This is a genomic window from Sphingobium sp. B11D3A, assembly GCF_025961695.1.
In the GTDB taxonomy this organism is placed as follows: domain Bacteria; phylum Pseudomonadota; class Alphaproteobacteria; order Sphingomonadales; family Sphingomonadaceae; genus Sphingobium.
Genome location: NZ_JAOQOE010000001.1, coordinates 2930055 through 2987408 on the forward strand (window position 1 = coordinate 2930055; position 57354 = coordinate 2987408).

The window sequence follows — 57354 nt, forward strand, 5'->3', positions numbered from 1 at the left end:
CCTTGACCAGGATCGTGGCGATGAAGTCCTTGTCCGCCAGGTTGGCATTGCCCGCGATGGCCGGGATCGCCGCGCCGGCCCCGGCGCCGCCCTTGCCATCCGCCATGTGGCAGGCCTGGCAGATCATCTCATAGACCTCCTTGCCTTCATTGGAGATGTCCACGCTGGTCGGCCCGCCGCCTGGCGCATCCTGCGCGTGGACAGCCACTGTGGCGGCGAGGAGAGCGCCCGCCAGAGCGAGCGCAGCGGCGGTTTTGAGGGTCATGGCGTCAGGCTCCGGTGGCGCGCTGGTGGATACGGGTGATGGCGTCGAGCGCGGAGAGGAGCGAACCCTCCATCCAGCCGCCGTAATAAGAGGCATGTTCGCCCGCGAGGACGATGCGGCCATCCATCGCGACAAGGTTCTGGTAATGCGCGGCGCGGGCGTCGTCCGACCAGCGCGAGGTGCAGCCCAGAATCCAGGGCAGTCGGCTCCAGGCGACGGAGGTGCCGTTCATGAACTCCTTGCGATAGGCGGCCGGGTGGAACACCGAGCCCTGCGCCAGTGCCATTTCGATGCGCTGGGCGGGCGTCATGCCGGCAAGCTGGAACCCGCCGGCATCACGGGCGAAGGCGCCGAGCAGCACGGCCGGGCCGTTGCCGAACATCCTGTCATTGGGATAGGAGATCAGCCCGATCGTCTGATCGGTGAAGCTGTGGCCGCCATAGATGGCGTCGTCTTCTTCCCAGAAGCGGCGGCGCATCTCCAGGCCGATCTTCACCTGCCCGCTATAGGGTACGGCGCGCATCGCGGCCTTGAGTGGCGCACCCACCTGCATGTCGAGCTGGCTGAGCACGGGGAGGGGGATGGTGTTCACGCACCAGTCGGCGCTGCTCTGGCCGGTCTTGCCGCTGGGAATATCCTGCCAGTAAGCGGTGACGCCCTTGTCGTCCTGCGTGATGCGGGTGACCTTGGTGTTGAGCTGGACCACCGGGCCGACAGCGCGGGCGAAGGCCTTGCCGATCATGTCCATGCCGCCCTTGGGCTGGAACATGGTCGTCTGCATCACATTGTTGAAGAAAAAGCTCATATGCGCCCAGATGTCGGACGAGAGCACGTCGGACAGGCTGTTGATCTTCGAGGGTGTGGGCGCGCCGTTCACGCCGCCGCCCGGCGCGCGATCATAGCCGCGCTGGCCGGAGACGCGCAGGCTGCTGGTGAAATTGAGGTCGCCATCGAGCAGGCCAAAGTCGCGCAGGGATTCAAGCAGCTTTTCCTGATCTTCCTTGGTCACTGCGTCATTCAGCGCGCCTGCGTTGAGCGCCTTGCCGAGCAGGTCCGAGACATGGCCTTTGAAATCGACCGCAAGCTCCTTGTAGCGCTGCGGCTTCCCGCGGAACGCCTTGCTGTTGTGGACGAACGCATTGTGATCGAGCTGGATGAACGGCTCCATCGCCACGCCCAGCGTCTTGCAATAATGCAGGAGCGAGCGGTGATGGTGCGGAATGCGCCACGGGCCGGGATTGAGGTAATTGCCGGGCTGGAAGGCGCAGGTCTGCGAGACGCCGCCGACTTCCACGACCTTGTCGCCACCGCGCACCGAGTAGTTCCGCCCGCCGGGGCGATCCTGATATTCGAGTATTTCGACGGCATAGCCCGCGCGCTGCAACTCATAGGCAGCGACGAGACCCGCAAGGCCGGCGCCGAGGATCAGCACCTTCTTGCCCTTGGGCGCGCCGGTGAGCTGGGGCGGGCCGGTGAATTGCGATTCCGCCGCATGGCCTAGCGCTGTCATCGCCTGATAGAGCGCGACCGTGCCGCCGACCTTGCCGATCATCGCCAGCATATCCCGCCGGGTCGGCCGCAGTGATGTCGTCATCCTTGCTTGTCCTTTGATGCCGGTGCCCGGTGGAAAAGGGAGGCGCGATCCCCCGATGCGCCTCCCTCGACCCTCACGGCATTTTCGCCGCGATGGCCTCGATCTCCACGTACATGGTCGGGCGGCCCAGCGCGGCGACCTGGATTGTCGAGCGGGTGGGTTTGTTGGGTTGTTCCGCCGTGCCGAAGAAGGTGCGGAACACCTCATTCATCCCGGCTGAATCCATGCGGCCGCCCGTCTCCGGGGTGCCGACCAGGAAGACGGTCATCTTGACGATGTCGCCCATGGAAAAGCCCTTGGCTTCCAGCGACGCCTTCATCTTGGTGAGGATGCTGAGCGTCTGCGCTTTGGTATCGCCCAGTTCTTCCGGTTTGGCCGGATCGACCGGCGACGGCGTGGTGCCGGAAACGAACATGATGTTCGCGCCCGCCGGCACGAAGGCCAGCGAGGCGATGGGGGAGTTCGGCGCGCCATAGGTGCGCTCGACGGTCTGCGCGCCGGCGGCCGAGGGGAGCGCTGCAAGCAGCGCTCCTGACAACATGGCGGCGGTGATGCCGGTCTTCTTCAATGTCATTCTCCTCGTCCAGATACTGTTGGTGTAAAGTTGCTCGTCTTGTGCGATCAGAACTTGAGCGTCAGGCGGGCGTAGTAATATCCGCCGTTCGACCCGTAGGGACCGAAGGTGTAGGGCGCGTTGAACGTGCCGCCGTTGTTGATGTAGGGCGAGACACCGGTCGTCGGCCACGTCGCGGGATCGTAGTTTCCAACGAGCGCCGGTACTTCCGGCATCTTGTCGAACAGGTTGTTCGCGCCGATCGCGAGGTTGGCGAACTTGGTGATCTCGTAGCTGAACTCCAGATCGACGATCGCGGCCGGCGCCACCTCGGCATTGTAGTAACGCTGGTTGTTCGACAGCAGGATCGGCGCGGGCAGGGCAGCGATGCCACGGCTCGCATTGCCGTTGGCCGATGTGCTGTTGGGCTGCACGAACTGATTGGTCTTGCTGTAGTAATTCACGCGGGCATTGGCGGTGAACTTGCCGCTCGTGAACAGGGCGCTGAAGTTGCCCTTGAAGGCCGGGCTGGCCTTCTCGATGATCTGCTCGGAGGTCGGGCCGAACAGCGTGCCCAGCTTGTTCTTCGTGACCTTGGTGAGGTTGTAGTTGCCGCCGATCGAGAAATCGATGTTACCGAAGGGCAGATCGACCGGATAACGCGCGGCGAGTTCCAGGCCCATCGTCCGGGTATCGATGCCGTTGGTGAAGGTCTGGATCGCGAGCGAACCGTTCGTCCGCACGGTCGGATCCAGCTGCTTGCCGCTGGCATTGATGGCGTTGATCACAAGGTCATAGGGCGTCAGGCCATTGATCAGCGCGGCCGGCGTGTCGATACCGACACGTTGCGGCGGCGACGTCAGGTTGACGAACTGCTGGCCGGTGATGCTGCCCGAGGACACGATGCGGTCCTTGATCTTGATGAGATAGCCATCCAGCGTAATCGTCAGGCGCGAGATCGGGCGGAGCACGATACCGGCAGAGAAGTTGACCGACTTTTCCGGACTGAGCGCGCCGAACCCGGCGCTGGCCGATCCCGGCGAACTGGGCGCAAGTTGCAGCGTGGCAGAGGTCGGCCCGACGTTCGTGGCCGAGTAGCCGGATTCCTGCAGCGAAGGTGCGCGGAAGCCCGTGCTGGCCGTCCCGCGGATCGCGAAGGCCGGCGAGAAGTCGTAGCGCGTCGTGATCTTGCCGATCGTCGTGTCGCCGAAGTCGCTGTAATGCTCGTAGCGGCCGGCGACATCCACGGTCCAGTCGGGCACCGGGTTGACGGCGACGTCGATATAGGCCGCCTTGGCGTTGCGCGAGAGTGTGCCGGCATCGCTGAGAGCATAGCCGGGGAAGGACTGGCCGCCCTCGACATAGCGCGACAGCGCGTCGCCGGCGCCAATGGCGTAGGTTTCCTTGCGATATTCCGCACCGATGGCGAAATTCAGAGGATCCTCGAAGCCGACGTCGAACTCCTTGCGAAGATCGAGCGTGCCGACGAACTGGGTGAACTTGAAGCTGCCGTCATAGAAGTCGGACGGCGACTGGCCGGTCGCGACAAACAGCGACGCGTTGGCCGAATTGGTGGTGTAGACTTTCGCGACGTCTTCCGAATAGCTGCCGGCCAGATCCCAGTCCCAGCCGCTGATCTCGCCGCGCAGGCCGGTGGTGAACTGGAATTCGTCCTGCTTCACCTCGATATGCGGCACGAGGCCGGTCTGGGCGCTGGTGCCGAAGCAGTTGGTCGGGTCCGTGGTCGTCGCGGTGCCGGCGGTGGTGCGGCACAGGCGGGTCGGATGGCGATAGCCCTGCAGGGCGTCACCATGACGATAGGAGATGTTGCCGAAGGAGTAGAGCTCGACGCCACCGAAATCATAGCCGAAATTGTAGAAGCCGAGCGTCAGCTGGGATGCCGGCTGGCCGCCGTTGATCCCGGCGGTGCAATTTTCGGCATTGCAGGCGTCGAGCAGCGGCTTGAAGGCTGCTGATACGTTGGTGACGGTGGTGCCGTCATAGTTCCGCACCGAGAACTGACCGTCGCCGACCGTTGTCCAGTCATTGCGACGATGGAAGAGCGACAGGTCAAGGAAGCCGCTCTCGCCGATCGGCATGCCGAAATTGCCGCTCGCGCTGTAGGTCGTGCCTTCGCCGTCATAATATTGGCCGGCGTTGAACTTCACCGCGCCGCCATAGGTGTCCGACTTGAGGATGATGTTGATGACGCCGGCAATGGCGTCCGAACCATATTGCGCGGCGGCGCCGTCCTGCAGCACCTCGATGCGCTGAACGATGTCCGGCGGAATCAGGTCGATGCTCGGCGCGGCGGAACCGCCGAATGCGCCGTTGATGACCTGCAGGATGGAGTTGCCGTGGCGGCGCTTGCCGTTGACCAGCACCAACGTGTGGTTGGGGCTGAGGCCGCGCAGACGGGCCGAGAGCGAGAAGCTCGCCATATCGGTGCCCTGCGTCTGCGCCTGGAAGCTGGGCACGAGCTGGGTGAGGGCCTGGTTGAGGTTGGGCTGACCCACCTTTTCCAGTGCGGAGGAGCTCAGCAACTGGATCGGCGCGGCGCTCTCTGCGGCCATCATGCCGGTGGAACGGGTGCCGGTGACGATGATCTCGCCGCCATCGGCCGGCGGCTCCTGCGGCGTTTCGGCCGTTTGCGCCACGGCTGCGGCGGGAATGGCTGCGCTCGTAAGGAGCAATAGGGCAGCAATATTTCTGCGCGTGATCATGAAGACGTCCCCCTTGTTCTCGTGGTGCGCTCTCCTTTTTGTCTGTCTTTTCGGCGGGTTATGGTTGTTGCGCCGAGCGTCCCGCGTCGCCCTGTGATATGCTGTTTTGCGCCTGGCTAGCTGATCGGACTGGTCGGGATTCGGACATACGCATTTTGTCGTATGGTGGCGGAGGGGGGGTATTCGTAGCTAACATCACTATGATTAGACGCGCTTATTCGGCTCGCCGCGACCTGGGTCGCATGTCTCTCAAGGCCATGTTGGCCAAGACCGTTCTGGCAGGTGCCGCCGCGCTGCTGATGACCGCCGCGCCCGCTCAGGCAGAGGTCACGCGGATCAAGGGCAATCCCAACGCAATCATTCTGGATGGCGTACGCGTCGGCGAGGGGATGGAGACCTTCTACCTCTCCGGCCAACTGCCGTCCCCGGTCGATCCCGCCAAGCCGATGAGCGAGGTCAAGACGCTGGAGGAGATGGGCGACACCAAGGCCCAGACGATCAGCACCCTCAACAAGATCAAGAGCCTGCTCGAGGCGCAGGGCTATAAGATGTCCGATCTGGTGAAGCTGTCGCTGTTCGTCGCGGCGGACCCGCGCACCGGCAAGATGGACTTCGCCGGCGTTAACGAGGGGTTCCGTCAGTTCTTCGGCACGCAGGCTAATCCCAACACCGTTGCGCGCTCCACTTTCCAGGTCGCCGCGCTTGTCGGCCCGCTCTACCTGATCGAGATCGAGGCCATCGCGGTGCGCAAGTCCAGCGGCGCGTCGCCGGAGGCCTCGTACATGCGGCCGCCGCGCCTTCCCCCCGCCCTGCGCAAGAAGTCGCTACTGGCCCAGCATGCGGATCGCGACAGCCGCCGCGGCTGAGCGGGTCTCCACCCCCAGCTTGTCGAAGATCCGCTCCAGATGCTTGGTGACGGTACGCGGGCTGATCTCCAGCACATCGCTGATCACGCGATTGGGTTTGCCATAGCTCACCCATAGCAGCACCTCGGCCTCGCGCCGGGTGAGCGGCAGGCGCTCCTGCAGGCGGTCGAGATCCTGCTCGGGATTGAGCTCATTAAGGCGGATCAGCACTTCATCCTCCCGATAATGGGCAATGACCTGCATCTCCAGCTCGCCCTGGCCCTTGGTCTGTCGCACGCGCACGGCATTGCCGGCGACGCCCTCGTCCTTGGTCAGCAGCTTCTCGATTTGGTTGCGGATTTCTTCCGGCAGCGCGGATTCACTGCGCAGCCAGCCGGGCGAGACGCGCGAGATGGCCTGTTCCGCACGCGGGGTGCACCACAAAAGGCTGCCGCGCGCATCGGTGGCCAGGATCAGCCGGTCGGTCGCATCGAGACTGGCGACGCTGGCATGGACGGCACGCCCCTGGGCCATATGCACGCGCACGCGGGCCAGCAGCTCCTGCAGGTCCACCGGCTTGCGGACATAATCCACCCCGCCCACCTCGAAGGCTTCGACCACATGCTCGCTCTCCGTCAGGCCGGTCATGAAGATGATCGGGATGCTGGCGAGCTGGGGATTGGCCTTGATCTTCTGCGTGGTCTCGAACCCGTCCATACCGGGCATCACCGCATCCATCAGGATGAGGTCGGGCATGATGTTGCCCAGCTGTGCCAGTGCCACATGGCCGGAGGTCGCGACCAGCACGGAAATCTCGGCTGTCTCCAGCGCGGCGGTGAGCATCCGCAGCGTGTCCGGCTCGTCATCGACGATCAGGACGGTGTCCGAATGTCCGGGAATGCCAATCATGTCAGTAATCCTGTAAGAGGCGCGCCATGGCGGTCAGGTCGTATCGGTCGAGGTGCTGGTAAAGCTGGCGAACGAGCGGCTCGGCGGCGGGTGAGGCGCGCTCCAGCTGCTTGATCTCGGTTTCGATCCCGCGAATGTGCCCGATCCGCAGGCATTCCTGCATCCGGGCGATGTGCTTGCGGGCGGTGTCGTCGAGCGCAACCGGCGCTGGTTGCAGGGCGGACGGGGTATCCGGCCCGGCGCTGCCGACATCTGGCGTATCGTCCTGCCAGCGCCACGTCAGTTGCAGCAAATCGCCAATCGCGCCGACGAGCGATTCAAATTCCACCGGCTTGACGAGAAAACGATCGTGCTGCGGACTGTCATGCTCCGGCCGGTGCAGTTCCTCGCTATTGGCCGAAAGCATGAGGATTTGCAGCCGGTCGCCGAACATCGCGCGCAACTCACAGCCGATCTCCCAGCCGGATAGACCGGGCAGGCTGATGTCCAGAATGGCGAGGTCCGGCGGCGTCTCGCGCGCGGCAAGCAGCGCTTGTTCCCCATCGGGCCGCGCCTCAACCTGAAAGCCGAGCCCGCGCAGCAACTGCTCGAGGAAGTGGCGTTGGTCGGCGTCGTCCTCCACCAGCAGGACATGGCGCGGCTTGCCCTCATAGCCGGTGAGCTTGCGCATGGGCGCCGAGGAGAGGGCCTTGCCCGCCACCTCGCTCAGCATCATCACGATGCGGAAGCAACTGCCGCCTTCCGGCGTGCTGACCAGATCGAGCTGGCCGCCGAGAATCTCGACCAGCGTGCGCGAGATGGCGAGGCCGAGCCCGGCGCCGGACTCCCGCCCCTCGCCGCGCTCGAATGGCTCGAAGATGCGCTGCCGGTCTTCCGGCGCGATGCCGGGGCCGGTGTCCTTCACCTCAAAGGTGGCGATCTGCCCGGCATAACCCACTTTGAGCGTCACGCTGCCTTGCTGGGTGAACTTGATCGCATTGGAGAGCAGGTTGATCAGCACCTGGCGCAGCCGGTTCTGGTCGAAGCGGGCGATCTCCGGCAGGCGGCCGGTCTTTTCCAGCGTGAAGGTGAGGCCCTTGGCGTGGGCGGCGGGGCGCATCATCGAGACGATATGGTCGAGAAAGCTGTTGAGGCGCACCTCTTCGGTGCGCACGCGCAGCATCCCGAATTCGAGCTGCGAGATATCCAGCAGCCCCTCGACCAGATTGGTCAGATGCTCCGAGCAGCGCAGGATGACCCGCGCTGCCTCCTGCGCGTTGACGCCATCGCCCCGCTCGAACAGCTGCGCATAGCCATAGATGGCATTGAGCGGCGAGCGGATCTCGTGGCTGACGCTCGCAAGGTAGCGGCTTTTGGCGAGGTTCGCGCTGATCGCACTCTGCCGTGCCGTCTCCAGTTCGCTGACCAGATGCTGGGCGCGGATCGTGTAGGCCGCCGCTTCCCGCCAGCGGCGAATGCCGAGCAGCAGCAGGAAGCTCAGCGCCAAAAGATCGAGGATGGTGAGCGTTTCCAGCAGCAACCGATCTTCATTGTCGGACACCATGTGCAGGCCGACGAAAATCCCCCCAAAGGCCAGCCCGAGAAGCCCGAGCTTGACGAGGTGGGCGAGCCGGGGCGGCGGCGTCTCCAGAACGCCGGCGGCATCGATCTTCTCGATGGGAGCGGTGTCCCTGCGATGAAGATCCTGCCGCGTCATGGTCAGCCGATCTGCCGGTGATGCGGGCGGTGGCGACGCAGCGTCCTGAAGCCGGGACAATCCGACTCCAACGGCGATCGACCTTGGTTCACGCGCGCACGGTTCATTTGATGAATGGTGCATTGCAAAAAGGACAAACTCAAAGCCTCGCACGCGCGCGAGGCATTTTCCCGGAATCTGTGGCAAATTTGCTGCAGTGCGTCATAAGGAGAAAGGGCTGTGCCTATTGTGTTCTGGGCACAGCCCTGGCGGTGAGCTTGAGATCTGCGGGCTGCACGGTGATCCGCGCGAGAGCGCCGGCCTCGCTGGGCAACGCAGCGCTTCCGGCCGGCAGGCCATTGGCCTGCAGCAGAAAGGCGATGATGTTGGTCGTGTCGTCCGGCGTCAGTGAGCCGGGCGCGAATTGCGGCATGGCCCGGCCGACATATTCATGCAGATTGGAGAGCGGGGCATTGCTCCAATGGGCCATGAAGCGATCGCCAAGGCCGGGAATCTCGAACGTGCCTTCCAGCGCTCGGCCGTGGCACATGGCGCAGCGCGTGGCATAGAGGCGAGCGCCAGCCTCGGCCTGTGCGGCCGTATAGACGCCGTCTCGCGTGCTGGCTGTAGGTGGCGTGGCAGCTATCGCGGCGAGGGCGGTCAGGGCAGCGGCCAGGAGCGGAGCGGTGCGCAGCAGCATCGGTCAGCCCTGTGCCTGGAAGCCGGGCGCGAAGGCGGGCGCCATGATTTCCAGACCTTTCTCGATATCGGCGACATTGGGCAGTTCCATGCTGTCGCCCACGCCCAGCATCTCGCCCACATCGGGGTTATTGTTCATTACGACGATCCCGTCGCGCTTGGAGGTGAGCGAAACATTGCGATAGCGCACGCTGTAGAAGGCGTCGGGCTGCGGCACGAGCCAGCCGGTTTGGCCGCGCACCGGGATGATGGTCTTATCCTGCCACAGGTCCCGGGCCGCATAACCCGTGCAGTTGATCACGACCTTCTGCGGGAGCGCGGCATAGTCCGCCGGGCGAGCGAAGTCGCGCATCACGAACTGCCCGCCGCGCTCGAAAAACTCGCCGAGCATGACATGGGCATAGCTGGCGAAGTTGAAGATCATCTGCGAGCTGCGCCGCACATGGGGTTGCGGGAAGGGGTTCTCCTCGGCGCTCAGCGGCTGGGCCTGCGGCACGATGTCCCGAATGCGCTCGCTATAATGGCCGAACTCGGAATTCTGCTGTGGCCGCCCACTCGTCGCGAAGCTCTGCGTGATTGCAGGGTCGGCTGGCCACTCCCGCCGGGTGATCGGCGTATCCGAAAGCTGGTAGGAATCGCCAAACTCCACCGGATGGCCCGGCAGACCGAGATAGGTGCGAAAGGCCTTCCACGAGAAGCGGGCCATGCGTTCCCACAGCTCGCCAAAGGCGGGGCCGGCGGGCTCGGCCAAGGCGATGCGGCTATCCGGGGTGAACGATCCGCTGGCGCGGAACGAGCGGGTTTGCTGGATGGATTCGCGCGCATAGAGCGTGACCTTGAGGCCGGCGCGCTGCGCCATTACGGCCGTGGTCAGGCCGATAATCCCGCATCCCACCACGGCAATCTCGCGCGGCAGCACGGAGAGCGCCTTGCCGACCGCGATGTCGGCCGATCCCCAGGAGAGCGACCAGCCGCTGCCGCCATGGCCATAATTATGGATGACGAGGGCATCGCCCACCGTCTCCACGTCCAGATTCGGCCCGGCGGCGCGCAGCGGGCGGATGCAGCATTTCACGTCGATCAATTGGTCACGGCTGATGCGGATGGGAACGAGCGCCGTCCGGCGGCTCGGCGCTCGCAGGGTCGCGGGACGGGAACCGGAGGCTGGCGCGCAGGCCTGCAGCCCCAGCATGGCTGCGGCGCCGATCGTTCCTGTGAGCATAGCCCGGCGTTCGACGCCCAGCTGCCCCTCTTGCCGAAATTCTGCCATGCGACCCCCATTTGAGACGCAGACTGTAGGCCGCGAGGGGAGGGCAGCAATTGCCCAGAATACGTATTGAGTGCTGGAAAGGCTTAGTCCGCGCCGAGGCCGAGCGCGGCCCAGTCGAGCACGGCAGTTTCTTCCCCAGCGCGCGCGGCCGGCGCGCCTTCGGGCCGGACGATCAGGGCATTGGCCTGCGCAGCGGCGTGCATCGCGCCGCTATCCTGGAAAGCCAGCGGCGTGGCGATCCCCGCACCGTCGACCACCGCGCGCATGAACAGCCTGCGCTTGCCGACTGGGGGAAGGTCTGCGCCGAGCCGCACCGTGCGGCTCTTGGGCAGCACATCGGTTCCGCCGGCAAGACGCCGAATGAGCGGCAGCAGGAACAGCGCGCCGGTGACCATCGCCGAGACCGGGTTGCCGGGCAGGCCGAGCATGATCTGCTGCCCGATGCGCGCCACGATTAGCGGCTTGCCGGGCTGCATGGCGATCCGCCAGAAATCGATGCTGCCGCCTGCCGCCTCCAGCGCCGGGCGCACCAGATCGTGATCGCCCACGGACGCTCCGCCGGAGGTGACGATGACATCGGCGGTAGCCGCATCGCGCAGCGCGGCGGTAAGTGCATCCAGATCGTCCCGCACGATCCGCTCGATGGTCACCACGCCGCCCGCGCCGCCAATCATGGCGCGCAACATCGCGCCGTTGGAGGCCGGGAGCTTGCCGGGCGGGCAGGGCGCGCCGGGCGGGACGAGCTCGTCGCCGGTGGAGAGGATCGCGACCCTCGGCTGGCGATGCACCGTCAGCGTTTCGTGGCCCGCGAGCGCCGCCAGGCCGATTTGCGCCGGGCCGATCCGCAGGCTGGCCGGCAGCAACGTATCGCCCTGCGCAAAATCGCTGGCACGCGGGCGGACATGCCGCCCCGCACCGCCCGGTCCGTCGCCGGTCAGGCGAATGGACAGGCCATCGGCAGCGATATCTTCCTGCACCACCACGGTATCCGCGCCGGGGGGCAGCGGTGCGCCGGTGAAGATCCGTATCGCTTCGCCCGGGCCGATGGGTGCAGCCGCAGGGACGCTGCCTGCCGCACTCTCGCCCACCAGGCGCCAGGGCCCGGGCAGATCGGCGTGACGGATCGCATAGCCGTCCATGGCGGAGAGGGCCGTCCAGGGCTGGTCGCGGACTGCTGTCAGCGGCGCGGCCAGCCATCTGCCGTTCGCCTCAGCCAACGGAACCGCCCCGGGCGCCAGCGGGGTGGCGAGGGCGAGCAGCCGCTGCTGTGCGTCATCGACAGAGATCATGGCCGCGCCGCCGCCATGATCTCAGGCGGTCCAGTCGCCGGACTTGCCGCCAGCCTTGGCCGTCACGTGGATGTCGCGCATGACCATGTGCTTATCCACGGCCTTGAGCATGTCGTAGAGGGTCAGCAGGGCGGCGGAGACGGCGGTCAGCGCTTCCATCTCCACGCCGGTCTTGCCGGATGTGCGCACAGTCGCGGTTGCGGTGGCGCCGCCCGCATCCAGCGCAAGGTCCAGGGTCAGGCCGGTGAGCGGCAGGGGATGACAGAGCGGAATGATGTCGCTGGTGCGCTTGGCGGCCATGATGCCGGCGATGCGCGCGGCGGCGAATACATCGCCCTTGGATGCAGTGCCGTCCGCAATCGCGGCGCGAGCTTCCGCGTTCATGTCGATGCGGCCCGTGGCGCTCGCCGTGCGGCTGGTGTCGGCCTTGGCCGTTACATCCACCATGCGCGCGGCGCCGGCCTCGTCGGTATGGCTGAGGCCGCTCATGCGCCGATCAGCGCGCGCGTTGCGGCCTCGACATCATCCTGCCGCATGAGCGATTCGCCGACCAGGAAGCAGCGCACGCCATGCTCCGCCATGGCATCAAGGTCCGCCTTCGAGCCAAGACCGGACTCCGCGACGAAGGTGCAGCCCTCCGGCGCGCTGCCGACCAGCTCATAGGTGCGGGCGAAATCGACCGAGAAATCCTTGAGGTTGCGGTTGTTCACGCCAATCAGCCGCGAGCGCAGCGTCAGCGCCCGCTCCAGCTCGGCGGCATCATGCACCTCCACCAGCGCATCCATGCCGAGGCCGAGCGCGGCATCCTCGATCTCCTGCATCTGCGCATCGGAGAGGGCTGCGACGATGATCAGCACGGCATCGGCGCCGATCGCCCGGCTCTCCAGCACCTGCCAGGGGTCGACCATGAAGTCCTTGCGGATCACCGGCAGCGAGACGGCGGCGCGCGCCGCGATGAGATAATCCTCATGGCCCTGAAAATAGGGCGCGTCGGTCAGCACCGAGAGGCAGGCCGCGCCGCCCGCCTGATAGGCGCGGGCATGGGCCGGCGGATCGAAGTCGGCGCGGATCAGCCCCTTGGAGGGCGAGGCCTTCTTCACCTCGGCGATGAGGCCATAGCCCCCCGCCACTACCTTGGCATCGAGCGCGCGACGGAAGCCGCGCGGCGGGGTTTGGGAGGCGGCCATCGCCTGCAGGTCAGCGAGTGACGTCGCCTGCTTGCGGGCAGCGACCTCGTCCCGCTTGGTGGCGCAGATTTCATCGAGCTTGTTCATGCGTAGGCGATCCAGCAGTCGAGCAGGGTATTGGCAAGGCCGCGGTCGAGGGCTTCGGTGGCTTCCTCGACCCCTTCGGCCAGCGTTTCGGCCTTGCCGGCGACGATCAACGCCGCAGCGGCATTGAAGAGCACGGCATCGCGATAGGGGCCGGCCTCACCCAGCAGCAGCGCCCGCAGTTTCGCGGCATTGTAGGCCGGGTCGCCGCCCTTGATCGCGTCGATAGGGTGCGTCGGCAGCCCGGCATCGGCGGCGCTGATCCGTCGCATCGCAACGATGCCGTCGCTCGTCACATCGGCCACGTCATTTCCGCCGGCGAGGGAGAGTTCGTCCAGCCCCTCATCGCCGGAAATCACCATTGCGCGCTCGGTGCCCAGCTCGGCCAGCGCCTGTGCATAGATCGGCACATAGGCCGGGCGCGCAATGCCGATGAGTTGGCGGGTGACGCCGGCCGGATTCGCAAGCGGCCCCATCAGGTTGAAGATGGTCCGCCTGCCCAGCGCCTTGCGGATCGGCGCGATCCGCGTGAGCGAGGGATGATGCTTCTGCGCGAAAAGGAAGCAGATGCCGAGGTCTGCCAAGGTGCGCTCGGCTGTCTCAGCGGCTCGGTTGAGGTTCAGCCCCAGCGCCTCGAGCGTGTCGGCGGCGCCCGCCTTGGAGGACGCAGCGCGATTGCCATGCTTGGCAACCGGCGCCCCGCAGGCGGCAACGACAAGGCTGACGGCGGTTGAGATGTTGAGCGTGTGATGGCCATCGCCACCGGTGCCGCACACGTCGATAGCCCCCGCCGGCGCCTGCACGGGAATGAGGCGCGCACGCATCTCCCGGGCGGCGGCGGCAATCTCGGTGGCCGTCTCGCCGCGCTCGGCCAGTGTGACCAGAAAGGCGGCGATTGCTTCGTCCTCCACTGTGCCATCGAGGATGGCGGCAAAGGCGCGGACGGCGTCCTCCCGCGAGAGAGGGCTGGCAGGATCGGGCAAGCTGTTCATTGCCGATCCTTTGCAATCTGCGGCGCGCAAAGTCGAGGGTCGATCAATGCTCTGTCGCCGAAGGATCGCGATGCGAAGCTGTTGACGCTGCCGTGCCTGTCGTGGCAATGGCTCCAGCGCATCGCCACTGAGCGGTCGTCCCGGCCGAGTGCTGGTGAGGGTCGGCGGACGGTCGATGAGCGGGTATAGCTCAATGGTAGAGCACTAGCCTTCCAAGCTTGTGATGCGGGTTCGATCCCCGCTACCCGCTCCAGCCCTTTTTCATTCGTATCGCGATGTTGCAAGCCGGCTGCGCACGTGCGGTGATCTGGGCGATCATTCATAATCGGGCGGCATTCTTCGCTCTTGATTCCCTTTGTGAGCGGACAGGTGCAGAAGATACCGCGCGCTAAGGTCACGCTGCTGGCACGGACTGCTGGCGTTAGAATGAGCTATATGCAACCGACGGCGCTTCGCCTCGTTCCCTTTCCTGAACAGAGTTCCGGCTGCATGGGGGGAAGAGGTGAGCGAGCCATCGTTTGATGATGCGCCGGAAGGCACGACAAAGCGCCGGATTGAGATCAATCCTACCGTGTTCTTCGTCTCGGCCGGCCTCATTCTCGCCTTTGTGTTGTTTGGAGCAATCGCTCCTGATGTTGCCGGCCGGCTATTCGCCGCTGCGCAGGCGCTCATCGTGGCGGACTTCGGCTGGTTCTACATCGCATCGGTGGCCGGCTTTCTCGTGTTTGCCCTGTTTTTGATGTTCAGCCGCTATGGCGACGTAAAACTTGGGGCCGACGACAGCGAGCCGGACTACAGCTATCCTTCATGGTTCGCGATGCTGTTCAGCGCGGGGATGGGGATCGGGCTGATCTTCTTCGGCGTCGCCGAGCCCATCCAGCATTACGCCTTGCCGCCGGTCGGCGAAGGTCGCACGATCGAATCCGCCCGTCAGGCGATGGTCCTTACCTTCTTCCACTGGGGGCTGCACGCCTGGGCAATCTATATCGTCGTCGGCCTGGCGCTTGCCTATTTCGCCTTTCGTCGCGGTCTGCCGCTTACCATCCGCTCGGCGCTCTACCCGCTGATCGGGGAGCGGATCTATGGTCCTATCGGCCACGCGGTCGACATCTTCGCCGTGCTGGGCACCATGTTCGGTGTGGCGACTTCGCTCGGTCTGGGCGTGCTGCAGGTGAATGCCGGCTTTAGCTATCTGTTCGGTCTGCCGAGCAATACGGTCATCCAGTTGGTCCTGATTGCCGCCATCACGGGGTTGGCGACGCTGTCGGTTGTCATGGGGCTGGACCGAGGCGTGAAGCGCCTTTCCGAACTGAACATCATTCTAGCCGCCCTATTGCTGGTCTTCGTGCTCGTCACTGGGTCGACGGTGTTTCTGCTGCAGGCCTTCGTCCAGAATGTGGGGACTTATCTCAGCGAGGTCGTGCAGCGCACCTTCCGTCTGTACGCCTATGAGCCCAATCCGTGGTTGGGTAGCTGGACGCTGTTCTACTGGGGCTGGTGGATCGCATGGTCGCCATTTGTCGGCATGTTCATCGCGCGCATCTCGCGCGGGCGCACAATCCGTCAGTTTGTTGGCGGCGTTCTGCTCGTCCCGGCATTGTTCACCTTCCTCTGGATGACCGTATTCGGGAACACAGCGATCGCGCTCGATCTGAGCGGCGCAGCCCACATCGCCGATACGGTCGCTAACAACCTCCCGGTCGCCTTGTTCGAGACGCTTGAGCAGCTCCCGCTTTCCACCATTGTTTCAGGCATCGCGACGCTTCTCATCATCACGTTCTTCGTAACGTCAGCGGATTCCGGTGCGTTGGTCATGGATATGATCACGTCCGGCGCAGCGAAAGATCCTCCGGTCTGGCAGCGCGTCTTCTGGGCGGTCTGCGCCGGCGGTGTCGCGGCGGTTCTGCTGGTCGCCGGTGGGCTTCAGGCGCTTCAAACCGCGGCGATCGCCAGCGCGTTGCCCTTCGCTGTGGTCATGGTGTTCATTTGCTACGGCCTGTTGCGAGCGCTTCAAACCGAGAGCCAGGAAGCGATGGACCTGTCTGCTGCGGGCGCCGCCACGGGCGCAGAAACCGCCTTCACATGGCAGCAGCGCCTTGCAACCATCACCCGGTTTCACGATCGAGATGAAGTGCTCGCATTTCTCGCCGACACTGCCCAGCCGGCCCTCGCGGCCGTGGCGGCGCAGATGCGAGACAGCGGTATTTCCGCGCGCCTCATGCAGGATGCCGATCATGTGGGACTCACCATCCCGCATGGCGAGCGCGGCGACTTCGATTATACCGTCCGTGCGCGCGGGTTTCGTGTGGCGAGTTTTGTCTGGGCCGAACCGCGAAAGACCCAGGAGCGAGAGCGCCTTCATTACCGCGCCGTGGCGCACTCTTCCGACGGAGGGCAGCCTCATGACGTGACCGGCTATACCGACGAGCAACTGATCAACGATCTGCTCAATCGCTATTCCCGCTTCCGTCACAGCCGGCGGATGTCGTGATGCGATGAGCGGCAGTCAGTACGAAGGCAACGGGTAGACCTCGTCTGAAATGTAGTCGTCATAAGACGCAAAAGGCATTTCGCCTCGATCTTCTCGTCAGAGGCTTCCGCGCAGAGAAGCCCGTCTTGCGCGACATTCCGCTAGCCACATTAACCCGTGGGACCGCGTTTGATCGGAGGTTCCCCATCGGGTGTGCGAAAGACGCGGTTGTGTCAGCGGCTCCCTGGCACCGAGAACAATTCCATCCGATTTGCAAGCTCGCATGAGGGAGACTTTAAGGGAGCGAGGTCGTCCGTTCGCCAACTTTCTCCGACGGAAATTTGTCAGCGAGGTCCTGCTGAGACACGGGCCGTTTTACGCGACAAAGCCGTCAGCTATCCCTCCATCCGAAATGCGGTGAATGGAGAATCTTTATTAACGTCTTGGTACGACCTGCGGCCCAAAGGTGCTGAAAACAGTCATATCAGCAAAGGCCTATGTCACTCATTCAACGCGTGCCTGCTCGCTATCTCTGGCCTGTGCTATTGCTTCTCGGGTTGTGCTTTGGAAGCATTCTAGGGCTCATTTTAGTCACGACCTCCGCGCAGGATCGGCTTGAGGCAGTACGCGAGACGCGGACGCTGGAAGCTGCCCTCGCGACAAGCGTCTCCATGGTGGAGCATGATCTTCAGGACTACGCGAAATGGGACGACGCAGTGCGCCACATTTCGTACGACTTCAGCGCGGCGTGGATCGACGACAACATCACGGCTTACCTCGGTAAAACCCAGAATTATGACCATGTCTTTGTCATCGGTCCTGACGGGGGGACCCGCTACGCCTTCAGCAACGGGAACCGATCCTCATCTAAACTTGCCGAGATACTGGGTCCGTCAATTCAGACGGCGATGGCAAAAGTGCGTGCTATGGATGATCGTGGCACGCCAATCGTCAGCGGCTTTGCCCGCGAGAAACGTCAGGTTTTCGTCTACTCGGTTGCTGCCGTTGTTCCCTTGACCAACAAAGTGTCGGCGCCTGCGGGTGAGAGGCACCTGCTCGTCATAGCCGAGCGTTTTGATGCGAGCCATCTCGCCAGTATCCGTGCCAAGCACCATCTCCCCGCCCTAGCGCTAAACCTGGCACGGCCAGCCCCGTCGAGCGCCGCGCTAGTCCTGCGAGATATGGATGGTCACGAGATTGCATCCGTTGAGGTCGCGTTCGAGACCCCTGGCACACAATTTCGTCGCGAGGTCATCCCCGGGTTTGCCGGCATCATGGTCGTCGCGGTTATCGCTGCGCTTTTTATCCTGCGGCAGGGGGGGCAGTCCATTGCAGCATTGACAGCCAGCCAAGCCAGAACTCAGCATTTGGCGAACCACGATCCTTTAACGGAGCTTCCTAATCGCCGCGTCCTCCTCGGTCGGCTCAACGAGGCGATTGCGACCGGTAATCATTTCGTTCTGCTTTACATGGACCTAGATGGCTTCAAAGGCGTGAACGATCTTTATGGCCATGGCGCAGGGGACGCCCTGCTGCGGGAGGTGGCATCCCGGCTCGCAGCGGCCGCGCCGGCGCATTCGCTGATTGCTCGCACGGGCGGCGACGAGTTTGCAATATTGTGCCAGCTTGATGTCGATGGCCCGGGATGTTCGCTCGCCGAACGCATCATCGCCTCCTTTCAGACGACGGTTCCGGTCGCCGGCGCCAATATTCTCATCGGAATATCCGTTGGCGTCGTGACGTCTTCTTCAGATGCTCTCGTCGATATCGACGAGCTGATGCGCCGTGCAGACGTTGCAATGTACAATGCCAAAGCCAGGGGGAAGAACCGCTGGAGCGACTTCACCCTCGAACTGGACGAAGAACATCTCGTGCGGAAGCGTCTTGAACAGGACCTGCGCATTGCAATCGCGGAAAATCGAATTGAACTGGCCTATCAGCCCATTGTTCTAGCGGAATCCGGCGCCATTGTTGGGCTTGAAGCCCTGGCGCGATGGACCCATCCCACCGAAGGTCCAATTCCCCCAGATGTCTTCATTCCGCTTGCCGAAATGACTGGCCTAATCGGCTCCTTGGGAGGGCAGGTGCTCCGCAGGGCCTGCATCGACATCAAGCCTCTCGGCATCGACCTCTCGGTCAACCTCTCGCCCGCGCAGTTTTGGGATGCACATCTTGCTGACCAGATCAGCGCAATCCTTGCCGACACAGGCTTTCCAGCTGACCGGCTCGAACTCGAGATCACTGAAAGCTATTTGCTGGGTCGGCCACAGGCCGCTGCGGCAATCATGGCCGATCTGCGGACCTTGGGCATCCGGCTCGCTTTGGACGACTTTGGAACTGGCTTCGCAAGTATTGGTTACCTCCAATCCTTCAAATTCGACCGGCTGAAAATAGATAAGCTCTTCGTGAAAGAAGCCATGGGTTGTGCGTCAGGTCGCGATTTGTTGGTAGCCATCGTAGCGCTGGCCCAAGCTCTGGGTCTTAGGATCACGGCAGAAGGCGTAGAGACAGAAGATCAAGCGGCCCTCGCCCGGGCCGCAGGATGCCACTGGCTGCAAGGCTGGCTGTTCGGCCGCCCGATGCCACTCTCCCAGCTACTCCAAGAAAGCAGTCTAAGGCGCGGGACTCAGAAAAGATGATTCTCGATTGCAGCCGCTGAACGAGAATGAAGCGGGTGGCGTGGCCCCTCCTGCCGACCGAGCGATAGTGTAAACCCCAATCTTCTGGCCTTCGGAGCCGTCATTGGTTCGGCTTCAACAACCGACCGGTGTGTTGAGTGCAGCACCCAGCTTAGACAGCAAGGGGGCGCAAGCGAACAACTGGAGCGCTTTGAATCGCGGGTGCCGCCGGGGTGCTCGCTGTCCGCGCCTCACGCTCATGGGGATCGAATTAAGCGTCAGGAACGTTCCGCGATCACCAGCGGAGGCAGTATGCATTGGCCAGAACAGTTGATTATCGTGCGCCACGGGCAGAGCGCGGGGAATGTCGCCCGCGACGCTGCGCACGAGGCAGCGCATGACCGGATCGCGCTGACCTCGCGGGATGCCGACGTGCCGCTGAGCGACCTCGGTACGGCGCAGGCGCGCGCGTTGGGCCTGTGGTTCTGCGAGCAGCCGGCCGAGCATCGGCCACAGATTCTCTTATCTTCTCCCTATCTCCGTGCCTTTCAGACCGCAGAGCTTTTCCGCGAGGCGGGCGGGACCGACCGGCAGGAGCCAATCTGCTTTGACGAGCGCCTGCGTGAGAAGGAGTTCGGCATTCTTGACGGGCTCACCACGCCCGGCGTGGCGAACATCTTCCCTGATCAGGCCGAATTTCGGCGCCTGCTGGGGAAATTCTATCACCGCCCGCCCGGGGGCGAGAGCTGGTGCGATGTCATCCTGCGGTTGCGGTCGGTCCTCGATACCATCTCGCTTCATTACGCTGGGAAGCGGGTGATGATCTTCACGCATCAGGTGGTGGTCCTCTGCATGCGCTACATCATCGAGAGCCTCGATGAACAACGCATCTTGGCGATCGACCGGGAAGGGGACGTGGCCAATTGCGCCATTACCGACTATCTGTTCGATCCGTCGGCGGGCCGGGATGGCGGGCTCAAGCTCCAGCGCTACAATGTGACAGCGCCGATGCAGAACCACGCGACCCCGGTCACCAGCGAACCTGACGCGATCACGGGGCGGCGCGGATGATGCCGACCCTCGACCGCGCCTGGCTCGAAGCCCATCCACTGCCGCCGATCGCGGCGCTGGGCGATAAGGACGCGCGGGGCCGGGTTCTCCTGGTCGGCGGCGCGGAGTTCGTGCCGGGCGCGCTCAGGCTCACGGGCGAGGCGGCGTTGCGCGCGGGAGCCGGCAAGCTCCAGATGGCGACCGTGCGATCCGCCGCGATGGCGCTCGCCGTCCTGGTGCCCGAGGCGGCGATGATCGCCCTGCCTGCGGATGAGGATGGCGAGATCGCGCTCGAGGCGGTCGCGTTGCTGCAGGAACGCCTCGCGCGCTGTGACACGCTCATCCTCGGGCCGGGGATGTCCGCGGGGGATCGCACCGAGCAGTTTGTCGCCGCGCTGCTCGGCACGCCAAAACCGGGCCAGACGATCATCCTCGATGCCGCTGCCCTCACCTGCGCCCGGAAGCTCGAGAAACTGGTGGCGGCGCATGAGGGGCGGGTCATCCTGACGCCACACCATCGGGAAATGAGCTTTTTGACGGGGCAGGACATCGACGTGATCCGCAAAGACCCGCGCGCCGCAGCCCTGCATGTCGCGCGCGCCTTCAATGCCGTGGTCGTCCTCAAAAGCGCCGAAACCCTGATCGCGTCGCCGCGGGAGGATGAGCCCTTGCTGTTCGAGGGCGGCAGCATCGGTCTTGCCACGGGCGGGTCGGGCGATGTGTTGGCTGGTCTGATCGGCGGCCTTGCCGCGCGCGGCGCCGATCCTTTGCGAGCGGCGGCCTGGGGTGTCTTCGTCCATGGCGCGGCGGGCGCCGGCGTTGCCAACCAGATTGCCGAAGTCGGATTTCTCGCGCGCGATCTTCTGCCGGTCATTCCCGGGCTGATCGCTAGCCTGGAACCGGAGCGATGAGCGACGGTAATCGTATTGCCAAAGGTTAATATGGGCGGCGCGGCGGGGTCCGCGGCGTCGTTCGGTGGTTGTTCTGCGAAGGGGCGCGCGCCTGCGCCCCCAGGATGGAGAAACGACATGGCCACGACCAAGACTGCCGCAAAGCCCAAAGCGAAACCCGCATCGAAGAAGCCCGCCTCGAAGACGGCGCGCAAGACCCAGCGGGCGGCGGCAAAGCCCGCCGACGCGATCAAATTGCTCAAGGACGACCACAAGGAGGTGAAGGGCTTTTTCGACCAATATGCTGATCTCGAAGACGATGCCGAGAAGCAGGCGCTGGCTGACAAGATCTGCCTCGCTCTGACGGTTCATGCGCAGATCGAAGAAGAAATCTTCTATCCCGCCGCGCGCGAGGCCATCGACGATGGTGACCTGCTCGACGAGGCCGAAGTGGAACATGCCAGCGCCAAGCAACTCATCGCTGAGATCCAGGCCATGAAGGCGGGTGACCGCCTGTTCGACGCCAAAGTGACGGTGCTCGGCGAATATGTTGAGCATCATGTCGAGGAAGAGGAGCAGGAGATGTTTGCTGAAAGCCGCGAGAGCGAACTCGACCTCAAGGCCCTGGGCGCAGAGCTGGCGGCCCGCAAGGCCGAGTTGATGGCGCAGGCCAGCAAATAAGCATGGCCGTCCAGGAGCCGGCCGACCCCTCGGCCGAACGGCTGGACTGTCTGATCGTCGGCGGCGGCCCTGCGGGGCTGACCGCCGCGATCTATCTCGCACGCTTTCATCTGACGGTCTGCGTCATAGACGGCGGACAGAGCCGGGCTGCGCTGATCCCGCTCACCCGCAATCATGCCGGCTTTCCGGAGGGCATCTCCGGCGTCGATTTGCTTGCGCGAATGCGTGGACAGGCGACCCTCTACGGCGCGTGCCTGCAGGGCGGGACCGTCGAGAGCCTGGCGCATGATGGCAGCCAGTTCATCACGCACGCGGGCGGCCGAAGTCTCGCTGCGCGGACCGTCCTGCTCGCCACCGGCGTGGTCAATCGCCGCCCCACCATGATGGACGATCTATGCCACGATCGCGCGCTTGCGACCGGTCGGCTCCGCTATTGTCCGATCTGCGATGGCTATGAAGTCACGGACAAGGCGATCGCGGTGCTCGGAACGGGCGAGCGCGGCTATAATGAAGCCATGTTCCTTCGCGGCTATTCCGCCGATATCACGCTGGTCGCGCCTGATGGGGGCCATAGTCTGGAACCGGCGCAATACGCTGCGTTGAAGGCAGCGGGCATTGGGATCGCCGGACAATGTACGTCCATCAGCTTGGTGGAAGACCAGATCGCGCTCGGCATCGAGAGCGAGACGCGCCGCTTCGACACGCTGTATCCGGCGCTGGGTTCTGACATCCGCTCGGAGCTTGCCGGGATGCTCGGCGCAAGTCGCACATCCGAGGGGTGTCTGATGGTCGACGCCCATCAGCGCACAGACATCCCCGGGCTTTATGCCGCTGGCGATGTCGTCCTCGGCCTCGACCAGATCAGCCACGCGATGGGGGAGGGCGGCGTCGCCGCGACCACGATCCGGAACGATCTGGCCAAGGTGGCGCCCATCCGTCGCTAGGTTGGCGCCGCAACGACCGCCCGCTCACATCATCCGCATCCGCAGATTGAACAGGATCACCAGCGTGCCGCCGACCATGAGCGCGATGATCAGGCTGGAGAAGAGGATGAGCTGGAGGTCGTCACGCGTCGAGCGCTTGAGGCCGATGTGGAGGAAGCAGCGAAACTGCACGACAATCTGGATGAGCGCCAAGGCCAGCACGAGCGCATAGGTGGCGGTGCTGCCGAGCACCGGCCAGCGCACGAGCGCAAAGGCGACGCTGGTCAGCAAGAGCGCGGCGGCATAGCCCAGCACATAGCCGCGCGCCTCCCGGCGAGGATCGTCTCGGCGTTCACTCATGGGATCAGCCCCGGTAGATAGACGGTCGAGAAGATCGCGATCCATATGATGTCGAGGAAGTGCCAGAACAGGCCGAGCCGCAGGAGGTTGATCTTCACGCGCGCATCAAGGCCGATGATCCGCAACTGCGCCATCATCACGACAATCCACAGGCTGCCGGCGAGCACATGCAGGCCGTGCAGGGGCACCAGCGCGAAAAAGGCCGAGAGGAAGCCGCTGCGCATCGGCGTGGCGCCATGGGCAATCATGGTTGCAAAATCGTGCAATTCCAGCCCCAGGAAGAGCAGCCCCAAGGCAAGTGTCAGCCCCAGCCAAGTCTGGATGCGCGCCTGCGCCGCCCCATGCTTCATCGCGATCGAGGCCAGGCCGTAGGTGAGACTGCTGGTCAGCAGCACCAGCGTTTCAAGGAAGGTCGGGCCGATCTTATATTCGCTTGCCGGAGTTGGGCCGCCGGCGGTTGCGGGGAGCATGACGCCATAGGTGGCGAAGAGCAGCGCGAAGATCACGGCGTCGCTCATCAGGAACACCCAGAAGCCGAACAGGGCAGAGCCCGCCGCCTCATGGGCTTGCGCGTCGGTGCTGCCCAGATTGAGGCCGGGATGTTTCGTCTCACCGGCGGTCATGGGTGCACCTCGGCCAGGCCCGCATTCCCCGGGGTCGTCTCCATCTCGCGGGGGATGGGCCGCGCCCGCGCCACCGCGTCGAGCCAGGCCCGCTCCGTCCGTTCGACCGCGCTGGCCGGGATCAGCCGGTGCGTGTCGCGGGCGAAGCTGCGCGCGATCACCGTCGCAACGACCGCAAGCAGGCCAAGGATCGCCAGCCACCACATATGCCAGACAAGGGCAAAGCCGGCTGCCGCGCTTGCCATCCCGATGATTGGCGCGACGGCGCTGTTTTTCGGCATCTCGATGTCTTCGTAATGGGCTGGCCTGACATAAGGCGTACCGTTGCGCTTGGCGTCGAAGAACCAGTGGCGCTGGTCGACCTGCGGCAGCCGGGCGAAATTATACGCGGGGGGCGGCGCCGCGATCGACCATTCGAGCGCCCGCCCATCCCAGGGATCGCCTGCGAAGACGCGGGTGGCGGCGCGGTTGCGCAGGCTCACCCAGAGCTGGACAAGCAGCGCCACGAAGCCGCAGAACAGCACCAGCGCGCCGACTTCCGCCGCATAGAGCCAGGGCCGGTAGGCGGTCTCCATCACCGCGGGGGTGCGGCGCGCCATGCCTGCAGCGCCCAGCACGTAAAGCGGCATGAAGGCGAGATAGAAGCCGATCACCCAGCAGGCGCAGGATATCTTGCCCCACCGCTCATCGAGCCGAAAGCCGAACGCCTTGGGGAACCAGAAGGTATAGGCGGCGAGCAGGCCGTAGAGCGTGCCCGGAATCAGCATATTGTGGAAATGCGCCACGAGGAACAGCGTGTTGTGCACGATGTAATCGAGAGGCGGGAAGGCGAGGATGATGCCGGTGAGCCCTCCGAGCACGAAGGTCATCATGAAGGCGAGCGCATAGCACATGGGCGTGGTGAAGCGCACTTCGCCGCGGAACATCGTCCAGATCCAGTTGTAGATCTTGACCCCCGTCGGCACGCCGATCGCCATCGTCGCGATGCCGAACACGGCGTTCAGGCTCGGGCTCTGCCCCATGGTGAAGAAATGATGCAGCCAGACGGTGAAGGAAAGCACCGCAATCGCCATCGTGGCGATCACCAGCGAGTTGTAGCCGTACAGCTCCTTCGAGGAGAAGGTGGAGACCACTTCGGAATAGATGCCGAAGGCCGGCAGGATGACGATGTAGACCTCTGGATGGCCGAACATCCAGAACAGGTTGGCATAATGCATCATGTTGCCGCCAAGGGCGTTGGTGAAGAAGTGGAAGTCGAGATAGCGGTCGAGCGCCAGCAGCACCGTCGCCACCGTCAGCGGCGGCATCGCGAAGATCATCAATATGGCGGTGCACAGGCTGGTCCAGGCGAACAGCGGCATCCGCATCAATGTCATGCCCGGGCAGCGCATCTTGTAGATGGTGACCGCGATGTTGATGCCGGCCAGGGTAGAGGCAATCGAGCCCAAAGTGATGGCCCAGATCCAATAATCCGGCCCGACGCCGGGATTGAAGCCGATCTCCGTGAACGGCGGATAGCCGCTCCAGCCGCCGGTGGAGAAGCGGCCGATCACCAGCGACGCCATCATCAGCCCCGCGCCGGCCGCAGTGAGCCAGAGGCCGATGGCGTTGAGCAGCGGATAAGCGACATCGCGCGCGCCGATCTGCAGCGGCACCAGATAGTTGATCAGCCCGGTGAGGAAGGGCATCGCCATGAAGAAGATCATGATCGAGCCATGGGTGCTGAACAGCTCGGCAAAATGCTCGGGCGCAACCAGGCCGGGATTGCCGATTGCCACCGCCTGCTGCAACCGCATCAGATTGGCCTCGATCAGCGCGCGCGCCAGCATGATCAGGGCGATCACGATGTACATGATCCCGATCTTCTTGTGATCGAGGCTGGTGAGCCATTCCGTCCAGAGCCAGCGCCACCGGCCGAGGCGGGTGATCAACACGACCATGAAGAGCGCGCCGGCCACCACCATGGCTCCGGCTCCGGCAGCGATCAGTTCATTCGCATTGGGATTTTCCCAAGCACGCACGAAGGGCAGCGCATCCCAAGTGAACCGCCCCAGCAGCGCCGGCAGCAGCGGCGCGCTCAATGGGCCTGCCCCTGTGTGCTCGACATCATCATATGCTCGAACAGGCCTGGCGGGACGGATGAGAACAAGGCGGGTTGCGGGGCGATGGAGCGGGCGGTGATCGCCGCCAGCGCCTTGTCGTCGAGCGGCCTGCGGACGGCGCGCACCTGGCCCAGCCAGCGGCGATAGTCGGCCGGCGGCAGCGCCACGACGTCGAACTTCTGGTTCTGAAAGCCTTTCCCGTTGAACTGCGTGTTCTGGCCGCGGAAGACGCCGGCCCGACTGGCGGCCAGATGCAACTGCGTGCGCATGCCGGCCATGGCATAGATTTGCCCGGCAAGCTGCGGGATCAGTAGCGATTGCATCACCGTCCCGCTGGTCAGGCTGAGATGGACGGGCCGGCCCACAGGGATGGCCAGCCGATTGACAGTCGCGATGCCCTCCTCGGGGTAGATGAAGAGCCATTTCCAATCGAGCGCCACCACCTGCACCTCCAGGGGCGGCTGGCTGGACGCGAGCGAGCGGTATGGGTCGAGCCGGTGCGTCGCATTCCACAGGAGGACGCCGAGCCCGATGACGATGGCGGTCGGCGGGATCCAGATGAGCAGCTCGAGCGGCCAGGAAAATCCCCAATTGGGCCGATAGGCGTCATCCCGGTTGGAGAGGCGATAGTGCCAGGCGAAGAGGGGGACGAGGATGAAAACGGGCCCCGCTACGAAGATGAGCACGATGGCAAGCTGAAGAAAAAGGTGCCACTGGTCCGCCGCCACAGGGCCGGCATGGTTGACCACGCCGAGCTTCAGTGCCTCGCATCCGCCGAGCAGCAGCGGCAGGCCGAGCAGCGCGGCGCCCGGGCGAACCGCCCGAGCGCCTTCGCCACTGCGCTTCATCCCGCCTGTCCCCCTCCGGTGGCCGACTGCGCCACGATCCGCACCGGCACACCCTTGGCGGCCGGCGTCTTGGAGGCTTTGTCATGATACCAGAGCGGGATGAGCGGGTTCATCTCCGGATAATAAGCGCCGACGCAGCCCTCCGGCAGATCGAAGGGGGTCACGGTGAGCCCACCCACCTGCCGGTCAATGCCATCGTCCGCATCGCTGGCGAGGCCCACGACCTGCCCGGGCTCAAGCCCGGCTGCCTCAATGTCGCGCGGGCTCATCAGCAGCACGTCGCGCGTGCCCTCGATCCCGCGCAGGCGATCGGAGAAGCCATAGATCGTTGTGTTGAACTGATCGTTCGAACGCATGGTGATGAGCCGGTAGCGGCCCGCCTTATCGGGCACGCCCATGGCGGTGAGGCTCGTCGGCGTCGTGAACTCGGCCTTGCCGCTCTCCGTCTGCCAGATCCGCTCGCGGGCCTTGTTGCCCTTGAAGAAGCCGCCCGGCGTGAACAGGCGCTGGTTGAAGTCCGCGAACTTGTCCGGATAGGTCGCCTCGATGAGGTTGCGCACCTGGCCGTAATGGCCGACCCAGTCATCCCATTTGACGGCTGGCCGCGCAGGCAGCGTCGCCTTGGCCATGCCGGCCACAATGGCGAGTTCGGAGAGAAGATGCTCGCTCGCCGGCTTGCGCTTGCCGACCGAGCCGTGGATCATCGAGAGGGAATCCTCCATCGTCACGGTCTGCGGTCCGCCGGCCTGCATGTCCTCCTCCGAGCGGCCGAGGCAGGGCAGGAGATAGGCGACCTCGCCGTTGATCAGATGGCTGCGGTTGAGCTTGGTGGCGATCTGGACGGTGAGCCGCATGTTGGTCCACGCGGCCTCCATCTTCTCCCGCTCCGGGATGGCGCGGACGAAATTGCCGCCCAGGCCGATGAAGGCGCGAATGCTGCCATCGATGATGCCCTCGCAGGCCTCGACGGTGTTGACGCCCTTCTCGGTCGGCGGATCGAAGCCGAACAGCTCTTTCAGCCGATCAAGCGGCACGAGTTCGGGCTTCTCCGAAATGCCGACGGTCCGCTGGCCCTGCACGTTCGAATGACCGCGCACTGGAGAGATGCCCGCCCCCTCGACGCCGATATGCCCGCGCAGCAGCAGCAGGTTGACCAGCATGCCGATGGTCTGCGAGCCATGGACATGCTGGGTGACGCCCATGCCATAGATGCCGATGACTTTCTTGGCGTCGCAATAGATCTGCCCGGCCGTTTCGAGATGAAACCGGCTGAGGCCGGACTCCTGTTCGATCTCAGCCCAGGAGGTCGCGCGGACCTTCTCGACCATGGCTTCGAAGCCATGCGTGTGCTGTGCGATGAAGTCCGTATCCAGCAAATGCTGCTTTTGCTCGGCCCATTGGCGGTCTTCGTCCGCGAGGACATGCTTGATCATCCCCATGATCGCGGCGATGTCTCCGCCCGGCCTCACCTGATAATAGAGGCAGGAAATCTCGGTCCGCTTCTGCGTCACCATCTGAACGGGGTTCTGCGGATCGACGAACTCGATCAACCCCTTCTCGCGGACGGGATTGAAGGTCACGATCTTGCAGCCGCGCTCCACCGCAGACTTGAGCGTATGGAGAAAACGCGGGCTGTTGGTGCCGGTATTTTGGCCAAAGAAGAAGATCGCGTCGCAATGGTCGAAATCTTTCAGCTGACAGGTGCCGACCGGCGACCCCGTCACTTTCTTCAGGCCGACCGAGGTCGTTTCGTGGCACATGTTGGAGCTGTCGGGCAGATTGTTGTGGCCATAGAGCCGCGCGAACAGGGCATAGAGATAAGAGGTTTCCAGGCTGGCGCGGCCTGAGGCGTAGAAGACGGTGGACTTGGGATCGAGCGCCTTGAGTTCAGCGCCGATGCCCGCGAAGGCCTCGTCCCAGCTGACCGGCATATAGCGATCGCTGGCCCGATCATAGCGCATAGGGTGCGTGAGCCGGCCGGTCTGCTCAAGGTCATAGTCCTGCCAAGCCTGTAATTCGGTCACCGTGTGCTTGGCGAAGAAGTCCGGTGTGCAGCTGCGCGTGGTCAGCTCCCACAGCGTCGCCTTGGCGCCATTTTCGCAGAATTCGGCAGGGTGGGGATGCTCCGGCTTGGTCCAGGCGCAGGAGACGCACATGAAGCCGCCGGGCTTGTTCTGGCGCCGCAATGTCTCCAGCGCCATGGGCGTTGCCCACTCCTTGCCGAAGATGCGCGCGACGCCGCTCAGCGAACCAAAGCCGCCGGAGGGGCCGCCGTAATGGACGGTGTCCTCGTCCTGCGTCGTGGGGTCATCTTCATGCGCCATCGTGCCCGCTCCCGTGCCATTTGCAGCATAACGCTTCGGACCGGCGAGCGATCCGATCTGTTTGGGGAAAGTCGAGAAGGGTGGCGTACTCAGCGATGGGTGGGGCACGGCTGATGCGCTGAAGGCGCACAAGCAGGTTTGCTTGCCATTATTTATAGAGTATTATAATATAGACGTTGAGAGAATGGCGTCTGTGCTGGAGCATGAAGCTTACCTTCCAGGTGTCAACTCTTTGGAGAGGTTGATGACTCGCAATCACATGTTTCCCGGTCAGGTCGCGCGGTGCCTCCTCGTCGCGGTACTCGTCATTACGGGACCATCCGCGTCGCTCGCGAGGGACGCGGGGCCGCCGCCGCTGATGATCGAGCGACAAGGCTCCTTCGCAGCCGGAGGAACACGGGCCGGGGACCCAGCCGTCAAGTCCACTGTCTGTGATCACGGCTATGTGGAGTACCAAATCCCGGCGAATGCGGGCCCTACTGGCCTCTTCTTTTGGCATAGCTCCAGCGTCGCCGCCTGGAAAAACCGGTGGGACGGCGGTGAAGGTTTTGACAGCATCTTTCTGCGACGGCATTTCCCGGTCTATCTCTGGGATGGCCCCCGCGTCGGCCGCGCGAATCTGCCCTGTGAAACGGCGGAGTCAGCCCCGCGCTTGGGATCTGACCAGGAGACCTTCACGGCCTGGCGGTTTGGCCCCAGCTATATGAAGTGGCACCCCGGGGTGCAGTTTCCGACCGCGGACGCCCGCGCGTGGGAGCAGGCTAGCCGGGCCCGTTATGCCGAATATGACACGATGGAGAACGTCGCCTTGCAGGCGCATGCCGCAGCCGCCGCACTCGAGCGGACCGGTCCGGTGGTCATGGTCACGAATTCGGCGGGCGGCCTCCGGGCTCTCCTCACGGCGATTGAGAGCGACCGCGTGAAGGCGATCGTCGCCTACGAAAATGTCGGCTTCGTTCTACCGGAGAGCGAGAATGACGGTTCGCCCCCAGGCCCCTACGGCCCGGTCTACGTGCCGCTCGAGACATTCAAGAAACTGGCAAAGATCCCCATGCAATTTGTCTGGGGAGACAATCTGTCGCAACCGCGCGGTCCGCAACTCGCGCTGCCGCTGAACCGGCGGTTCGTAAAGCTCATCAATCAATATGGGGGCAAGGCGGAAATTCTCGAGCTTGCCAATGCGGGCCTCAAGGGCAACACGCACCTCCCCTTTGCCGATCTCAATAATGTCGCCGTGGCAGATTTGCTTCAAAATTTCCTGGCGAAGCACAAGCTCGCGACGCCAGCGGGCGAAGTGTCGCGCAAACGACCAAATAATTAAATTTATATAGAATATATTGCCCGTGTCGATTTGTGATGTTAGCTGATTGGCGAGCGCTCTGCGATATGTGGAGGGCCGGAGGGGATCTGCATGGCTGTTCAGTCGATTGATAGCATTCTCGAGCGCCCAACGATGGGTCGCTACCGCTGGACCATCTATCTCCTGTGCGGCATCCTCATGGCCCTGGAAGGATATGACGCCTATATCGTTGCGAACCTCGCGGCCGTCATCGCCCGCGACCTCGATATACCCATTCCGTCCATGGCCTATGTGTTCTCGGCGCAGGCAGCCGGTATGGCCTTGGGCTTCTACACCATCCCCGTTCTCGCCGATCGCATTGGCCGTCGAAATATCATTCTGGTCGGTGCCACCTTCTTCGGGCTGCTGACGCTCCTGTCGACCGCTGTCCAGACGCTTGAAATGTTCACCCTTGTGCGCTTTCTGGCCTTCGCAGCCATGGGCGGAACGATGCCGAACATTGTCGCGCTGGCGACCGAGTTCATGCCGGAGAACCGCCGCGGCAAGTTGCTCACCTGGCTTTACATCGGCCACGGCCTGGGCGCGTCTGTGGCCGGGCTTGTTGGCCCGAGTTTCGTTCATTTTCACTCGTGGCAGTCGGCCTTATGGGGCGGAGGCATCGCACTTCTCTTGCTGGTGCCCTACCTTTATGTTCGTTTGCCGGAGAGCTGCCGGTATCTGATGACGCGCAATCCCCGGGATCCGCGCGTCGCCCAGATCCTCGGAAAAATCGCTCCCGACCTGCAACTCGCGCCTGACACGATATTCGTGTCCAACGAGGAGCGTAATGAGGGCTCGCCGGTGATCGGCCTGTTCAGAAGCGGTCGCGCACCCATGACGTTGCTCCTCTGGGTCGCCATGGGGAGCACGCTGTGCGTGGTGGCAACACTGACCTCCTGGCTCCCGAGCTTCCTTCATCTTCTCGGTGGCGTAGAGACCGGGGCCGCCGCGCGGATGTCGTCAGTGTCTGCGTTCGGCGCTATCGCCGGGCCGATTCTGCTGACCCTGCTCATGCAGCGCCTTGGTCTTGCTCCGTCACTGGCGCTCATGTCGCTGCTGGGATTTGTCGCAATGACCTGCTTCCACTTCGTGAGCAGCTTTCATGCGCTGGGCTGGTTCCTGGGTTTCGCTTATGGCTTCTTCGTCATCGCCGTCCAGGCGGGCCTGAATTCCCTTGTTGCCTCAAGCTATCCCACCTCCATGCGGTCAACGGGTATCGGGTGGGCCGGGGGGATCGGGCGGGTAACCTCCATGATCGGTCCCGCCGTTGGCGGCGTGATGCTCGCGGCACAGGTCCCAGGCTTGTGGATCTATATGATCGTTGCTTCGCCGCTTCTGCTCACGGCCATTGCCATGATCCTTTTCCACGTCATCGTGTCGGGGCCGGCGTTGTCGGCTCGTACGGCAAAGGGCGTGCGATGAGCGCCCCCGGCCGCTCCGCCGTCCTCTCGCGCAGGGCGCTGCTGGGAGCTGTTCCGCCGCTCCTCGTCGCAGGGCCGGCGCTGGCACGAACGCGGCTGCAGCCATCGCAGCCCGATGCAACGGCGGGCATGATCGATGCCCATATCCATTTCTTCTCTGCTGATTTTGCGCACTATCCGGTGGACATGCGCAACGCCCGTGAGCCGGAAGCGGTGATGCGCGCACGCGTCCTCAATGCGCCTGTTACGCCCGAGAAGATGCTTCCCCTCTGGGAAAAGATGGGCATCAGGGCCGGGATCGGGGTGCAGTACAGCGGCGCCTACAAAACCGATAACACCTATCTGCTCGACGTCGCGCAGGCCCATTGGGACCGCATCCGCACGGAGATCATCCTGAATCCTGCGCAGGCGCAAAGTCGCAGCGTGCTTCAGGCGCTCCTGCCGACGAAGCACGTTTCGGCTATTCGCCTGACCGGCTTTGTCGATGGGGACGGGGATCTGCCTTGGCTGAAGTCACCGGGCGCGCAGGCATTGTGGCAGATGGCACAGGCTGAAAAGCTCCCGCTCTGCATCACCTACCTGCGGATGGACCCACGGTCGGCGGCCCTCCGGACGGTGCGCGAGCTGGCCGACCGCTACCCGGACTGCCAGGTCGTCCTCGAACATTTGGGTTGGACTGGAGGCACAGGCAGCCAGGACGGGCTGCTTCCTGCCCACATGGCCCTGAAGGATCACGAGACGATCGCCTTCAAGTGGACCAGCCTGAATGTCGACGCGCTTGCGGGCGCAGGCATCGACACGGCGAATTTCCTTCGTACCGCCGTAGACGTGTTCGGGGCGTCGCGCCTCATGTGGGGGTCCGATTACGGAAACACCACGAGGCCTTATGCCGGCATTGTTGCCGATGGGATCGATGCGACGCGCCTTCTCAGCGCGGCGGAGCGAGCAGCAGTGCTTGGCGAAACCGCGCGGCGCGTCTTCGGGATTTAGGCCTCACTGCCATTCTTATGCGCGATGCGACCCGGCGCGTGCCAGGTCAACGGGGCAGCACTTCGCCTCTTCGCGGGGAGGGGAAGCGCGCCATTACCATGGCACTGGACCACCCTCACCAAAAAGCCCGCCGGTTGGCCCGTCTGCGTCCAGGAGAGCAAGGGAGATGGCGACTTTCGCCCCCGCCACCGGCGATTGGCCTTTGCCGCCAGAAAGCTCTGTGGCGCATAGGCCCGGATTGGCCGCGTTGATCTTGATCGGCGTCCCGGCAAGTTCGTTCGCGAATTGCACGGTCACGGCATTGAGGGCCGTCTTTGAACTGTTGTAGGCGAGGAGGCGACTGAACGCCATCGGCCCATCCGGCCCGCGGGTCAGCGCAAGGGAGCCAAGGCCCGTCGACATGTTGACGATGCGGCCACGGTCCGATTGGCGGAGGAGCGGCAGCATCGCCTGGATGACCGCCACCACGCCGAAGACATTGGTTTCGTACACCCTGCGCATTTCGTCGAGATCGGCGGTGCTTGGCAGGCTGTGCTTGTCCAGGGAAATGCCGGCATTGTTGACCAGGACGTCGAGCCGCTTGAAGCGGTCTGCTAGCACCGCAGCCGCAGCCTGAACCGATGCACGATCGGTCACGTCGATGATCACATAATGGGCATCCAGGCCCTGATCGCACAGGGCCTCGGCAGCCTTTTGCCCGCTCGCAGGATCGCGGGCGCCGATCACCACCCGCATGCCGTGCTCTGCCAGGCCTCTGGCAATCTCGAACCCGATGCCCTGGGTTGCCCCGGTCACAAGTGCAACCCGTCCAGCCTCAGTCATTCCTCATCCCTTTTTTACAGATCGGTCCTCAGACGTCGAAGGGCGCGGAGCGGGGATATTTCTCAAGATACTGGAGAAACTGGCCGAAATATTTGTCGGCCCTCAGGAGCGCGCTTTTGCCATAGCCCCGGAAACGGAGCTTGAAGAGGATCGGCTCATCCTCCGCATATAGCTTGTGCATATAGGCGATGCGGTTATCCAACTCTTCCTGCGCGGCCTGGTCGCCCATCTTCTCCGCATCGGACCGACGCATGGCGACGACGAAGAAGGCGTCGGACCAGCCGGGCGCAACCTGCGAACTCCCTGCCATGAACAAGCGCTCGCTGCCATTGGGAAACTGCATATGCGCGGTAAGCCAGGTTGCGCCCCATAGCTGCGTGTCGGCGATGCGCGTCACGGATTCCTGCCGGACGGTAATGAGATAGTCCTCGAACACCACGCTCACTGGGTTTGGGTCGGGGATGCCGTGCACGGTGGACAGATGCTGGAAGTCCACCAGATTCGAGGAGCCAATCCACCCTTCGATCTCTCGCTGCCCTCTATGAAACGCGCGGTAGACCAGTTCGTCTTCCCTAAGGTTCGGCATCTCGGGAAGGGGATAGAGCGGCTCTTCTCCGTTGAATGCCCAGATCATGCCCCAGCGCTCGGCAGCGGGATAATTGTAGATCCTCGCGGCGCCGGGAATAATCGTCTCGCCTGGAATTTCAGCGCATCGGCCATCGGCAGCGAACTTCCAGTGATGATAGGGGCAGCGCACCTTGCCATCGACTATTTCCCCGCCGGACAGGTCGGCGCCGACATGGGGGCAGTAGGCGCTCTGCACGACAGGCTCACCCTGCTCGTTGCGGTAGACGATGATGCGCGTCCCGAGAAAATCCTTCCCGACGATCTTTCCCTGCACCAGCTCCGAGGCCAGCATGATCGGATTCCAGTTCTTGAGATAGGTGCCGTCAGGGACCCGGCCATATTCCTGGCCGGCAAAAGGGCGCTGGCGTGAGGCGTTCACTTGCTCATCGACCGTCGTAACAGACATCACAATTCTCCTGGTTTTGGGCTCCCTATCACGCGCAAAATGAGAAGAAAAGTTTTTTATAGGATACTATAAATATGTACCGCCTCGGCCGTCGTGCGGATGTTCATGCTCAGGACGAGCGGCATCGCTCGCTCCCACTGGTGGAACGTCGTCGAACACCGATGAGTAATGCTGCCGTGAGGCTCAGCCCGTGCGGGCGGGCTCGAGCGCAATTCCACTCAGCATGAGCTGATAGACGAAGGCCTTATATTCTGCCGCCACGTCGGAATGAGGGGCGCCGCCTGCTGCCAAATTGCCTTGCTCGACGAAGCGGGATGCGTGCTGATATTGCTCGCACAGCCCCATGATCGCGAAAAATGTGAAGTAGGGATCGACGTTCCGCAACGACCCTTCCGCCACGCCCTTGTCGATAATGTCGCGATAGATATCGAGCGTCTTCCCCACCCACAAAGCGATCAGCTCAGCCGCGAGCGGATCGGTCTCGTCGGCGATAATCTCGGTCATGAGCCGGTGATAGAAAGGATTGACGAAAAAGAAGTCGACCATCGTGTCGATTCTGATCTTTATCCGCTCCACGGCCGGCAGGGATCCCGCTTCGGTCTGGGCGAGGCCGTCGCCCAAAGAGACGGCCAGGGTTCGCGCGACGTCGACCAGCAACCGGGTTCGGTCGGTGAAATAATATTTGAAAAGGGTGAGGTGTACCCCGGCATTGCGCGCCGCCATGGACAGGGACAGCTTTTCGGGCGGCACATGGCGCAGGAGTTCGACAGTCTTGTCGATCAACAGCTTCTTGCCGATACCACGCTGCCCGGATGGACGGCCGATCGAGCGCTTTTTGGCCGGTCGCGCGCCCTTCGTTTCGGCACCCTCGCTGCTGTTTTGGCTCTCCGCCTTCTTCCGGCCCATCTTAACCACCCTGGAAAGGGCATCGGATTTATCCGACACCTTGAAAACTCTGCCTGCGCATAATCCGCTTGCACGCCAACCAGTTAGTCCGGCCGACATCCCGCGATACGGGGCGTTCATAGCCATAGCCGGTCCCCTTGTCATTTTCTACGGACGCGCGGTTTACGCGAAAGGCCGGCAGGATGGGAGCGGCGGCCTACATCACGCTCAGAATAAATTCTAATCGTATTGAAATTAATCCCAGCCCCGGTTATGAGGCGCATGCCAATTGGTCAGTGGAGAGCGAGAGGATGGGCGATTATCGGGAAAGACTGAGGCGGCCGCCCAATACGCCGCAATTTCGTGGAGGGCGCCCCCGCCAGCACGAGCTTTCCTTCCGCGATCGCATCCGCATCGAGCGGGACATTGCGGTGCCGACCCGGGAAGGCAAGCCGCTCTGGATCGACCTCTTTCTGCCAGCGGACCTGACGGGGCCGATCCCTGTTCTGGTCGCCTGGACCCCCTATGGCAAGCACGACCCGGCGCCGCTTGCGACGCTCTATCCGACATCCGGCGTGAAGGCGGAGTGGCAGTCGGACCTCACCATTTTCGAGGCCCCCGATCCCGTCTACTGGACCGGCCAGGGCTATGCGGTGATTACGGCCGATATCCCAGGAACTTGGTATGCGGAAACCACAGCAAGCTATTTCTCGCGCAAGGAAGGCGAGGCTCATTATGATCTCATCGAATGGGCTGGCACGCAGCCATGGAGCAACGGGCGCGTAGGCCTGTCAGGCGTATCTTACCTCTCCTCGTCGCAGTGGAACGTGGCCGCACTTAACCCGCCCCATCTGGCGGCGATCAATCCTTGGGAGGGCTGGTCGGACACCTTCAACGAGATCGTGCGCCACGGAGGCATCCCAGAGACGCATTTCTGGCCGCACATCCAGGTGCGTTGGGGCGCCTCGGATGCCATGGTGGAGGATCTCTGGGCGTTGACCGCCGAGCATCCGTTCTTCGACGAGTACTGGCAATCGAAGGTGCCCGATTTTAGCCGGATCGACGTCCCGGCCTATGTGGTCGCGAGCTGGAGCGACCACGGCGTGCATACGCGTGGCACCCTCGAAGGCTTCAAGAAAATCGCATCTTCGCGCAAGTGGCTCGAGGTTCATGGTAGCAAGAAATGGGGCTATTATTACGAACCCACGTCCATCGCGCGCCAGACAGCATTCTTCGACCATATCCTGAAGGGCGTATCGAACGACATGGGCACTTGGCCGCCGGTCAGGCTACACGTGCGCGACAGGGCTGGCTCGGCAATCATGAAGCAGTCAGAGCAATGGCCCGTGGAGAACACCCAATACCGTCGGTTGTATCTCGACGCAGCGACCGGACACATGAGCGACAAGCCAGCCCCGGCCGAAGCAATTGCGAGCTATGATCCGCTCGATGACGCGGCAGAGGTGACGTTCGACTGTCGGTTCGAGGAAGACTGCACGCTCGTCGGGCATATGAAGCTCAAGCTCATTGTCTCGACGGAAGACGCCGATGACATGGACGTATTTGTCGCGGTCGAAAAGGTCGAAGATGGCGAGAAGGTGGGCTTCATCCATTGGGCTGTATTCGAGGACGGCGCTGCCGCCTATGGCTGGTTGCGCCTCTCGCGGCGTGAACTGGACGCCGAAGGCTCGACCGAATTTCAACCCGTGCTCACCAGCACCTCCGAGTGGAAGGTCACGCCGGGAGAGATTGTCGAAGCGCAGATCGAGATCCTGCCCTCCGGCACGCTCTTCAGGGCCGGCGACGTGCTGCGGATCAGGATCAAGGGGCGGGACATTTACCAGTATCCCAAGCCGATGCTCTACATGCGGCACGAAGACACGGTCAATCGAGGCATGCACCACATCCACACCGGGGGCGAGCATGACTCCCACCTGCTGATCCCGGTCGTGGCCCTGCGCGATGCTTGAGACAGAATATCAACGTCCGGTCGTGGACGGACCGCTGTCCCTGCTCTCGCCCATCCGTGAGCTGGTTGGCGCGCTTCGTGCGGGCAGGCCTATCATCCTCGTGGATTCGGAAGACCGAGAGAATGAAGGTGATCTCGTTATTGCGGCCGAATTCGCAACGGCCGCGGAAATCAACTTCATGGCCCGTTATGGCCGCGGTTTGATTTGCCTCGCCCTCACTGCGGCTCGCGCGGAGGATCTGGATCTGCAGCCAATGGTCGCAACAAACAACGCGCCGCACGGCACGGCTTTCACGGTGTCGATCGAAGCTGCCGAGGGCGTGACGACCGGCATCTCAGCCCATGACCACGCGCGGACCATCGCCGTGGCGATCGACGACAAGTGCGGGCCGCCCGACCTCGTCTCGCCAGGCCATATCTTTCCGCTCGTAGCGCAGCCCGGTGGCGTCCTCACGCGACCTGGTCACACAGAGGCAGCGGTCGACATGGCAAGGCTGGCCGGGCTGAAGCCCGCAGGCGTGATCTGCGAGATCCTCAACGATGATGGCACAATGGCGCGTCTGCCCGACCTCATCCGCTTCGCCGATCGGCACGGGCTCTGCATTGGCTCAATCGAAGACCTTATCATCCACCGCCGCCAGACAGAGCGTCAGGCAGCGTGACGGAGCAAATGACATGACCGAACTCTCCCCCGTGGCCATCAGCTTGCGCGAGGGGCTGCGGCGTCTGGCCAAAGCCGTCGTCGTGATCACCTGTCGCCATAACGGCACCCGCTACGCGATGGCCGCGACCGCGGTGAGCGAGCTCAGCATGGATCCACCATCGCTGCTCATCTGCGTCAATCGCTCGGCGAGCTTGTACCTGCCGCTCTCTGAAGGCGCCGACTTCTGCGTGAATATTCTGCACAGCGACCATGCCGACATATCGGCAGCTTGCGCCGGCAAAGCGCGGGGGGAAGAGAGGTTCGCCACGGGCAAGTGGGGCACGGCTGCAGATGGCTGTCCCCGGTTGGAAGATGCGCAGGCGAGCTTTTTCTGTCGCTACGAGCAGGCTCTGGACTATGGGACGCATCACATTGTGATCGGCCGTGTCGAGGAAGTGTTCCTCACTGATGAGGTCAGCCCGCTGGTGTACGCGAACGGTTCCTACGTCAGCCTGGGCGCCCCTATCACTGCCGGATGATCGTTTTTACCGCGTCAGAGCAGGAGGTCTGGAAAGGCGGGTCGATGCACCGCTGAACCGGCCGGAACGGGTCGCCATGGCGGTGGCGAGCAGTTCGCCTCGTCAGGGCATTTGAAGCAGCAGAGACTTCCGTGGAACGGGCCAGCGCGCTCGCCGCACTGGCCCGCCCAATCATCAGAAGCGAACCTTCACGCCCACCTCGAACACGCGTCCGATTTTGTCGTAGAGCTGGCCATTCACCGGCTGGCTCTGCGTTGCATAGGGGCTGGATGGAGGATCCTTGTCGAGGAGATTGGAGACGCTGGCGGACAGCTCGAAATTGCCGGCCACGCGGATCGTCGAGAACAGATTGACGTAAGCGGCGGCCGGGATGTCGTTCTCATTGATGGTCAACGCAGGGATCGTGTCGAACTGGTTATCGTTCTTGCCCTTGCTGATGTACAAGAGCTGCGCTGACAGCGAGACCGCATCGGTGCTGAATGTCTGCGTGAGATTTCCCCGGAAGCGGGGCTGTGAGCCGAGGCTGCCCATCCCGTTTTCGCCCGACCGGTCGATGCCATTGATGTAGGACCGCAAGGCGTAGGTTCCGGTGAACCGCGTGCTCATGGACACGCCGCCGCCAAGACTGGCTTGGTAAGAGAGTGCCATGTCCAGTCCGCTCGTCTTGAACTGCGAAATATTCTGGACAGGCGCGACAAGGCGCGTCGGCGTTGCGCCGCTGAAGGTGATGTAGCTGCACGCCTGGGCATCGCCCGCCGAGCAGGCATTGCCGATATTGGCGGCCGTGATCGAGTCGATCGCATCCTTCAGGTCGATGAGATAATAGTCGAGCGACATGCGCAGCCCGGGCAGGCTCGAGGGCTGTACGACAACGCCCAGCGTGAGCGTGTCGGCCTTCTCAGGCCTCAGATCGGGATTCCCCACCGTGCGGTTCTGCGGAATGACGGCCGTGACCCCGTTCACCGTCAAAGGCACGTTCACGAAAGAACCGGGCGAGAACAGTTCGTAGATCGCCGCTGCACGGATGTCCTTCGAGCGTGTCACGCGAAAACGCAGCCCCTGGATGGGCTCGTATACGCCACCCACCTTCCAGGTCGTCTGGCCCCCGGCCGTGCTGTAATCGGCATAGCGAATGGCGCCATTGAGATCGAGATTGCGCGCGAAAGAAAGGTCCCTGGCGAGCGGCACGATTGCCTCGACATAGCCTTCCTTGACATTGAACTTGCCGGAGAAGGGCGCGACATTGCCGATCGCAAACCGACCGGCTGTCGCGAGCGGACCGGCCGTCAAAACCTGCGACTCTTGGCGATACTCACCACCAAAGGCGACGGCGACAGGCGCAGCCCAGGTGGAGAACGGCTCGCCGCGCATGTTGATGCTCGCGGCGTGCTGCTTGTAGATCACCTCGTGATAATCGGAGCGGTTCACATAAGCGAGCGCGGCCGGCGTTTGGGTGCTGACGGCATTCGGCCCGAAGATGTTGACTGGAACACAGCCAGCGGCGAGGGGATTGGCAGGCTGCCCGGCGAGGGTCGACCGGCAGACGATCCCGCCGCCCGGAGCCGCGACAGCATCCACTGCCAGATTCCAGAAGGCGGGTGAGAAATTATTGCTGAAGTCGCTGCGGAACTGGTTTTCGCCATAGGAATAATGGGCATCATAGTGCCACGAATTGCCGAGGTCGCCCTCGACGCCAATCGTGCCGTGCGGCGTCTTGTTCTTTACCCGGAAATTGATGTTCCCGACATCATAGACACCCTTGGCGACGGTGATGCTGGTCAGTCCCTGCGCAGCCATGGCATTCTTGACCGCTTGCGGCAGGAAGGCATTGTCGTTGCGGATCGTAAAGGACGCAAAGTTCGGCAGGCCGCCGGTGAACAGGCCTAGCGTCTCTGAATAGCCCCCGGACAGGGTGATATTAAGAGCAGGCGAGACTTCGAAACTGCTGAGGGCGTGAACGACAAAGCGCTCGATGCCGGGGATCAGGCTCGACCCCTTGGACCGGCTAAGACCCTCGCCGCCAATCTGATTGGTGCCATCGTCGACACTGCCGACCTGATAGGGCCGGATGGTGCCATCATCATTGAAGGTATAGTTGCGCAGGCTGAAGTTGGCAGGGCCGATGATGCGGCCGCCGATGCTGTTGGAATTGCGCACGCCGTCGGCCACGATATTGGCGGGCAGGCCATTGGTCAGATAGGCTCTGTTGGTGACGATCATCTCTTCGCGGCGTCCCCAATCGCGGCGATAAATGTCCTGAATCTCGTCACTGCGGGCTTTCTCGACCGCCACGACGATGTTCCCCCGGCCGTCCCCGAACGACAAGCCTCCCACGGCGCCGAGCTTGTAGCGGAAATTGTCGCCTTGCTGCGAAATGCCGGTCTGGGCAGACAGTTCGATGCCGGTCATCTTCTTCTTGAGAAGAATGTTGACCACGCCTGCAACGGCATCCGATCCATATTGTGCGGACGCGCCGCCCGTGACGACTTCGACCCTTTCAATCATGTTCGTTGGAATGACGTTGAGGTCCGTCGCGACGGGTGATCCTGTCGTGACCGAAGATGCCTGAGGCACAACCCGTGACCCATCGACGAGCACGAGGGTCCGCTGCCCGCCAAGCCCCCGAAGATCTGCCGTCGCCTGCCCCGGGCTCGCGAAGTTGTTCGCGTTTCCGCCGACCGAGCGCGTGGCCTTGAAAGCCGGCTCTTGCTGCAGCACTTCAGCAATGCTGATCGGCGACTGCTGATCGACGATATCGGCGCCGATGACTGACACGGCCGATGGTGCAGAAAAACCGGCCGCGGCGGCGCGAGATCCGGTTACGATGATGTCGGTGCTACTGGCGCTTTCCGGCGCGCTGGCTTGTGTGCTGGCCTGAGGAAGAGCCGCCATGCCATCGGGCTGGCCACCTTCCGACGCATTTGCAGCGCTCGGTAGGCTCAGGACAATGCTGGTCACGAGTGCGGTGGTTGCCTTCCATGTTACGCGCGGTGGCGTGAAAGCGGCAACTTTCCTGAGTGTCTTCATAATCCTCCCTCCAGTCAGCTTCGGCAGCATATGGCGCGCCGAGTTTTTTTGGTCTCTTGACGTCGTCCAGCCCTGGTTGGGCCTGGCGAGAAACGCCATCCTCCTACCCGATCATTCCCGCCGAAACAACTTATTTATAGATATATATAAAAAACGAAGTAAAGCTGTGAGCGCTTGTGAAGGTTGCCGTTTTTGCGTCATCTGCCAACTTCCCTTCACTCGGGATATGACACGGAAAAGACGGTATATTACGGCCCGTATCCCACGTGCGATGAGCCGTTTTTCACGCGCTCGGTTCGCTCGCTGTCCGAGCGGTCAGGCTTCGCGAATCTCACGAAATAATAATTTCTATTGTGTTTTAATTATTGCGTTGATAGTCGGGCCGTGACGATAAGATTTGCGGGAGAAAACCCATGTATGAGAGGCGCAACGTTCGTGCAGGCGTATTCCTGCCCCCACATCACGGCAACGATGAGGACGTGGCGCTCTGCATGCGTCGGGATTTCGAGCTTGTGGACTGGCTGGAGCATCTCGGTTTCGCCGAATTGTGGATGGGCGAGCATCATTCCGGTGGCATGCAAATATATGGCTCGCCAGAGTTGTTCATCGCGGCTGCGGCGGAACGGACCTCGAGGATCAAGCTCGGCGCCGGGGTGATCTCGGTGCCCTATCATCACCCCTATATGATTGCGGATCGCATCCTGCAGCTCGATCATCAGACACGCGGTCGGGCCATGTTCGGCTTTGGTCCCGGCATGCTGGTGTCCGATGCGCACATGTTGAACATCAAGCCGGAACAGCAGCGTGAGAGGCTGGTCGAAGGCTTGGATGTGATCGTCCGGTTGCTGGATGGCGAAATCGTCGATCACGATAGCGACTGGTTCTCGCTGCGGGAGGCGAGCCTCCAAATGGCGCCTTATAGCTTCCGTCGTCCCGAAATGGCGGTCGTGACCTCCAAGACGCCGATCGGATCGCGCCTGGCAGGCAAATACGGTCTAGGCATCCTCACTCATGGCGGCGGCGATGTTGCCGCGGCATGGAAGCTGGCGGAAGAAGCCGGCAGCGCCCACGGCAATCAACTCAATCGCGATAATCTTCGTGTCGTGGTCTCCTTCCACTTGGCCGAGAGCCGCGCGGATGCCGCTGCGGCCATGCGTTTCGGGCTCGAGCCGTGGCTGGCCTATCTGGAAGCACTCAACCCGAAAAGCTATGCGGATACGCGCGCCAAAGCCGGATCCGATCCGGAGCGCATCATCGCGGCGCGTGGCGGGTTGATCGGCACGCCAGACGATGCCGTCGAATATCTCGAGGCCTTGTGGGAAAAGACGGGTGGCTTCGGTTATATTACGATGACCGGGACCAACTGGATGGATTTCGAAGCGACCAAGCGGTCCTATGAGCTCATGATGCGCTACGTCATGCCGCGGTTTAACCGGGCCAATGCCCAACGGGAACGGTCCTTCAACTGGGTCCACGAGCGACGCGATGAATTCAGCGGTGCCAATCAGGCCGCTATTGCCAAGGCTGTTTCGGAGGGCGGGAAAAGCTGAGCCGGCAATATGGAGCAACTCGCGGGGTGGGCCGGTCGGTGTGAGGTGTGCGTCCCAGGTAAACTGGACGGCGCCGCCCCAGAGTCGGGCTATCAAGGGTGGCACTTCGGGTCGATTGGCGCAGCAAGACCACCTTTTTACCTACGGGCCTGCGCTGCAGCACTATTTCTTCCACCCCTTCGCCATGGCCTGCTTTTCCGCCGCCGCATCCAGCGGATCGCCGCTGATCTGGGCGTCCACATAGGCCATGATGGCGGCATCGCCGCTGGTCGCCATGCGATAGCTTCCTTCGGTCTGGCGGGGATGGCTGACCAGCGCGCGGACGGCCCAGCCGTCCTGGTCCCGACAGGCGACCCCGGCGGTGCTGGCGGTATCGAAGCTGCGGCAAATGTCGCCTTTGCCGTCCTTGAAGGTGAGGCGAACCCTGACCGGCGCAGCGGCGCCATCGGCATCCCCGGCGCTGGCAAGCTGGGTGTCCAGTGCCTGCGTCAGCTCTGCGCTTGCGACCAGCCCGTCCTGAGCGGTGGCGCCGTCCTTTGGCAGCATCTGCGCCCCGACGAACCCCGCCACCAGCGCCGCCGCGACGGCCGCCCATTGCGGCAGGCCAAAGCCTGCACGGCTTGTGCGCCGGGCGCGCGCTTCGGCCAGGCCTTGCACAGCCCCCTCGCTCGTTACAATTGCGGCCATGCCAGCCGGCACCGGGGCAGCGGCGACTGGATCGAACGCTGCGCGCAGGCCCGCCTGCAACCGGCGCTGCGCTTCCAGCTTCTCGCCCAGCGCGGGATTGGCGGCGACGAGTGTGGCGACGCGCTTGGCCTCGTCCTCGGGCAGTTCGCCATCGAGCCAGGCATAGAGCGTTTCGTCATCGATCATGGGGCCGATCCTTGGGTCCGTCATCTGCTCATCCTTCGCCCACAAGCGCCAGCAGCGCATTGCGTCCACGCACCAGCCGGCTCGACAGCGTGCCGACGGGTATCTCCAATATCTCAGCGGCCTCCCGATAGCCGCAGCCTTCGATCAGCACGAGCGCGACCGCCTCGCGCTGGTCGTCCGGCAGCCGGGTCATCGCTGCCATCATCCGGTCGAGGTCCAGCCGGGCTTCGAGGCCGGGCCGGGGGTCTTCGCCCACCTGCTCGCCGGCTTCCTCCGGCAGCAGGCGCGCGGCCTCTCGATTTCGTGCGCGCGCCGTATCGATCCAGGCGTTGCGCGTGATCCGATAGAGCCAGGAATCGAGGCGTGTGCCGGCCTGCCACTGGCTACGGGACCGCAAGGCGCGCTCTACGGCGATCTGCGCCAGATCGTCCGCGTCGGCGGCGCTGTGCGATAGCCCATGTGCGAACCGGCGCAGGCGCGGCAACATGGCAGTGAGGCCTTCCTCGAACCCGTCCAAGCCAATTCCTTTCAGCTCTTGTGGATGAAACGACGCGGCACGAGCGTTTCATCCAAAGCTTGAGAAAAAATGATAAGGACCGACCATGGCGCGACAATCAACCGCAATTCTCCTGATCGCCGCTCTGCTCGGCGCAAGTGCGCAGGCGCAGCTTCTACCGGGCAATCTTGGTCAGCTTCCGGGCCCGCTTCCGGGGCAACTTCCCGGCCAGATCGCCGGCGGCGTGGTCGATCCGCTCTTGCATGATGCTCCGGCGACCATCGGCGACGCGGTGGATACGCTCAGCATCCGCGCGGCCGATACGCTGGACCGGGTGTCCTTGCGCGATTTGCGCCGCGCCCGGCTCGATGCGCTGATCCGCGCCAACCGCGATGTGCTGGAGGCGGATGCCGACGGCCAGCCGGTGCGGCGGGGCGAGATCATCGCGCTTGATGCGTCCCCGGATCTGCTCGCGCGCCTCAAGGCGGCGGGCTTCGAGACATTGCGGACGGAGACGATGGCGGAACTGGGCCTGCGCACCCATGTGCTCGGCGTGCCGCGCGGCGAGACGGCGCGCAAGGCGCTGGAGCGCGCCCGCAAGCTCGCGCCGGAGGGCATGTTCGATCTCAACCATGTCTTCGAGCCAGCCGGCGGGGCGCTGGGCGGCGCGGACGGCGCAGCGGCGGCCGGCGAGAGCGGGGCCAGCGATGTGCCCATCGGCATGATCGACGGTGGCATCGCGGCCCATCCGGCGCTGGCTGGAGCATCGATCCGCCAACGCGGCTTTGCGGCGGGCGGGCCGAAGGGCAGCGGCCATGGAACGGCCATTGCCTCGTTGCTGGTCGGCCGGGACGGCGCCTTCAAGGGCGCGGCCACGGGGCGAGTATTGCTGGCGGCGGATGTCTATGGCGGCAATCCCGCTGCCGGATCGGCTGAGCTGATCGCGCAGGCGCTGGGCTGGCTGGTCAAGAGTGGCGCGCCCGTCATCACTGTTTCGCTGGTCGGCCCGCCCAATCAGTTGCTGGCCCGCGCCGTGGCGCTAGCGCAGCAGCGCGGCGTGATCGTCGTTGCGGCGGTGGGCAATGACGGGCCTGCTGCGCCGCCCATGTATCCGGCCTCCTATCCCGGCGTGATCGCCGTCACCGGTGTCGATGGCCGGGACCGGGCGCTGCTCGAGGCGGGGCGCGCCAGACATCTGGATTTCGCCGCGCCCGGCGCCGACATGGTCGCCGCGCTGCCCGGCAAGGGCTATGGCAAGGTGCGCGGCACCTCCTTTGCCGCGCCGCTCGTGGCGGCACGACTGGCCGCCGCGCAGGGCGCACCTGCGCGCCGCGTCACCACGGTCGCCGGCGAAGCGGTGAAGGGCAAGGGCAATGTCGGGCGCGGCATCGTCTGCAAAGCCTGTCGCACGGTGTCGGCGACCGCCCGCTGAAATTTTTTTGAGGGGGCCGGGATGAAGTCCCATCCGGCCATCGTTCTCCTTCCGACGGGCCAGAAGAGAGGCCCGCATCTTGAAGGAGATGACATATGAACCGGATTTTGATCACCACGTTCGCCGCTGCCGCTATTTTCGCGATGCCCGCGCAGGCGCAGCTCCTTGGTAATGCCGGCGGGTCGCTGGGCGGCACGCTTGGTGGCACGCTGGGCGGTGCCGGTAATCTCGGCGGTACGCTCCGCTCGGTTGGTTCTGCCTCGCAGAGCGTCACCGGCACCCTGTCCGGCGCGGGCCGGGCCGACACCAGCCGCTCGGTCGATACGCGCTCGGGTTCGGCCAGCGCCAATGCGGGTCTGGCCGGCACGGTCGCCGGCACCGTTGAGGGCGCCACCGCCGCGACTGGTCCGGCTGGCTCAGTGACCGGTGGCGGTGCGCTCGGCACCAGCCAGAGCATCGACAAGAGCGTCGGCGTCTCGGCGCAGGGTGTCGGCACCGATGCGGTTCGCAGCACGGCGGGCGAGGTCGTCGGAACGGCCCGCGGCACCGTGCAGGGCACCGCCGAGACGGCGCGGGGGACGGCTCGCGGAACGGTGGAGACCGCGCGCGGCACAGCACGCGGTGCGGCTCAAACGGCACGCGGTGCGGCGCGTAGCACGGCCAATGCTGCTCGCAACGCGGCCGGTCAGGTGCGTGATACCGCCGGCTCGGTGGATGCCAGCGGCACCGTGAGTGGATCGGTCCAGGGTTCCGGCGCCGCCAGCCAGTCTGCCAGCACCGGCGACGAGTAAGCCTCCCTCGCACCGTCGCCGTAGAACGGCGCTGTGTGGGACAGACCGTTCGGAATGCCCCGGCTTCGATAAGAGGCCGGGGCATTTCTCATGCTCAAGAGATGGCGCTTAGCGCGGCGTCCAGGCAGCTGCGGCCTTGAGGAATGCGGCCGTCTCTTCGTCGGCGCTCATATTGGCCGGCGGGAAGTAGCTGAGTTTAACCACCACCGTGCGGCTCGCCGGATCGACGAACACATATTGGCCCTGCAGGCCGATGGCGGAGTAGGAGCCGCCGCCCAGCGTCCACCACTGATAGCCATAACCCATCGGCCCTGCTTCCTTGGGGTCGGTCGGCCGCGTCGATTCGGCGACCCAGGCGGCCGAGACGATCTGCTTGCCATTGGCCTTGCCGCCATCGAGCATCATCTGCCCCACGCGCGCCCAATCGCGCAGCGTGGCATTGTAGCCGGCGCCGTTGAACTCGCGGCCGACGCCCGGCGGGCCATCCATGATGAAGAAGCCGTCACGCTCGGCGCCCAGCGGCTCCCACAGATGCTTGGTCGCATAGCCGGCAATGGTGTCGCCGCCGCTCACCCGCTCGATCAGCCAGCCGAGCACGGCAGTGTCGATGGTCTTGTACTGGAACACAGTGCCCGGCGTGTGCAGCCGCTTCACCTGCCGCGCCATGTCGGCAAAGCGCGAGACATTCTTGACCAGCGCATTGATATGATTGGTCGCCGCGATGCCGGGATTGGCGAAGTCGTAGCGTTCCTCATAGTCCACGCCCGAGCGCATCTGCAGGATGTGGCGGATCGACACGCCGTCATAGCCCGAACCCTTCAGCTCAGGCAGATAGGCGGTGATGGGATCGTCGAGCGACTTGATCCGCCCTTCCGCCAGCGCGCTGCCGATGAGAATAGATGTCAGCGACTTGGTCATCGACCAGCCCATGAAGCGGGTCTGCTCATTGCTATTGTTGCGGTAGATCTCGGTGACGATCTTGCCGTCCTTCATCACCAGCAGCGCGTTGGTATAGGTGCGCTCCAGAAGGTCGTCGGCCTTGTAGGTCGTGCCCTTATAGGCATAGCTGAAATCGAGCGGCTTGTCGTTGCGCGGGAGCTGCCAGATCGGCCCGGAGCGCGGCGCCGAGCGCGTGGTGAACAGCGTGTCCATGCTGCGGAAGGTCAGGGACGCGACGTCCGCATCGTTCATGTGCCAGCGCAGGATCTGCACGGCGGGCGCGACATCGGACTTCGCGCCGCTGGCCAGCACGGGTGGCAGTTCCTGCTGGGCGAGGGCAGGGGCGGCACAGATGGCGATGGGAGCCAGGGCCAAGCCGACCCGGCGAGCAAGATTTTTCATGATTATGTCTCCTCTCGTGCGCTGTGGGTAATCCGGGTGCGGGCGGACGGCAAGAGATCGCAAAAACGAACAGGCGGCACGCCGTGAAGCCTGCCGCCTGTCTGTCTCTTGTCGCCTCGAAAGGGCGATGTTGTGGGCGCTCAGGCGGCCGGCTGGGCCTCACCCTTGAGCCGCGCGGTTTCCGCCGAAGTCGACTGCGGTCCGGTGTTGCGGCTGGAAAGCCCGTTCTTGGCATTGCCCTTCACGAACGGTTCGGGATCGCCCTCGCGCAGTTGCAGACCGAAGATGGGCGAGAGACCGGGATGACGGCCGAGGCCACCATACAGATCGAACCCACGCTCGATCCAATCGCGCAGCGGATCGTCGTCGGTCAGCACGGGCGTATCTGCCACCGAGGCGGTGAACAGGAACACGGCGAGCAGACGGTAATCGGCATAATTGGGCGTGTCGCCACCGAACCACTTATTCTCCGCCAGCACATTGCGCATGATCTGGAGGTTTGGCGGCACCTTGGGCAGACGGTCTTCACGGCCCACAATGATGTCCTCGATCTTGCGGCCGAACATCCGCTCGCGCGATTCGGTAACATATTGGTGATCCTGCGGCAGCGAGCGATCACGATATTCCTTGAGGAAGCAGGTCATCCACGGGCTGATCGCTTCTTTCCACAGCCAGGCTTCCATGCCCTGGGTGAGGGCGCGCACGCTGGGGTGCGGGATGAGCGTCGGCCGGTCGGGATAGGTCTCGTCCAGATATTCGGCGATCAGCCAGCTATCGAGCACCCATTTGCCATCGTCGACGATCGCCGGCAGGCGCTCGGTCTTGCCGCCGGTCCGCTCGAGAATGCCGGTGAAGCCGCCGGGCACCGTGTCGATCTCAAAGCCCTTGTGGGCGATCGCATATTTCGTCGCCCACACGAAGGGGCTGATCGTCGCGCCGCTCGCCAACGCCAGATCGTAAAATGTAATTTTGTTGTCTTTTGCCATTGCAGAGCCTCTTTCAGTCCTCGCCATTGTCGGGCGCTGAATAGGGCGTTGCAATCTCGAATGCCAGTATTTTTGCGGCTAAGCGCAAGGGGAATGAGCAGAGCTGCGCGGGCCGCGCGCACTCTCTCATTGACTAAGTCTGGCAGGTGTCAGCTTTGCGCGATGAGGCCCCGGGCGGGTTCGGTCACGGTGAGCGTGGCGGAATCCGTCACCAGCCAGCACTCACCCGCTGCCCAAGGCTGTCCGTCGATCGTGCCCCGGCCGCTCAGCGGAACGAACCAGCAACGGCCATCGGCGCAGTCCAGGTCATGGCTGCCTTCGTGCCAGCGCTCCAGCGCCAGCGTGAACGGCGCCTCGTCGCGGCGGAGAAGCGTATCCGCATCCACTTCTGCGATGTTGACCGGCGCTCTGGTATAGGGCTCGGCCCGGCTCACGGCGACGCCGTCATCCAGATGCAGTTCGCGCGGGCGGCCATAATCGTAGAGCCGATAGGTCACATCGACATTCTGCTGCACCTCGACCAGCGTGACGCCAGCGCCGATGGCGTGGACAGTCCCGGCGGGAATGTAGAAGAAGTCGCCGGCCTTTACCGGCTTCCAGTCCATCAGATGCTCGATGCTGCCATCGAGCGAGGCGGCGCGCAGGGTCTCATCATCCAGCGGGCGGAGCGTCCCCATGCCAAGCGTCGCGCCGGGCTCGGCATCGAGGATGAGCCAGCACTCGCTCTTTCCGCCCGGCAGACCGCGCGCCTGGCCCTGCGCGTCATTGGGGTGAACCTGGACGGACAGGCGCTCGCTGGTGAAGATATATTTGACGAGCAGCGGCGGATGCTGGCCGTCCGGCCCATCGAACCAGACCTCGCCAATCTGCCGGCCCTGTCCATCGGGATAGGCCGCTGGCAGATCGGTGCGGCCCCAGGGCTTCTCGACATATTTGGTGGCAAGGCGAATGGCGTTCACGATTCAGCGATCCTTCAGAGCGACGCGCTTGCCGTCCATCCACAGTTCGAGGACCTGCGTCGCGGCAAGGTCGGTGGGGCTGGCCAGCTCGATGTCGCGGTCCAGAATGAGGAAATCGGCGCGCTGGCCGGGCGCGAGATTGCCAAAGCGCTCCTCGGCAAATGCGGCATAAGCCGCGCCGCGGCCATAAGCGCGCAGCGCCTCGGCCAGCGTCAGACGTTGCGTCGGCAACCAGCCGCCGGCCGGCTCGTTGCGGGCATCGAGCCGCGTGGTGGCAGACTTGAGGCCGATGAAGGCATCCGCCGGCTCCACCGGTGCATCGGAGCCGAATGCCAGCGGCACCTTGTTGTCGAGCATCGTCCGCCAGGCATAAGCGCCGCCCAGCCGCTCCGGCCCGAGCCGCCGCGTCGCCATCGCCCAGTCGGAGGTGGCGTGCTGCGGCTGCATGGAAGCGATCGTGCCGCTGCGGGCGAAACGGGCGAGATCGGCCGGGTCGACGATCTGCGCATGTTCGATCCGCCAGCGCCGGTCGCCCTTATAGGTCTCGCTCAGCTCCTCGATGGCGTCGAGAGTCTCGGCATTGGCCTGATCGCCAATGGCGTGAACGGCAAGCTGGAAGCCGTCCATTGCTGCCCGGCTCATCTGGTTGCGCAACTGGGCTGAGGTCAGCAGCGCTAAGCCGCTCTCCTTGGGCGCATCGGCATAGGGCGCCTTGAGCCAGGCGCCGCGTGACCCGAGCGCGCCATCCAGCACCAACTTGACGCCGCCCAGCCGGAGCCGGTCGTTGTAGAGCCACGGGGTGGGCGCAGGCCCGGCGATCAGCGCGGCCTGCTCCATGCCGGCGGCATAGCCCAGGATGCGGATTCGCAGCGCGCCTCGGTCGCCGGCGCGGCGATAGGCCTGCCAGTGCTCGATGCTGGTGCCCATGTCGGCGACGGTGGTGACGCCGCGCGCCAGCAGCGCATCCTGCGCGGCGGAGAGTGCCGCGTCATAATCCTTGGGCTGGGGACGGGGGAGAGCGGGCGTCATCAGCGCCATCGCCTTGTCCACGAGGATGCCGCTGGGACGCCCTGCCACCATCTCGATCCGCCCACCGACGGGGGCCTTGCTGGTCGGCGCAATCTTGGCGGCGGCCAGCGCGGCGGCATTGGCCCAGCCGGCATGACCATCGACGCGCTCCAGCCAGATCGGGCGCCCATCGCCCAGCCCATCGAGGTCGGCGGCAGTCGGGAAGCGGCCGAGGTTCCACTTCTCGTGATTCCAGCCAAAGCCGATGATCCACGGACGGCCGGGGTTGGCCGCAGCGAAGGCGGCGATCTTCTGCCGAGCCTCATCGAGCGAGTTGGTGTCGCTCAGGTCCAGATTGAGGCGCGAGAAGCCGAGATCGATGACATGGACATGCGCATCGATGATGCCGGGCATCAGCGTGCGGCCCTTGCCGTCAAAGCGGAAGCTCGGCCGATCGGGGCGTTTCTCGCCGCGCGCCAGTCGCTTCTCGACGCGTCCATCGTCGCTGATGATAAGGCCGGTGAAATGCACGAGATCGCCGGTCGCATCGACCGTGATGCCGTTCACATTATCGATCAGGCCCTGCGCGTCCGCGCGGGGTGCGCCCATGCCCAGCCCGAGCGCGAGCGCCGCCAGAACGGCGCTTGTCCTTCGTGCAAAATTCATGGCTTGCGCAGGCGCCTCACCAACGCGCTGGTATCCTGCCGTCCGCCGCCCATGGCGACGACCTCGGCATAATATTGATCGACCAGCGCCGTGACCGGCAATGTGGCGCCGAGCGTGCGCGCTTCCTCGAGGGCGAGGCCCAGATCCTTGCGCATCCATTCCACTGCGAAGCCGAAATCGAAGCTGTCCTCGCTCATCGTCTTCCAGCGATTGTCCATCTGCCAGCTTTGCGCGGCGCCGCCGCCAATCGCTTCCTGGACCTTGCCGAGGTCGAGGCCCGCTGCCTGCGCAAAGCGCAGCGCTTCGGAGAGACCCTCCAGCACGCCGGCGATACAGATCTGGTTGACCATCTTGGTGGTCTGACCCGCGCCGGCCTCGCCACAATGCACGATGCGGGCGGCGTAGCTCTGCATGACCAGCCGCGCTGTCTCGACCGCCGCCTGCGTGCCGCCGCACATCACCGACAGCGTGGCGCCCTGCGCGCCGGACTGGCCGCCGGAAACCGGCGCATCGACGAAATGAAGCCCCCGGCTCTCCGCCTCGTCAGCAAGCTGCCGCGCGATCTTGGCCGAGACGGTGGTGTGGTCGATGAACAGCCCGCCGGGGCGCATCGTGCGAAACGCGCCGTCGCGCCCGATGGTCACCGCCTCCAGGTCGGCATCATTGCCAACGCAGCTGACGACGACCTCGGCCTCCGCCGCCGCTTGCGCGGGGCTGACTGCCGCTTCGCCGCCATGTTGCTCGACCCAGGCCTGGGTCTTGCCCATCGACCGATTGAACACCGAGAGGTCGTGCCCGGCGGCGGCGAGATGCCCCGCCATTGGCCCACCCATCACTCCTAGCCCGATAAACGCGATTTTTGCCATAAGCAGGGCATAGTGGCAGTTTGCAGGATGCGCCAGATGGGAGTAGGGGGCGGCGCCATGAACAGGATCGAACCGCTTGAGCCCCTGACGGCCAGTGCCGATGCGCTGCCCGTCTCCGTCGCCGATGTCCGCGCGGCGGCGGCGCGAATTTCGGGCTCGATCCTGCGCACGCCCACCGTGGTTAGCAAGACGCTCTCGCAGATGACTGGCGCGACCGTGTATCTCAAGTTCGAGAACCACCAGTTCACCGCCGCCTACAAGGAGCGCGGCGCGCTCAATCGCCTGTTGCTGCTGGACGATGCGTCGCGGTCCAAGGGTGTCATCGCGGCGTCGGCCGGCAACCACGCACAGGGCCTTGCCTATCACGGCGCCAAGCTCGGCGTTCCCGTCACCATAGTCATGCCCATGACGACGCCGCTGGTGAAGGTGATGCAGACCGAGGGTCACGGCGCGACCGTGGTGCTGGAAGGCGAGAAATTCGAGGACGCCTATAATCACGCGCGCAAGCTGGAAGCCGAGCGTGGGCTGACCTTCGTCCACCCCTTCGATGAGCCGGACATCATCGCCGGGCAGGGCACGGTGGCGCTGGAGATGCTGGAGGACGCGCCGGAGATCGACACGCTGGTCATCCCCATCGGCGGCGGCGGGCTCTTCTCTGGCATGGGCACCGCTGCGCGCGGCATCCGCCCGGATATCGAGCTGATCGGCGTTCAGGCCGAACTCTACCCCTCGATGTACGATGTGGTGAAGAGCGCCAACCTGCCATGCGATGGCGATACGCTGGCCGAAGGCATCGCTGTCAAGGAGCCGGGGCAGCTCACGCGCCGCTTCGTCACCGCGCTCGCCAATGATGTGGTGCTCGTGACCGAGCGCGCGCTGGAACAGGCGGTAAGCCTGCTGCTCCAGATCGAGAAGACCGTGGTCGAGGGCGCTGGCGCCGCCGGTCTCGCGGCACTGATCGAGCACAAGCCGCTGTTCGCCGGCAAGACGGTGGGCCTGGTGCTGTGCGGCGGCAATATCGACACCCGCCTGCTCGCCAATGTGCTGCTGCGCGATCTGGCCCGTTCAGGCCGCTTGGCCCGCCTGCGCATCATCATGCAGGATCGCCCCGGCGCGTTGTTCCATGTCGCTCGCATCTTCGATCAGGAGGCGGTGAACATCCTGGAACTCTCCCACCAGCGGATCTTCACTAATCTCCCCGCCAAGGGCCTCACGCTGGATGTGGAATGCGAGACGCGCGACGAAGCCCATCTCCAGCGACTGATGCAGGCGCTGGCTGTGGCGGGCTACGATACCACCCCGGTCGAGCTGGCCTGAAAACGCCGTCGCGCCGGTGACGCGGCTTTGACCGGTCAGGTCAGCGGTGCATCGGGTTCCGGCTGGCTGGCATTTCTAAATGCCAGCGCCGTCTGGAGCGCGTCATCCAACGCGGCCACGCTATAGGGCTTGGTCAGCGTCGTGACGTGCGCGAACGCCTCGGGGTGCAGCGCGCCGCCATAGCCGGTCACGAAGATGCACGGTGTGCCCTTGTCTCGCAGCATTTGCGCCAGCGGATAGCTTTGCTGGCCATGGATGTTCACATCCAGAATGGCGAGGTCCAGCGCCTGTCGGCCGATCAGCTCTGCCGCGCTGTCGAAACTGTGCGCCAGAACGGGGTTCGCGCCGCGATCCAGCAGCTTGTCTTCCAGAACGAGCGCGATGATCGGCTCGTCCTCAACGATCAGGATGGTCAGGTCGTCCAGTCTCATGAAACAATCGATGCGTTGGTGAGCTTTGCCTTGATGGTGCACAGCAGGCCGGTCGGCCGAAAGTCTATGACGACGCCGCTGGCCCGCTCCGTCGAGAAGCCGTGCTCGATGAGGCGCGATCCGAAACCCCGACTTGCGGGTTGCTGGACGGGCGGACCACCGCGTTCTTCCCAACGCAGGTCGATCAATCGGTAATCCTCTTCTTCGTCCTCGATCGTCCAGCTGAGGTCTATGTGACCTTCAGGCACGGACAAAGCCCCATATTTCACAGCATTGGTGCAGAGTTCGTGAATGATCATCGAGAGGGACACTGCCGTCTGCGGCGCGATGGTGAAATCCCGGCCATCGAGATGCACCCGTGCCAGATCCTCGCCGATGGAGGCTTCGGCCGCACTGCGCACGGTCTCGATGAAGCCTGCGGTTTTCCAGTTGCTGGTCGTCAGCAGATTATGGGCCGCCGCCAGCGCCGCGAGCCGCGCATTGAAGGTCTGACGCGGAACCTCGGACCCGGGCATCTGGCGGAATGACTGCATCGCCAAGCCCTGGACGATCGCCAGCGTGTTCTTCACGCGGTGATTGAGCTCGTTCATCAGCAGCGCTTGCCGTTCTTCCGATTCCACCTGGTCGGTCACGTCATGGCCCTGGACGAACACCCCGGAAACAGTCCCGCCTTCGCCCACGGTGGGTTGATAGACGAAGTCGAGGTAGCGCTCCTGCACCTCGGTTCCCTCGTCATTCTGCAGCAGCACCTTGAGGCGGCGCCCGATGAAGGGTTTGCCCGAGCGATAGACCTGATCGAGCAGGTTCAGGAAGCGCTGCCCGCTGACTTCCGGCAGGGCGTCCTTCACCCGCTTGCCCAGCAGATCCCGGCCCCCGACCAGCTTGTGATACGCGGCATTCGCCATGCGGAACTCATGATCCGGCCCGTGCAGAATGGCCACGAAGCCCGGCGCCTGCTCGAACAGGGATTTGAACTGCCCGGCCTCTTCCGCAAGGTCCAGATTGCGCGCCTGCACGGCGTTGGCGCGCTGGATCAGGCCCATTTCATCGCGCATGGCCCGCAGCGTCTGCAGTTCGGTCACGTCGACCGTATGCTGCAGGATGTAGGCGACCTTGCGTGCCTCGTCCGCAAAGGGGGTGTGGGTCGCACTCCAGTAACGCACGTCCATGCCGCCGTCGGGCGTGGGAATGTCGTAGCGGATGAGCGCGATCTCGTCTTGCTTGCCGGAGGCGAAAACCCGCCGGAACGAGGCTTCCAGCTGCCGGTGACTCTCCGAGTCCGGGTCGCTCGGAAAGGCATCGAACATGTTCTGGCCCAGCAGCTTGTCGCGGGTGCGCATGGTCACCTGCAGATAGGCGTCGTTCATCCAGACGATCCGCAGATCGCTATCGAGCAACACATAGGGATTGGGAGAACGCGCCAGCAGGGCCTGAAAATCGATCGTCACGGAGCCCTCGGAAAAGACGGACGGCGGTAGAATCCAGCCCGACAATGCACGATCTTGCGCGTCGGTTGCACAGAGTCAATTTCATTCCACCGGCGCCGCCCAAAGCCCGACGATTTTTGGTCGCATCTGCACGGGCGGCGAAGGCCCGCTGCTCAGAACATCCCGTTCGCGTTCGGCCCGCCGAGCTTCACGTCCTGCGCGACATCCCAATGCTCCACAATGAGGCCGTTCTCGATCCGGAAGATGTCAACCACCGCCCAGCCGCTATCGTCCGGCCAGCGGCGGACGTGATAGTGGACGATGACATGATCGCCATCGGCAAACATGCGCTTCACATCATGCACGCCCTGGGGATGCACCGACCTGATATGGTCGAGAAACGCCTTGAATGGCGCGCGCCCCGTTTCGACCGAGGGATTGTGCTGGATGTAGTCGGGCGCGATGAACCGGTCTACGGCGCCCGAATCCATGGGGTTGAGCACCTCGTCGAAAAGGCCGCGCACCAGCGCCAGATTGGCTTCCTCATCGGCGGTATATCGCATCTCATCGCTCTCCATTGCGGCAGGGGTGCGTTATCGCACTTGTGCTCGTGCATATGCACCGTAAGACCAGCAGGGCAAAGGCCGCAACGGTCTGGCAGAGACAGCGTGGAGGGGAGGGCGACCGACCGGTGGATGAGGCGGACTTCGTCATCGTGGGGGCAGGCAGTGCGGGCTGCGTGCTGGCCAATCGCCTGAGCGCGCAGGCCGGAACCTCCGTCACGCTGCTGGAAGCCGGCGGTGAGTGCCGTCATCCGATCATCGATATGCCGCTCACCTGGATGCAGGCCGCCGCGACCGAGTGCTTCATCTGGGGCAATGAGAGCGAGCCGGACCCGCATATGGGCAATGGCACCCAGCCCATCCCGCGCGGCAAGGCGCTGGGCGGCAGCTCCTCGATCAACGGCACCATGTATATTCGCGGCCATGCGGCGGACTATGATCGCTGGCGCGATATGGGGCTCCCCGGCTGGGGCTTCGATGATGTGCTGCCCTATTTCCGCCGCTCGGAAACCAACTGGCGCGGCGCGGGAGCCGACCATGGCGGGACGGGCGAACTGCACGTCACCGCGATGAAGCCGGACCCGGTGCTGTTCCCGGCGTTCATGCGCACCGCGCGCAATCTGGGCTATGATGAGGAACCGGATTTCAACGTGCCGCGGCCGGAGGGGTTCGGCATCCCCGATTGCACGATCCGCGCAGGGCGTCGGCACAGCACGGTACGGGCGTTCATCGACCCGGTCCGGGGTCGCCCCAATCTGCGGATCGAGACGCACGCGCTCGCCTCGCGCGTCATCATCGGGAATGGCCGGGCGGTCGGGGTCGAGTATCGCAAGGGCGGGACCGTGCGTCAGGTGCGGGCGCGCCGCGAGGTGATCCTGTGCGGCGGCGCGATCAACTCGCCGCAACTGCTCATGCTCTCCGGCATCGGCCCGGCGGCGCATCTGGCCGATATGGGCGTGCAGGTGCTGCGCGATTTGCCGGGCGTGGGCGCCAATCTGCAGGATCA

At 63.9% G+C, this 57354-nt stretch carries 48 protein-coding genes, 1 tRNA gene and 1 pseudogene (2 of these 50 running past the window's edge); 19 read left to right on the forward strand and 31 right to left on the reverse strand.

All coding sequences use genetic code 11. The features are described 5' to 3' along the window. The 4 genes from M2332_RS13690 to M2332_RS13705 all read right to left on the reverse strand — a co-directional run. On the reverse strand, positions 1 to 265 hold the 5' portion of the coding sequence (locus tag M2332_RS13690; protein ID WP_264574486.1) for a c-type cytochrome. 173 nt of this gene lie to the left of the window's left edge; only the first 265 of its 438 coding nucleotides appear in the window; its start codon is at positions 263 to 265; its stop codon lies beyond the left edge, outside the window. Positions 266 to 269: 4 nt separating this feature from the next. Continuing rightward, positions 270 to 1859, reverse strand: coding sequence for a flavin monoamine oxidase family protein (locus tag M2332_RS13695; RefSeq protein ID WP_264574487.1), 1590 nt, complete (start codon positions 1857 to 1859; stop codon positions 270 to 272). A 73-nt stretch (positions 1860 to 1932) separates the two neighbouring features. Next, positions 1933 to 2433, reverse strand: a complete 501-nt coding sequence (locus M2332_RS13700; protein ID WP_181558756.1) for a Rid family hydrolase — start codon at positions 2431 to 2433, stop codon at positions 1933 to 1935. Positions 2434 to 2480: 47 nt separating this feature from the next. Continuing rightward, positions 2481 to 5135 (reverse strand): TonB-dependent receptor plug domain-containing protein, encoded by a 2655-nt coding sequence (locus M2332_RS13705; RefSeq protein WP_264574488.1) that lies wholly within the window; start codon positions 5133 to 5135, stop codon positions 2481 to 2483. A 257-nt stretch (positions 5136 to 5392) separates the two neighbouring features. On the opposite strand from M2332_RS13705, the gene M2332_RS13710 reads away from it, so the two are divergent. Beyond that, a complete protein-coding gene (locus M2332_RS13710; RefSeq protein ID WP_264574489.1) occupies positions 5393 to 6001 on the forward strand; it encodes a RidA family protein in 609 nt (202 codons plus the stop codon). On the opposite strand, the gene M2332_RS13715 is transcribed toward M2332_RS13710, so the two are convergent. The 8 genes from M2332_RS13715 to trpD all read right to left on the reverse strand — a co-directional run bounded on the left by M2332_RS13715 (position 5960) and on the right by trpD (position 14085). After that, positions 5960 to 6889, reverse strand: a complete 930-nt coding sequence (locus M2332_RS13715; protein WP_181558759.1) for a DNA-binding response regulator — start codon at positions 6887 to 6889, stop codon at positions 5960 to 5962. The genes M2332_RS13710 and M2332_RS13715 overlap by 42 nt on opposite strands. Before the next feature lies 1 nt (position 6890). Further along, complete coding sequence (locus tag M2332_RS13720) at positions 6891 to 8585, reverse strand: hybrid sensor histidine kinase/response regulator (RefSeq protein WP_264574490.1); 1695 nt, start codon at positions 8583 to 8585, stop codon at positions 6891 to 6893. A 223-nt stretch (positions 8586 to 8808) separates the two neighbouring features. After that, complete coding sequence (locus M2332_RS13725) at positions 8809 to 9264, reverse strand: c-type cytochrome (protein WP_264574491.1); 456 nt, start codon at positions 9262 to 9264, stop codon at positions 8809 to 8811. Positions 9265 to 9267: 3 nt separating this feature from the next. Next, complete coding sequence (locus tag M2332_RS13730; protein ID WP_264574492.1) at positions 9268 to 10533, reverse strand: FAD-dependent oxidoreductase; 1266 nt, start codon at positions 10531 to 10533, stop codon at positions 9268 to 9270. Positions 10534 to 10616: 83 nt separating this feature from the next. Then, positions 10617 to 11822 carry a gephyrin-like molybdotransferase Glp gene (gene glp / locus M2332_RS13735; RefSeq protein ID WP_264574493.1) on the reverse strand — a complete coding sequence of 402 codons (1206 nt, stop codon included), beginning with the start codon at positions 11820 to 11822 and terminating at the stop codon, positions 10617 to 10619. Positions 11823 to 11843: 21 nt separating this feature from the next. Further along, positions 11844 to 12311, reverse strand: coding sequence for a cyclic pyranopterin monophosphate synthase MoaC (moaC, locus tag M2332_RS13740; RefSeq protein WP_264574494.1), 468 nt, complete (start codon positions 12309 to 12311; stop codon positions 11844 to 11846). Further along, positions 12308 to 13096: an indole-3-glycerol phosphate synthase TrpC gene (trpC, locus tag M2332_RS13745; protein ID WP_264574495.1), complete on the reverse strand. Its 789-nt coding sequence runs from the start codon at positions 13094 to 13096 to the stop codon at positions 12308 to 12310. The genes moaC and trpC overlap by 4 nt, the downstream gene beginning before the upstream one ends. Then, positions 13093 to 14085 carry an anthranilate phosphoribosyltransferase gene (trpD, locus tag M2332_RS13750; protein ID WP_264574496.1) on the reverse strand — a complete coding sequence of 331 codons (993 nt, stop codon included), beginning with the start codon at positions 14083 to 14085 and terminating at the stop codon, positions 13093 to 13095. The genes trpC and trpD overlap by 4 nt, the downstream gene beginning before the upstream one ends. Before the next feature lie 179 nt (positions 14086 to 14264). Here trpD and M2332_RS13755 point away from each other — a divergent pair. The 7 genes from M2332_RS13755 (at position 14265) to M2332_RS13785 (ending at position 22738) form a co-directional block, all read left to right on the forward strand. After that, a tRNA-Gly gene (locus tag M2332_RS13755) sits at positions 14265 to 14338 on the forward strand. A 249-nt stretch (positions 14339 to 14587) separates the two neighbouring features. Then, a complete protein-coding gene (locus M2332_RS13760; RefSeq protein WP_264574497.1) occupies positions 14588 to 16576 on the forward strand; it encodes a BCCT family transporter in 1989 nt (662 codons plus the stop codon). Between the two features lie 476 nt (positions 16577 to 17052). Next, entirely contained in the window at positions 17053 to 19194 is a 2142-nt protein-coding gene (locus M2332_RS13765; RefSeq protein WP_264574498.1) for a putative bifunctional diguanylate cyclase/phosphodiesterase, read from the forward strand. A gap of 291 nt (positions 19195 to 19485) precedes the next feature. Then, positions 19486 to 20244, forward strand: a complete 759-nt coding sequence (locus M2332_RS13770; protein ID WP_264574499.1) for a histidine phosphatase family protein — start codon at positions 19486 to 19488, stop codon at positions 20242 to 20244. Continuing rightward, positions 20241 to 21134, forward strand: a complete 894-nt coding sequence (locus M2332_RS13775) for an NAD(P)H-hydrate dehydratase (protein ID WP_264574500.1) — start codon at positions 20241 to 20243, stop codon at positions 21132 to 21134. Before M2332_RS13770 ends, M2332_RS13775 begins: the two co-directional genes overlap by 4 nt. Before the next feature lie 30 nt (positions 21135 to 21164). Continuing rightward, positions 21165 to 21794: a hemerythrin domain-containing protein gene (locus M2332_RS13780; RefSeq protein WP_264574501.1), complete on the forward strand. Its 630-nt coding sequence runs from the start codon at positions 21165 to 21167 to the stop codon at positions 21792 to 21794. 2 nt (positions 21795 to 21796) lie between these two features. After that, positions 21797 to 22738, forward strand: a complete 942-nt coding sequence (locus M2332_RS13785; protein WP_264574502.1) for an NAD(P)/FAD-dependent oxidoreductase — start codon at positions 21797 to 21799, stop codon at positions 22736 to 22738. 24 nt (positions 22739 to 22762) lie between these two features. Here the strand turns inward: M2332_RS13785 and M2332_RS13790 are convergent, their stop codons facing one another. Genes M2332_RS13790 through M2332_RS13810 form a run of 5 tightly spaced genes read right to left on the reverse strand, consistent with a single transcriptional unit; the run spans position 22763 to position 28974 of the window. Then, on the reverse strand, positions 22763 to 23077 hold the full coding sequence (locus M2332_RS13790) for a cytochrome o ubiquinol/quinol oxidase subunit IV (RefSeq protein WP_264574503.1): 315 nt from the start codon (positions 23075 to 23077) through the stop codon (positions 22763 to 22765). Next, positions 23074 to 23700, reverse strand: coding sequence for a cytochrome c oxidase subunit 3 (locus tag M2332_RS13795; protein WP_264574504.1), 627 nt, complete (start codon positions 23698 to 23700; stop codon positions 23074 to 23076). The genes M2332_RS13790 and M2332_RS13795 overlap by 4 nt, the downstream gene beginning before the upstream one ends. Beyond that, positions 23697 to 25781 (reverse strand): cbb3-type cytochrome c oxidase subunit I, encoded by a 2085-nt coding sequence (locus M2332_RS13800; RefSeq protein WP_264574505.1) that lies wholly within the window; start codon positions 25779 to 25781, stop codon positions 23697 to 23699. The genes M2332_RS13795 and M2332_RS13800 overlap by 4 nt, the downstream gene beginning before the upstream one ends. Next, positions 25778 to 26650, reverse strand: a complete 873-nt coding sequence (locus tag M2332_RS13805) for a cytochrome ubiquinol oxidase subunit II (RefSeq protein ID WP_264574506.1) — start codon at positions 26648 to 26650, stop codon at positions 25778 to 25780. The genes M2332_RS13800 and M2332_RS13805 overlap by 4 nt, the downstream gene beginning before the upstream one ends. Then, positions 26647 to 28974, reverse strand: a complete 2328-nt coding sequence (locus M2332_RS13810) for an FdhF/YdeP family oxidoreductase (protein WP_264574507.1) — start codon at positions 28972 to 28974, stop codon at positions 26647 to 26649. Before M2332_RS13810 ends, M2332_RS13805 begins: the two co-directional genes overlap by 4 nt. A gap of 244 nt (positions 28975 to 29218) precedes the next feature. Between M2332_RS13810 and M2332_RS13815 the strand changes: the two genes are divergently transcribed. From M2332_RS13815 to M2332_RS13825, 3 genes are all read left to right on the forward strand, one after another. Continuing rightward, positions 29219 to 30295, forward strand: a complete 1077-nt coding sequence (locus M2332_RS13815; protein ID WP_264574508.1) for an alpha/beta hydrolase — start codon at positions 29219 to 29221, stop codon at positions 30293 to 30295. A 90-nt stretch (positions 30296 to 30385) separates the two neighbouring features. Further along, positions 30386 to 31735 (forward strand): MFS transporter, encoded by a 1350-nt coding sequence (locus M2332_RS13820; protein ID WP_264574509.1) that lies wholly within the window; start codon positions 30386 to 30388, stop codon positions 31733 to 31735. Continuing rightward, positions 31732 to 32724: an amidohydrolase family protein gene (locus tag M2332_RS13825; RefSeq protein WP_264574510.1), complete on the forward strand. Its 993-nt coding sequence runs from the start codon at positions 31732 to 31734 to the stop codon at positions 32722 to 32724. Before M2332_RS13820 ends, M2332_RS13825 begins: the two co-directional genes overlap by 4 nt. 93 nt (positions 32725 to 32817) lie before the next feature. Here the strand turns inward: M2332_RS13825 and M2332_RS13830 are convergent, their stop codons facing one another. The 3 genes from M2332_RS13830 to M2332_RS13840 form a co-directional block, all read right to left on the reverse strand. Next, a complete protein-coding gene (locus M2332_RS13830) occupies positions 32818 to 33546 on the reverse strand; it encodes an SDR family oxidoreductase (RefSeq protein WP_264574511.1) in 729 nt (242 codons plus the stop codon). A 28-nt stretch (positions 33547 to 33574) separates the two neighbouring features. After that, the gene (locus tag M2332_RS13835) at positions 33575 to 34579 is read right to left on the reverse strand and encodes a Rieske 2Fe-2S domain-containing protein (protein ID WP_181558779.1); all 1005 of its coding nucleotides are present in this window, start codon (positions 34577 to 34579) and stop codon (positions 33575 to 33577) included. Between the two features lie 183 nt (positions 34580 to 34762). After that, complete coding sequence (locus M2332_RS13840) at positions 34763 to 35611, reverse strand: TetR/AcrR family transcriptional regulator (protein ID WP_264574512.1); 849 nt, start codon at positions 35609 to 35611, stop codon at positions 34763 to 34765. A 56-nt stretch (positions 35612 to 35667) separates the two neighbouring features. Between M2332_RS13840 and M2332_RS13845 the strand changes: the two genes are divergently transcribed. The 3 genes and pseudogenes from M2332_RS13845 (at position 35668) to M2332_RS13855 (ending at position 38615) form a co-directional block, all read left to right on the forward strand. Beyond that, positions 35668 to 37434: a CocE/NonD family hydrolase gene (locus tag M2332_RS13845; protein ID WP_264574513.1), complete on the forward strand. Its 1767-nt coding sequence runs from the start codon at positions 35668 to 35670 to the stop codon at positions 37432 to 37434. Next, a pseudogene (ribB, locus tag M2332_RS13850) lies at positions 37427 to 38080 on the forward strand (3,4-dihydroxy-2-butanone-4-phosphate synthase); the annotation flags it as partial. The gene M2332_RS13845 and the pseudogene ribB, both read left to right, overlap by 8 nt. A 28-nt stretch (positions 38081 to 38108) precedes the next feature. Further along, a complete protein-coding gene (locus M2332_RS13855) occupies positions 38109 to 38615 on the forward strand; it encodes a flavin reductase family protein (RefSeq protein WP_181558783.1) in 507 nt (168 codons plus the stop codon). A 174-nt stretch (positions 38616 to 38789) separates the two neighbouring features. Here the strand turns inward: M2332_RS13855 and M2332_RS13860 are convergent, their stop codons facing one another. After that, positions 38790 to 41507: a TonB-dependent receptor domain-containing protein gene (locus M2332_RS13860; protein ID WP_264574514.1), complete on the reverse strand. Its 2718-nt coding sequence runs from the start codon at positions 41505 to 41507 to the stop codon at positions 38790 to 38792. Between the two features lie 548 nt (positions 41508 to 42055). On the opposite strand from M2332_RS13860, the gene M2332_RS13865 reads away from it, so the two are divergent. Next, the gene (locus M2332_RS13865) at positions 42056 to 43192 is read left to right on the forward strand and encodes an LLM class flavin-dependent oxidoreductase (RefSeq protein ID WP_264574515.1); all 1137 of its coding nucleotides are present in this window, start codon (positions 42056 to 42058) and stop codon (positions 43190 to 43192) included. A gap of 162 nt (positions 43193 to 43354) precedes the next feature. Here M2332_RS13865 and M2332_RS13870 read toward each other — a convergent pair whose 3' ends face one another. Then, positions 43355 to 44065, reverse strand: coding sequence for an anti-sigma factor family protein (locus tag M2332_RS13870; RefSeq protein ID WP_264574516.1), 711 nt, complete (start codon positions 44063 to 44065; stop codon positions 43355 to 43357). Positions 44066 to 44093: 28 nt separating this feature from the next. Then, the gene (locus tag M2332_RS13875) at positions 44094 to 44552 is read right to left on the reverse strand and encodes an RNA polymerase sigma factor (protein WP_264572366.1); all 459 of its coding nucleotides are present in this window, start codon (positions 44550 to 44552) and stop codon (positions 44094 to 44096) included. Between the two features lie 115 nt (positions 44553 to 44667). Between M2332_RS13875 and M2332_RS13880 the strand changes: the two genes are divergently transcribed. Together M2332_RS13880 and M2332_RS13885 are read left to right on the forward strand one after the other, a co-directional pair. After that, the gene (locus M2332_RS13880) at positions 44668 to 45993 is read left to right on the forward strand and encodes a S8 family serine peptidase (protein WP_264574517.1); all 1326 of its coding nucleotides are present in this window, start codon (positions 44668 to 44670) and stop codon (positions 45991 to 45993) included. Positions 45994 to 46088: 95 nt separating this feature from the next. Continuing rightward, positions 46089 to 46784 (forward strand): hypothetical protein, encoded by a 696-nt coding sequence (locus M2332_RS13885; RefSeq protein ID WP_264574518.1) that lies wholly within the window; start codon positions 46089 to 46091, stop codon positions 46782 to 46784. Between the two features lie 108 nt (positions 46785 to 46892). Here M2332_RS13885 and M2332_RS13890 read toward each other — a convergent pair whose 3' ends face one another. From M2332_RS13890 to M2332_RS13910, 5 genes are all read right to left on the reverse strand, one after another. Continuing rightward, positions 46893 to 48125, reverse strand: coding sequence for a serine hydrolase domain-containing protein (locus M2332_RS13890; protein ID WP_264574519.1), 1233 nt, complete (start codon positions 48123 to 48125; stop codon positions 46893 to 46895). Between the two features lie 140 nt (positions 48126 to 48265). After that, positions 48266 to 49111, reverse strand: a complete 846-nt coding sequence (locus M2332_RS13895) for a beta-etherase (RefSeq protein ID WP_264572128.1) — start codon at positions 49109 to 49111, stop codon at positions 48266 to 48268. Between the two features lie 149 nt (positions 49112 to 49260). Continuing rightward, entirely contained in the window at positions 49261 to 50070 is an 810-nt protein-coding gene (locus tag M2332_RS13900) for a class I mannose-6-phosphate isomerase (protein ID WP_264574520.1), read from the reverse strand. A 3-nt stretch (positions 50071 to 50073) separates the two neighbouring features. Beyond that, positions 50074 to 51744, reverse strand: a complete 1671-nt coding sequence (locus M2332_RS13905; RefSeq protein WP_413715961.1) for an amidohydrolase — start codon at positions 51742 to 51744, stop codon at positions 50074 to 50076. After that, the gene (locus M2332_RS13910; protein WP_264574521.1) at positions 51741 to 52610 is read right to left on the reverse strand and encodes an NAD(P)-dependent oxidoreductase; all 870 of its coding nucleotides are present in this window, start codon (positions 52608 to 52610) and stop codon (positions 51741 to 51743) included. Before M2332_RS13910 ends, M2332_RS13905 begins: the two co-directional genes overlap by 4 nt. Before the next feature lie 57 nt (positions 52611 to 52667). Here M2332_RS13910 and M2332_RS13915 point away from each other — a divergent pair, with 57 nt between their 5' ends. Beyond that, positions 52668 to 53927 carry a threonine ammonia-lyase gene (locus M2332_RS13915; RefSeq protein WP_181558795.1) on the forward strand — a complete coding sequence of 420 codons (1260 nt, stop codon included), beginning with the start codon at positions 52668 to 52670 and terminating at the stop codon, positions 53925 to 53927. A gap of 35 nt (positions 53928 to 53962) precedes the next feature. Here the strand turns inward: M2332_RS13915 and M2332_RS13920 are convergent, their stop codons facing one another. The 3 genes from M2332_RS13920 to M2332_RS13930 all read right to left on the reverse strand — a co-directional run bounded on the left by M2332_RS13920 (position 53963) and on the right by M2332_RS13930 (position 56348). Next, a complete protein-coding gene (locus M2332_RS13920; RefSeq protein WP_264574522.1) occupies positions 53963 to 54358 on the reverse strand; it encodes a response regulator in 396 nt (131 codons plus the stop codon). Continuing rightward, complete coding sequence (locus tag M2332_RS13925) at positions 54355 to 55806, reverse strand: sensor histidine kinase (protein WP_264574523.1); 1452 nt, start codon at positions 55804 to 55806, stop codon at positions 54355 to 54357. The genes M2332_RS13920 and M2332_RS13925 overlap by 4 nt, the downstream gene beginning before the upstream one ends. Positions 55807 to 55958: 152 nt before the next feature. After that, entirely contained in the window at positions 55959 to 56348 is a 390-nt protein-coding gene (locus M2332_RS13930; RefSeq protein ID WP_264574524.1) for a nuclear transport factor 2 family protein, read from the reverse strand. A 128-nt stretch (positions 56349 to 56476) separates the two neighbouring features. Here M2332_RS13930 and M2332_RS13935 point away from each other — a divergent pair, with 128 nt between their 5' ends. Further along, positions 56477 to 57354 carry the 5' portion of a GMC family oxidoreductase gene (locus tag M2332_RS13935; protein WP_264574525.1) on the forward strand. 748 nt of this gene lie beyond the right edge of the window, so the window shows 878 of its 1626 coding nt (coding positions 1-878); the start codon lies at positions 56477 to 56479; its stop codon lies off the right edge, out of view.

What these genes read in the sequence shown, in the direction of transcription:
- M2332_RS13695 (WP_264574487.1), bottom strand. Translation starts at nt 1,859, where the DNA reads ATGACGACATCACTGCGGCCGACCCGGCGGGATATGCTGGCGATGATC.
- M2332_RS13700 (WP_181558756.1), bottom strand. Translation starts at nt 2,433, where the DNA reads ATGACATTGAAGAAGACCGGCATCACCGCCGCCATGTTGTCAGGAGCG.
- M2332_RS13705 (WP_264574488.1), bottom strand. Translation starts at nt 5,135, where the DNA reads ATGATCACGCGCAGAAATATTGCTGCCCTATTGCTCCTTACGAGCGCA.
- M2332_RS13710 (WP_264574489.1), top strand. Translation starts at nt 5,393, where the DNA reads ATGTTGGCCAAGACCGTTCTGGCAGGTGCCGCCGCGCTGCTGATGACC.
- M2332_RS13715 (WP_181558759.1), bottom strand. Translation starts at nt 6,889, where the DNA reads ATGATTGGCATTCCCGGACATTCGGACACCGTCCTGATCGTCGATGAC.
- M2332_RS13720 (WP_264574490.1), bottom strand. Translation starts at nt 8,585, where the DNA reads ATGACGCGGCAGGATCTTCATCGCAGGGACACCGCTCCCATCGAGAAG.
- M2332_RS13725 (WP_264574491.1), bottom strand. Translation starts at nt 9,264, where the DNA reads ATGCTGCTGCGCACCGCTCCGCTCCTGGCCGCTGCCCTGACCGCCCTC.
- M2332_RS13730 (WP_264574492.1), bottom strand. Translation starts at nt 10,533, where the DNA reads ATGGCAGAATTTCGGCAAGAGGGGCAGCTGGGCGTCGAACGCCGGGCT.
- glp (WP_264574493.1), bottom strand. Translation starts at nt 11,822, where the DNA reads ATGATCTCTGTCGATGACGCACAGCAGCGGCTGCTCGCCCTCGCCACC.
- moaC (WP_264574494.1), bottom strand. Translation starts at nt 12,311, where the DNA reads ATGAGCGGCCTCAGCCATACCGACGAGGCCGGCGCCGCGCGCATGGTG.
- trpC (WP_264574495.1), bottom strand. Translation starts at nt 13,096, where the DNA reads ATGAACAAGCTCGATGAAATCTGCGCCACCAAGCGGGACGAGGTCGCT.
- trpD (WP_264574496.1), bottom strand. Translation starts at nt 14,085, where the DNA reads ATGAACAGCTTGCCCGATCCTGCCAGCCCTCTCTCGCGGGAGGACGCC.
- M2332_RS13765 (WP_264574498.1), top strand. Translation starts at nt 17,053, where the DNA reads ATGTCACTCATTCAACGCGTGCCTGCTCGCTATCTCTGGCCTGTGCTA.
- M2332_RS13770 (WP_264574499.1), top strand. Translation starts at nt 19,486, where the DNA reads ATGCATTGGCCAGAACAGTTGATTATCGTGCGCCACGGGCAGAGCGCG.
- M2332_RS13775 (WP_264574500.1), top strand. Translation starts at nt 20,241, where the DNA reads ATGATGCCGACCCTCGACCGCGCCTGGCTCGAAGCCCATCCACTGCCG.
- M2332_RS13780 (WP_264574501.1), top strand. Translation starts at nt 21,165, where the DNA reads ATGGGCGGCGCGGCGGGGTCCGCGGCGTCGTTCGGTGGTTGTTCTGCG.
- M2332_RS13785 (WP_264574502.1), top strand. Translation starts at nt 21,797, where the DNA reads ATGGCCGTCCAGGAGCCGGCCGACCCCTCGGCCGAACGGCTGGACTGT.
- M2332_RS13790 (WP_264574503.1), bottom strand. Translation starts at nt 23,077, where the DNA reads ATGAGTGAACGCCGAGACGATCCTCGCCGGGAGGCGCGCGGCTATGTG.
- M2332_RS13795 (WP_264574504.1), bottom strand. Translation starts at nt 23,700, where the DNA reads ATGACCGCCGGTGAGACGAAACATCCCGGCCTCAATCTGGGCAGCACC.
- M2332_RS13805 (WP_264574506.1), bottom strand. Translation starts at nt 26,650, where the DNA reads ATGAAGCGCAGTGGCGAAGGCGCTCGGGCGGTTCGCCCGGGCGCCGCG.
- M2332_RS13810 (WP_264574507.1), bottom strand. Translation starts at nt 28,974, where the DNA reads ATGGCGCATGAAGATGACCCCACGACGCAGGACGAGGACACCGTCCAT.
- M2332_RS13815 (WP_264574508.1), top strand. Translation starts at nt 29,219, where the DNA reads ATGACTCGCAATCACATGTTTCCCGGTCAGGTCGCGCGGTGCCTCCTC.
- M2332_RS13820 (WP_264574509.1), top strand. Translation starts at nt 30,386, where the DNA reads ATGGCTGTTCAGTCGATTGATAGCATTCTCGAGCGCCCAACGATGGGT.
- M2332_RS13825 (WP_264574510.1), top strand. Translation starts at nt 31,732, where the DNA reads ATGAGCGCCCCCGGCCGCTCCGCCGTCCTCTCGCGCAGGGCGCTGCTG.
- M2332_RS13830 (WP_264574511.1), bottom strand. Translation starts at nt 33,546, where the DNA reads ATGACTGAGGCTGGACGGGTTGCACTTGTGACCGGGGCAACCCAGGGC.
- M2332_RS13835 (WP_181558779.1), bottom strand. Translation starts at nt 34,579, where the DNA reads ATGTCTGTTACGACGGTCGATGAGCAAGTGAACGCCTCACGCCAGCGC.
- M2332_RS13840 (WP_264574512.1), bottom strand. Translation starts at nt 35,611, where the DNA reads ATGGCTATGAACGCCCCGTATCGCGGGATGTCGGCCGGACTAACTGGT.
- M2332_RS13845 (WP_264574513.1), top strand. Translation starts at nt 35,668, where the DNA reads ATGGGAGCGGCGGCCTACATCACGCTCAGAATAAATTCTAATCGTATT.
- M2332_RS13855 (WP_181558783.1), top strand. Translation starts at nt 38,109, where the DNA reads ATGACCGAACTCTCCCCCGTGGCCATCAGCTTGCGCGAGGGGCTGCGG.
- M2332_RS13860 (WP_264574514.1), bottom strand. Translation starts at nt 41,507, where the DNA reads ATGGCGGCTCTTCCTCAGGCCAGCACACAAGCCAGCGCGCCGGAAAGC.
- M2332_RS13865 (WP_264574515.1), top strand. Translation starts at nt 42,056, where the DNA reads ATGTATGAGAGGCGCAACGTTCGTGCAGGCGTATTCCTGCCCCCACAT.
- M2332_RS13870 (WP_264574516.1), bottom strand. Translation starts at nt 44,065, where the DNA reads ATGATCGATGACGAAACGCTCTATGCCTGGCTCGATGGCGAACTGCCC.
- M2332_RS13875 (WP_264572366.1), bottom strand. Translation starts at nt 44,552, where the DNA reads ATGTTGCCGCGCCTGCGCCGGTTCGCACATGGGCTATCGCACAGCGCC.
- M2332_RS13880 (WP_264574517.1), top strand. Translation starts at nt 44,668, where the DNA reads ATGGCGCGACAATCAACCGCAATTCTCCTGATCGCCGCTCTGCTCGGC.
- M2332_RS13885 (WP_264574518.1), top strand. Translation starts at nt 46,089, where the DNA reads ATGAACCGGATTTTGATCACCACGTTCGCCGCTGCCGCTATTTTCGCG.
- M2332_RS13890 (WP_264574519.1), bottom strand. Translation starts at nt 48,125, where the DNA reads ATGAAAAATCTTGCTCGCCGGGTCGGCTTGGCCCTGGCTCCCATCGCC.
- M2332_RS13895 (WP_264572128.1), bottom strand. Translation starts at nt 49,111, where the DNA reads ATGGCAAAAGACAACAAAATTACATTTTACGATCTGGCGTTGGCGAGC.
- M2332_RS13905 (WP_413715961.1), bottom strand. Translation starts at nt 51,744, where the DNA reads ATGAATTTTGCACGAAGGACAAGCGCCGTTCTGGCGGCGCTCGCGCTC.
- M2332_RS13910 (WP_264574521.1), bottom strand. Translation starts at nt 52,610, where the DNA reads ATGGCAAAAATCGCGTTTATCGGGCTAGGAGTGATGGGTGGGCCAATG.
- M2332_RS13915 (WP_181558795.1), top strand. Translation starts at nt 52,668, where the DNA reads ATGAACAGGATCGAACCGCTTGAGCCCCTGACGGCCAGTGCCGATGCG.
- M2332_RS13920 (WP_264574522.1), bottom strand. Translation starts at nt 54,358, where the DNA reads ATGAGACTGGACGACCTGACCATCCTGATCGTTGAGGACGAGCCGATC.
- M2332_RS13930 (WP_264574524.1), bottom strand. Translation starts at nt 56,348, where the DNA reads ATGCGATATACCGCCGATGAGGAAGCCAATCTGGCGCTGGTGCGCGGC.